Here is a 57671-nt window from a genome sequence, read left to right as displayed (position 1 = left end):
CGTGAGGCCAGCGCGCGCAGCAGATAGCCGCCGCGATCGTTGAGCAGGAAGGCCGATGGATAGTGCAAATCGGCGTCTTCGACCGGTTGGCGCAACTGGATGACGCTTGGCAGACGCTGGATCAACGGCAGCATGAGATGGCCATCGCGCAGCGCTGCATCGGGCTGTTGCACCAGCAAACGGAGTTGCGCGCCACGACCGCGCACGGCCAGCGTGCGCAGCGCTTCGAGTATGGGAGCCTGATCGAGCAGGCCGGGATCGAGGTCGCGTGTATACAGCGTGATGCCATGCCGTGCATCGCGCAGCAGGCGCAGCGTGGCGGTGGCAAGCGCGCCGAGGTCGTCGGCGTGCAGCGGCGCGGCCACGGGCGTGGGCTGCAATGCGCGTGGCGCAGGCACGGCAAAGGGTTCCAGTGCAAGACGCATCATGCGATGCGGGATGTTGGCATCGAGGTAGGTATCGCCATAAGGGATAAACCCGGCGCGCGCATAGAAATCGATTGCGTGTTGTTGTGCGCTGAGCTGGACCTCGGGCCAGCCCAATGCACGGGCCTCGGCGATCAGGTGCGTGAGCAGCGCCATGCCCACGCCGCGGCCGCGCCACTCGGCCAGCACCGCCATGCGTCCGATGCGCTGCTGCGGGGTCAGGCGCGCGCAGCCGATCGCGTTGCCGTCCAGCGCCAACGCCAGCACGTGGCGCGAAACGGCATCAAGGTCGTCCCATTCGTCCTCGGCGCTGATCTGCTGTTCGCGGATGAAGACGGCATCGCGCACGCCGCGCAAGGCCGCAGCATCGGTCGGCCAGTGCGCCGGAACGATGTGAAAGCCGGCGGCGATCATGCACGCTTGCGCGGCGCGCGCGCGAATTGCACGCAGCCGACAGCAAGCAGATCGCGCAGCGCAGTCAGCGCGGAACTGTCGCGCAGTACCGCATCGTCAGGCTCGATGTGCGCATTGGCGCACAGTGTCTCGGCCAGCGCGCGCGGACAATGCACGATGTGTCCGGCGGCGAACAGGGAGGCACCACCGGCGCCATGCTCGATCCAGGCGAAGCGTGCGAATGGATGGCGCAGCACCGCGCGACCACTGAGCAGCATGGCGCGCACCTGCTCCAGTGATGCCGGCGGGCCGTCGCCGGTGATCGGCGCGGCGCTGCGATAGCGCGTGATCATGCAGCCAAACCAGAGCGCGAGTTCGCCAGCCTTGATGCGCTGCGCGAAAGGCCCCAGTTGCGCACGCACGCGCGCCAGCGCCGCGGAATCAATCAGGCCCGGTGCGCGCGCCGGGCGCAGATCGGGGTCACTGTAGCGCCGAGTATCGGGCAGTTGCTCGGCGAGGTGCTCGGCCAGATCCAGCAGCAGCTCGGACTCGGCCGGAGCGCGCATGCCGATCGAGAACGTCATGCAGGCGCCTTCGGCCACGCCATCGTGGGGAATATCAGGGGGCAGGTACAATATGTCGCCTGGTTGCAGCACGAAATCGTGGGTCGGCGTGAACTCGGCCAGCAGTTTCAGATCGGTGCCGGTGCGCAGCCCGCGCGGCGCGTTGCGTTCGGTGCTGATGCTCCAGCGCCGCTTGCCGATCCCTTGCACCAGAAACACATCGTACTGATCGATGTGTGGGCCGACGCCGCCGCCGTCGGTGGCGTAGCTGACCATCACGTCGTCGATGCGCCAGGTGGGCAGGAAACGCACGAAATCCAGCAGGCCGGCGACCTCGGCATCCCACTTGTCGACGTCCTGCACCAGCAGCGTCCAGTCGCGCTCGGGCAAGTTGGTGAACGTGGCCTCACTGTAGGGCCCGGGCTGCAGTGTCCACGATGCGCGCTTGCGCTCGCGGAGCACGATGCGCGCCAGCGCGGTTTCTTCGCAGGCGAGGCCGGCGAGGTCCTCGGGTGTGATCGGTACCTGCCAGCCAGCCAGCGCGCCACGGATCAGCAAGGGATGCTTCTGCCAGTACCGGGTGAGAAAACGCGAGGGTGGCATGCCCAGCGGCATGCCATGACTGGCGTTGACTTCGAGTGCAGGCACGGCGGGTCGCACACGCAGGCGCGACTTGGCCTGATCGGGCTGCGCCGATTGCGCATCGCCGGCGCGTGATGGTGCGGTTTTTCTTGGCATGACCAGTCTCAGACGTCGCGTGCCAACGTGCCGGCAAGGCCGGTGTAGGCAGCAGGGGTGAGGGCGAGCAGGCGCGCCTTGGCCGACTCGGGCAGGGGCAGTGATTCGATGAATGCGGCCAGCATGGCCGGCGTGATCACGCGCCCGCGGGTCAGCGCCTTGAGTTGCTCGTAAGGCTCGGGCAAGCCGTGGCGGCGCATCACCGTTTGCACGGCTTCAGCCAGCACCTCCCATGCGCCCTCCAGATCCGTGGCCATGCGCGCCGGATCGGCGTCGAGCTTGCCGAGGCCGCGCGCCAAAGCGGTCAGCGCGACCAGGGTGTGGCCAAAGCCGGTGCCCAGTGCACGCAGCACGGTCGAGTCGGTGAGATCACGCTGGAAGCGGCTGACGGGCAGTTTTTCGCTGAAGTGGCCCAGCAGCGCGTTGGCCACGCCAAGATTGCCTTCGGCGTTTTCGAAGTCGATTGGATTGACCTTGTGCGGCATGGTCGATGAACCCACTTCGCCGGCTTTGAGCGCCAGCTTGAAATAGCCCATCGCGATGTAGCCCCACAGGTCGCGCGTCAGATCGAGCAAGACGATGTTGGCACGGCGCACCGCGTCGCAGTATTCGGCGATGCCGTCGTGCGGCTCGATCTGCGTGGTCCATGGATTCCAGTGCAGCCCGAGACCTGCGACGAAGCCCTGCGCGAGTTGCTGCCAGTCGACCTCGGGATAGGCCACCACGTGCGCGTTGAAGTTGCCCACCGCACCGTTGATCTTGCCGGGGATTTCGACGGCTGCGAACTGCTGGCGCTGGCGCTGCAGACGCGCAACGACATTGGCCGACTCCTTGCCCAGCGTGGTCGGCGAAGCCGGCTGGCCGTGCGTGCGCGCCAGCATTGCCAGGTCGGCATGCGCATGCGCCATGGCGCGCAGTTGCGCGATGACGCCATCGAGTGCGGGCAGCAGCACGCTTTCGCGCGCGTCCTTGAGCATCAATGCATAGGCAAGGTTGTTGATGTCTTCACTGGTGCAGGCGAAGTGCACGAATTCAGTGGCCGCGACCGCACCGGGCAGGGCACCCATGCGCTGCTTGATGAAATACTCGACCGCCTTGACGTCGTGGTTGGTGGTGCGCTCGATGCGCTTGATCGTGGCGGCGTCGTCGACGCTGAATTGCTCGCCGATGGCCAGCAGTGCGGCGCGCGTGGCGGTATCGAAGGCCGGCAACTCGGGGATGTCGGGGTGTTCGGCCAGCGCCAGCAGCCAGGCAATCTCGACGCGCACGCGCCGGTGCATCAAACCGAATTCGCTGAATACCGGATGCAAGGCCGCGCATTGGCCGGCGTAGCGGCCATCCAGTGGCGAGAGCGCGACGAGAGCAGGGTGATCCATGCGTGCGGGAGGCCGTGTCAAGAGAATCAAGTTTACACCGCGGGGCTATACTCGATGGCTTGCAAAGCGGCACAGGATGCCAGGCTTCGCAAGCCACACAGTCTCCCTGCACCAGGAACCCGCGATGAGCCAGCACTACCGCATCGAGCATGACAGCATGGGCGAGCTGAAAGTCCCCGTCGATGCCCTTTATGGCGCACAGACACAGCGCGCCGTGCAGAATTTCCCGATTTCCGGATTGCGCATGCCACGCGCCTTTATCCGTGCGCTGGGGCTGACCAAGTCGGCTGCCGCTGAAGCCAATGCCAGACTCGGACACCTGCCCAAGGCCACGGCCAAGGCCGTGCGCGCCGCATCCGAGCGCGTGGCGCGCGGTGAGTTCGATGCGCAGTTTCCGATCGATGTGTTCCAGACCGGCTCCGGCACCAGCAGCAACATGAACGCCAACGAGGTCATCGCGCACGTCGCCTCCACGGCGAAGCTCAAGGTGCATCCCAACGATCACGTCAACATGGGACAGAGTTCCAACGACGTGATTCCCACGGCGATCCACGTCAGCGCCACGCTGGAAACACGCGAAGTGTTGCTGCCCGCGCTGGCGCATCTGCGCAAGACCATCGACCAACGCGCCAGGGAGCTGGCCAAGGTGGTCAAGACCGGGCGCACGCACCTGATGGACGCCATGCCGGTAACCTTCGGCCAGGAGTTGTCCGGCTGGTCGGCGCAGTTGCACAGCGCCGAGGCGCGCATCACCGATGCGCTCAGGCGCATGCAGCGTCTGCCGCTGGGCGGCAGCGCTGTGGGGACCGGGATCAACGCAGATCCAAAATTCGGCAGCGTTGTCGCCGCCGAGCTGACACGCATGAGCGGCAGCAAGTTCGTCGCCGCCGACAACTACTTCGAAGGCATCGCCGCGCAGGACGATGCGGTCGAACTCTCCGGCCAGTTGAAGACGCTGGCCTGCGCGTTGATGAAAATCAGCAATGACCTGCGCTGGATGAACTCCGGGCCGCTGGCCGGTCTCGGCGAGATCGAACTGCCCGCACTGCAGCCCGGCAGCTCGATCATGCCCGGCAAGGTCAACCCGGTGATTCCCGAGGCGATGGTCATGGTCTGCGCGCAAGTCATCGGCAACGACGCGGCGATTACGCTCGGTGGCCAGGCGGGCAATTTCCAGCTCAACGTGATGCTGCCGCTGATCGCGTACAACCTGCTGCAGTCCATCGCCATTCTGGGCAAAGCCATGCGCGCGCTGGCCGACGATGCCATTGCCGGGTTCAAGGTCAACCAGGCGCACATCCAGCAGGCACTGGACAAGAACCCCATTCTGGTGACCGCACTGAACCCGGTGATCGGTTACGAAAAGGGCGCGGCGACCGCCAAGCTGGCGTACAAGCAGAAGCGCCCGATCCTGGACGTAGCGGTGGAAACCACCGGCCTGCCGCGCAAGCAACTGGCCAAGCTGCTGGACCCGATGGCGCTGACCCGCGGCGGCATCCACGGCAAGGCGGGCGGTGGCGCAGGCTGACCCGGCTCGCCGCGGCCATCAGCGGATCACGTCCCTGGCCCATTCATGATGCGGGCTGGTTGTCCTCTTCGCGTGGCGCGCGGCGCAGCATCCAGCCCAGCAGTGGCGGTGTCAGGATCGAGGTCAGCAGCGACATGGCGACGATCACCGCATAAACCTCAGCGCTGAAAACTCCCGCGGCCAGGCCGAGACTCGCCACGACCACGCCGACCTCGCCACGCGGCACCATGCCGATGCCCACGGCCATCGCGCTGCGATGGCCCAGCTTGAGCGAGCCCAGATAAGCTCCCAACCATTTGGTGACGACTGCCAGAAGCGTGGCGATGGACAACATGATCAGCGCATCGGGGTTCAAGAAGACGCGCACGTCCAACTTGACGCCGGTCATCACGAAGAAAAACGGTGTCAGCAGCGTCAGCAGCGGCTTCATCTGATGCTCAAGCTGCGCGCGCTGGTCGGTTTCGGATGCGATCAACCCAGCCAGGAAAGCGCCGATGATCGCTGCCAGCCCGAAGCGCGTCGACAACCATGCCAACCCCAGGCACAGCGCCAGCACGATGCTCAGCGCAGACATGGTCATGCGTGGCCGCTCCAGCCACGCTGATCGCCTGCGCGCCACGCGCGTACCCAGCCAGCCCACGACCACGACAAACCCGACCGCTTCGGCCACCACGATCAGCAGGTGCACGGGATCGGCCACGCCGCTGCCCTGCGTCGATACCACCACGCCCAGCAAGAGCATGGCGAGGATGTCGTCGATCACCGCCGCGCCCAGGATCACGTGCGCCTCGCGCCGCTGCAGCGCGTGCATCTCCTGCAGCACGCGCGCGGTGATGCCGGCCGAGGTGGCGACAAAGGCCGCGGCGATGAACATCGATTTGTTCCACGCGAAGCCTTCCAGGTGCGCCCACAGCGACGCGCCGCCGAAGGGCACGATCACGCCCAGCGTGCCCACCATGAACGCGATCAGGCCGACGCGCTTGAGATCGACCATGCGCGTTTCCAGTCCCACCGCGAACAGCAGAAACACCACGCCGACTTCGGCCAGCGCATCCAGCACCACGCCTGGATGCACCCAGGAGAGCAGCGAAGGCCCGAGCAAGGCGCCGGCCACGATCTCGCCGACCACGCCCGGCATGCGCATGCGCTGCGCCAGTTCATCGCCAATGCGCGCGGCAACGAACACCACGAACAGCGACAACAGGATATCGGCGGCGCCGTGCATGGGCTCGATCCGTACGCATGGTGACAGACGGCGATGCTAACCCAGAGATCTCGACGGGCGAGTTCAGGCCGCCGCGTCGAAATCGTCCACAACAGCGGCCGCCGGCTGTTGAGATTCGCGTGTTCGAGCGTTTCGTGCCTGGGATCGGACGTGCTCAGGGAGCCCTCGCGCGCCGCTGCGCGAATCCAGCGTGACGCGCATCGGTGCGTGTACAAGGGCTTCCGGGTGGCGCGATTGCATGCAGTACGGGTGCGTGCATGCGGCAACCCATCGCGTGGCGCCGGCAATCGTCAGGGTATGGGTTTTGCCCGCTCCGCGTACCGTGGCCAGCGGTCTTCGCGGCCGCGCAGGGCGCCATGCAACGGTGCATGCGCGCGTTGACTGCGTGCGGTATGGCCACGTAAGATTCGTCAGCTCGGAGGCCCGCAGTTGCAGGCGGGCTGCTGGCGACGGGGTATAGCTCAGTCTGGTAGAGCGCCAGCTTTGGGAGCTGGACGTCGGGGGTTCGAATCCCTCTACCCCGACCAAAGCGTGCTCTGTCAGGTGGTCATGCGCCCGTAGCTCAACCGGATAGAGCATCGGCCTTCTAAGCCGGCGGTTGCAGGTTCGAGTCCTGTCGGGCGCGCCAATGCTTCAAGTTTTTCGTGGTGGGCGTAGCTCAGTTGGTTAGAGTCCCGGATTGTGATTCCGGTTGTCGTGGGTTCGAATCCCATCGTCCACCCCAGTTTTCAAGGTTTGTGTGGGCCGTTAGCTCAATTGGTAGAGCAGCGGACTCTTAATCCGTAGGTTGAAGGTTCAAGTCCTTCACGGCCCACCACCCGCCTTCCTCATGTCCCCGGCGATCCCGTACACTATTCAGCCGTTTCACACCCGTGCGAAAGTGGCGGAATTGGTAGACGCACTGGATTTAGGTTCCAGCGGGTACCCCCGTCCGGGTTCGAGTCCCGGCTTTCGCACCATCAGACGCCGTGCGCGCAGCCTTCGCGCGTGCGGGCGAGGAGTCCCAAGGCATGCAGGTTTCGCTCGAAAATGTCGGTGGCCTTGAGCGCCGGCTCACGGTGAAGTTTCCCTCTGCTGACCTGGAGGGTCGCGTGCGCGAGCGCATGCTCGACCTGGGCCGCAACGTGCGGCTCAAGGGCTTCCGCCCGGGCAAGGTGCCGGGCAAGGTCATTGAACAGCGTTTCGGCGCCCAGGTGCGCGGCGAGGCGTTTAGCGAGATCATCTCGAACACGCTGCAGAAGGCCCTGGGTGAGCAGCAACTGCGCCCGGTGGCGGCGCCGTCGATCAACACCAGTGGTCAGGCCGAGAACGGCGAAATCGCCTACACCGCGACTTTCGAGGTGTTTCCTGAATTGCCCGCGGTCGATGTCACCGCGCTGAGCATCGAACGCATCGATGCCAGCGTCAGCGATGCGGACATCGACAACATGATCGAGACCCTGCGCAAGCAGCGCACACGCCTGCAGCGCGTCGAGCGTGCCGCGCAGAGCGGCGACCATGTCGGTTTCGAGTACTACACCCAGACCGCGGATCTGCGTCTGCCGGCAGAAGGTATGGATCGCGGCAGCAGCATTCTTGGCAGTGGCACGCTGCTGGCTGAAATCGACGCCGCGCTGTCGGGCCAGGCACCTGATGCCGAACTCGAGCTCGATGTGGCGTTTCCTGCCGAGTTCCGCAATGAACACCTTGCCGGCAAACTGGCGCGCATGCACCTGCGTGTGTTGACGGTACAGGAGCCGGTGCTGCCGAAACTTGACGCCGAGTTCGTGCGTCAGTTCGGCATCGACTCGGGTGAGCTGGAGGATTTCCGCCGTGAGGTGCGCACCAATCTCGAACGCGAGTTGGGTGCCGCGGTCGCCGCGCGCTTGAAAGGCGAGGTCGCTGGGAAGCTGGCAGCGGCGCACCCGGACATCAGCGTACCCAGAGCCATGCTGGAAGCCGAGGCGCAGGCGCTGGCGCGCATGGGCCTGGCGCAGGACGCACAACCGGCGCCGGAACGGGTCGAGTCGGCGCGCGCCCCGGCACGCACCCGTGTCATCGCCGCACTGTTGATGAGCGAGATCGCACGGCGCGAAGGCATGCAGCCCGAGGCGCAGCGTGTCGCGGCACTCATGGCATCGATCGCCTCGACTTATGAAGATCCGCAGCAGGTGATCGAGCTGTATCAGCGTGATCAGCAACAGCTGGCCAATCTGCGCACGCGTGTGCTCGAGGACCAGGTTGCGGAGTGGATCGCGCAGCATGCGCAGACCACGGTGCGCACCATGAGCTTCGACGAACTGCTGCGTCCCGGGCGCAACGGCTGAAACCGCGCCGCATCGGACCTGATCGTCCGCCAGGCACAGCATTGACTTTGCGCGTCCAGCCCCCATGCTGGGCGCACGATCCGATCGGAGCTCCCCATGTCCAAGCACGACACACCGCCGCAGAGCCTCAACCTAGTGCCGATGGTGGTCGAACAGACCAGCCGCGGCGAGCGCGCATACGACATTTATTCGCGGCTGCTCAAGGAGCGCCTGGTGTTCGTGGTCGGTCCGATCGACGACTTCATGGCCAACGTCATCGTCGCGCAGTTGCTGTTTCTCGAGTCGGAGAACCCCGACAAGGACATCAACCTGTACATCAACAGTCCGGGCGGTGTGGTCACGGCGGGACTGGCGATCTATGACACCATGCAGTTCATTCGCTGCGACGTCAGCACGATGTGCATCGGTCAGGCCGCCAGCGCCGCGTCGCTGTTGCTGATGGCGGGTGCCAAGGGCAAGCGTTACGCGCTGCCCAATTCGCGCATCATGATCCACCAGCCTTCCGGCGGCGCCCAGGGTCAGGCCACGGACATCGAGATCCAGGCGCGTGAAATTCTGTATGTCCGCGGCCGGCTCAACCAGATCTATGTGCAGCACAGCGGCCAGCCGCTGGAGCAGATCGAGCGCGACATGGAGCGCGATCGTTTCATGAGTGGCGAAGATGCCAAGGCCTACGGCTTGATCGACGCGGTTCTTGATCGTCGCGCCGAAGAGCCCGTCAAGCCCGCCTGAACCGCCTTGTTGCAGGCATGCAGCGGGCGCAGGCAGGCCGTGAGGATTGCCGGCCTTGCATGCGGTCACGGTGGCGCGCACGTGGCACGGCTTTGACGCCAGCGGCGCGCTCCTATGCTATGTTGAACTTGAGGCTAATCGGTCCACGGTGGATTCCAGCATGAGCGATGAACGGCAAGGGCGTGGCGGCGAAGGTGGCAAGATCCTTTACTGCTCGTTCTGCGGCAAGAGCCAGCACGAAGTACGCAAGCTGATCGCCGGTCCCTCGGTGTTCATCTGCGATGAATGCGTGCAGCTGTGCAACGACATCATCCGCGAGGAAATCGAAGAAAAAACCGCGGCCACGCGCAACCACTTGCCGCGCCCGCGCGAGATCATGGACACCCTCGATCAGTACGTGATCGGACAAACACGCGCCAAGCGCACGCTGGCGGTGGCGGTTTACAACCACTACAAGCGTCTGGAGTCGCGCCAGAAAAACGATGACGTCGAGCTGGCCAAATCCAACATCCTGTTGATTGGTCCGACCGGTTCGGGCAAGACCTTGCTCGCCGAGACCTTGGCGCGCCTGCTCAACGTACCTTTCACCATCGCCGATGCCACCACGCTGACTGAAGCCGGCTACGTCGGCGAGGACGTGGAAAACATCATCCAGAAGCTGCTGCAGAAGTGCGACTACGACGTCGAGAAGGCGCAGCAGGGTATCGTCTACATCGACGAGATCGACAAGATTTCGCGCAAGAGCGAAAACCCCTCGATCACGCGTGATGTCTCCGGCGAGGGCGTGCAGCAGGCTCTGCTGAAGTTGATCGAGGGCACCCTGGCCTCGGTGCCCCCGCAGGGTGGGCGCAAGCATCCGCAGCAAGAGTTCCTGCAGGTGGATACGCGCAACATTCTTTTCATCTGTGGCGGTGCGTTTTCCGGACTGGAAAAAGTCATTCAACAGCGCTCCGATACCACCGGCATCGGCTTCAGTGCCGAAGTGCGCAGCAAGAAAAACAGGCCCAATGTCGGCAAGCTGCTGGCCGATGTCGAGCCGGAGGACCTGGTGCGGTTCGGGCTGATCCCCGAGTTCGTCGGCCGTCTGCCGGTCGTGGCGACGCTGGAAGAACTCGACGAGGCCGCACTGGTGCAAATCCTCAGCGAACCCAAGAACGCGCTGACCAAACAGTTCCGCAAGCTGTTCGACATGGAACAGGTGGAGCTGGAGTTCCGTCCCGAGGCCTTGACCGCGATCGCGCGCAAGGCGCTCAAGCGCAAGACCGGCGCGCGCGGCCTGCGCACCATCATCGAGCAGGTATTGCTGGACACGATGTTCGAGCTGCCGTCACTGGAGCATGTCAGCAAGGTCGTGGTCGATGAGGCCGTGATCAACGGCCAGGCCGAGCCGTACCTGATCTACCGAGGCAACCTCAAGCCTGGCGTCGAGGGTGCCAGCGGCGCAGCGTGATCGACCGCGGCCCCTTGTGCCGCCCGCGTTGTGCCCCACTTCACTTGATATGTTTGCGTACGCGGTGCAGGCTCGTGCCCGTGCCCGTGCCCGTGCGCTCCTGCCTGCCCGGATGAAATGATGACCGAGATCCCCGCCCGTACCACTGACAAGTCCACCGACAAGTCCGCCGCATTGCCGGTGTTGCCGTTGCGCGATGTGGTGGTTTACCCGCACATGGTGATCCCGCTGTTCGTCGGCCGCGAAAAGTCCATGCGCGCGCTCGAGGCGGCGATGGAGAGCGAGCGCCAGATCCTGCTGGTGGCGCAGACCAGTCCGGACATCGAGGAGCCTGGCGAAGCGGAACTGTTCCGCACCGGTACCGTGGCCAGCGTGCTGCAGATGCTCAAGCTGCCCGATGGCACGGTGAAAGTGCTGGCCGAGGGCAAGTTCCGCGCCGAGGTCACTGGCTACCGCCGCGAGAATGACATGCTGCTGGCCGAGTACCGTGAGCTCGATCCGGTGTATTCGCGCGAGGAGCGCGAACTGGATGTCGTCTCGCGCACCCTGGTCACCCTGTTCGAGCAGTTGGTCAAGCAAAGCCGCAAGCTGCCGCCCGAAGTGCTCGCCACGCTGTCCGGCATCGATGACGCCGGGCGCCTGGCCGACACCATCGCCGCGCATTTGTCGGTGCGCATCGCCGACAAGCAGAAAGTGCTGGAAACCGCCGATGTCGGGCAGCGCTTGGAGCTGTTGATCGGCATGGTCGATTCCGAAATCGACTTGCAGCAGGTGGAAAAGCGCATCCGCGGCCGTGTCAAGTCGCAGATGGAGAAAAGTCAGCGCGAGTACTACCTCAACGAGCAGATGAAGGCGATCCAGAAGGAACTGGGCGAGGGTGAGGATGCGCCCAGCGAACTCGAACAGCTTGGCCGCAAGATCGATGAGGCTGGCATGCCCGAGACGGTCATGGCCAAGGCGAAGCAGGAACTCGCCAAGCTCAAGCAGATGTCGCCGATGTCGGCCGAAGCGACCGTGGTGCGCAACTACCTGGACTGGATGGTCAACGTGCCGTGGAACAAGCACAGCAAGGTGCGCAAGGATTTGCGCGCCGCCCAGCAGGTGCTGGATGCCGACCACTACGGGCTGGAAAAGGTCAAGGAGCGCATCCTCGAATATCTCGCCGTGCAGCAGCGCGTGGACCGCATGAAAGGCCCGATCTTGTGCCTGGTCGGGCCGCCCGGCGTGGGCAAGACCTCGCTGGGCCAGTCCATCGCCAAGGCCACGCACCGCAAGTTCGTGCGCATGAGCCTGGGCGGCGTGCGCGATGAGGCCGAGATTCGCGGCCATCGCCGTACCTATATCGGTTCGATGCCGGGGCGCATCCTGCAAAACCTGGCCAAGGCCGGCACGCGCAATCCGCTGTTCGTGCTCGACGAGATCGACAAGATGTCGATGGACTTTCGCGGTGACCCGTCATCGGCGCTGCTCGAAGTGCTCGATCCCGAGCAGAACCACGCGTTCAGCGATCACTACCTCGAGGTCGATTTCGATCTGTCCGAGGTGATGTGGGTGGCCACGGCCAATTCGCTCAACATTCCCGCGCCGCTGCTGGATCGCATGGAGGTGATTCGCATCCCCGGCTATACCGAGGATGAAAAGCTCGCCATCGCCGAGAACTATCTGTTGTCCAAGGAGTTGGCGGCCAACGGTCTGAGGGCCGAAGAACTGGGCATCGAGCCCGAGGCAATCCGTGACATCGTGCGCTACTACACGCGCGAGTCGGGGGTGCGCAATCTCGAACGCGAGATCGCGCGTATCGCGCGCCGGGTCGTCAAGGACATCGCGCTGACCGCGCCCGCGCCGACCGATGTCGACCCAACCGCGGACGCAGCCATCGAGATTGAAACCATCACGGTCGACAAGACCAAGGTCGTACCCGTGCCCGCCACGACCAAGCGCAAGCGCGCCGGCAAGAAAACCGCCGCGGGTGTTGCGGTCAAGCGCGTGGTCGTGGACGCCGAGCACCTCGCCGATTATCTCGGCGTGCGGCAGTTTGCTTTCGGACGTGCCGAAAGCCAGAACGAGATCGGCCTGGTCACCGGTCTTGCCTGGACCCAAGTGGGCGGCGATCTGCTCAGCATCGAGGTCGCCGTGGTGCCGGGCAAAGGCAAACTACTGCACACCGGGCAGCTGGGCGAGGTAATGCAAGAGTCGGTGCAGGCCGCGCTCTCGGTGGTGCGCGCGCGCAGCGCCCGGCTCGGGCTTGATCCGGAGTTCCACCAGAAGCTCGATATCCACGTGCACGTGCCCGAGGGGGCCACGCCCAAGGATGGCCCCAGTGCCGGTATCGCCATGTGCACTGCGCTGGTGTCGGCGCTGACGCGCGTGGCGGTGCGCGCCGATGTGGCAATGACCGGCGAGATCACCCTGCGCGGTCGTGTGTTGCCGATCGGCGGGCTCAAGGAAAAACTCCTCGCGGCACATCGCGGTGGCATCCGCACCGTATTGATTCCCGAGGACAATCGCAAGGATCTTGCCGAGGTTCCAGCCAATGTCACTGGCTCGCTGCAGATTCACTGCGTCAAGTGGATCGACGAGGTACTCGACCTGGCATTGGAACATCCGCTCACCGCCATCGACGGCTTCGTGAGTGCGTCCGCCAATGCCAAGGGCGTGGGCACGCTGGTTGAACCGGCGACGCCGCCGGTGGACGCGCCGCAGGCAACTTCGACGACGCGTTCGCAGCGCCACTGAGAATATGTTCAAGTTAGCCCTGAGGCTTGCTGCGCCTTGTATTGCGGCCCTGTGCGAGGCACTGGTATAAAGGCGGCGCCGCGATTGCGTGAAGCTCTGCGCGAGATCGCGGGAATGCTCGAAATTTTTGCACGGGGGCGTTCGCGCCCAGCCTCAGTCCTGTTGCTTGCAGCAAGCATCCACACTCACGAGGGAATACCCAGATGAACAAATCCGAATTGATCGAAGCCGTTGCCAGTGGCGCGGAAGTCAGCAAGGCCGATGCCGGTCGCGCGATCGACGCGTTCGTTGAAGCGGTGAAGAAGGCCCTGAAGAAGGGCGACACCGTGGCCCTGGTCGGTTTTGGCACGTTCGCCGTGCGCAAGCGCAACGCGCGTACCGGCCGCAATCCGCGCACCGGCCAGGCCATCAAGATCAAGGCCTCGAAAAACCCCGCGTTCAAGGCCGGCAAAGCACTGAAGGATGCCGTCAACTGAAGCCCGCACGCGGGTGCTTAGCTCAGCGGTAGAGCGTCGCCCTTACAAGGCGAGGGTCGGGGGTTCGAAACCCTCAGCACCCACCAGCATCGCGGAGTGGTGTGCGGACGGTTAGAATGCCGGCCGGACACGCCGGGAGTCGCGGGTTTTGATTTCCGCACACTCCGCAACGTGCAGCGAGGGCGCCGATCCGGCGCCCTGCGCTTTTATGCGTATCGCGCGCACGATGCCGGAAGTTGGCCTTGCAGCCGCCGCAGCACGCGTTGCTGCGGGCAACCGAACGCAATGATTCAAGTCAGCGGAAATCAAGCATGCTTACCCTGTTGCGCGACAAACTCTCCGGCTGGTTCGCCAAGATCCTGTTCGGGATTCTGATCTTCGTCTTTGCTTTCTTCGGCATCGAGGGTTACTTCGTCGCCAGCCATGCCACGTGGGTCGCCAAGGTGGGTGGTCAACAGATCGGCGGGCAGGAGTTCCAGGACGCGCTGAATCGCGCACGCCAGCAGCAGTTGCAGAACAACCCGCAGCTTGATCCGAAATTTCTCGATGGCAACGTGTTCAAGCAGGACGTGCTCGAAGGCCTGATCCAGCGCCAGTTGCTGATCAACCTTGGCAGCAAGCTGGGCACCGCGGTGCCGGACAGCCTGCTGCGCCGCGAGATCGCCCAGGTTCCGCAATTTCAGGTTGATGGCAAATTCGACCCCGCCACGTACACCGCCGTGCTGGCGGCCAACGGCCTCACGCCGGAAAGGTTTCAGGAGATGGAGCGCGGCGATCTGAGCGTGCAGTTGCTGCCGCAGGCACTGGGCGACGGCAGCATCGTCACGCAGTCCGAGGTCGATGGCTATTTGCGCCTGATCGGCCAGACGCGCGATTTCAGCTATGTCGATCTGCCGGTGCCGCAGGTAACACCCAGCACGGTCAGCGCGGCCGAAATTGGCGCTTACTACAAGGCGCATGCGCAGGAATACATGAGCCCCGAGCAGGTCGCCGTGCAGTACGTCGATTTGAGTGTGGATAACGTGCCGGCGCCACCCGCGCCCAGCGCTGCGGAATTGCGCGCGCTGTATGCCAAGAACCAGTCGCGTTTCATCGTGCCCAGCCAGTACGAGGTGTCGCATATCCTGATCGCGCTGCCCAAGAATGCGACGCCCGTGCAAAAAGCCGCGGCCCTGGCGCGGGCGCAGAAGATCGATGCACTGGCGCATGCGCCGGGCGCGAATTTCGCCGCGCTGGCCAAGCAATATTCTGATGACCTGGGCTCCAGGAATCAGGGCGGCAGCCTGGGCTGGCTGGGGCTGGGCGATACCGATCCGGCATTCCAGGCGGCGATGGTCGCGCTCAAACCCGGGCAGATCTCAGCGCCCGTGTTGACTAGCGATGGCTACCACATCATCGAGTTGCAGGCCGAGCGCGCGGGTGCGACCAAGCCGTTCGCCGAAGTGAAGGATGCACTCACGGCCGATTACATCAAGCAGGCGCGCAGCAAGGAATACAGCCATATCGCCGGCAAGCTGATCGATGCGATCGACTCCAATCCCGGCTCATTGGAGGAAGCCGCGAAGGCGCTGAATGTGCCGGTCCAGGTCAGCCCGCTGTTCGCGCGCAGCGGCGGTACGGGTTTGTTCGCTGATCCCAAGGTGACGCAGGCGGCGTTCTCCGGGCAGGTGCTCAAGGACAACAATACCTCCGATCCGATCAATCTCTCGCCCGAGCATTTGGTACTGCTGCATCTGGCGCGGCATGTGCCGGCGCAGCCGCTGCCTCTGGCGGCGGTGTCAGCCAAGATCCAGGCCACGATCCTGGCGCAGCGTGTCGATGCGGCCGCCGGCAAGCAGGCTGATGCGCTGCTGGCCAAACTCAAGGCTGGAACGGCGCTCGATATCTTGGCGAAATCCATCGGCGCCAGTGTGCAGGATATCCATGCCGCCACGCCGGGTATGCCCAACCTGGATCCTGCGCTGTTGACGGCGGTGTTCAAGCTGGCCGCGCCGGCGCCTGGCAAGAGCGTGCGCTCGGCGGTGGACCTGGGGCATGGCAGCTACGCGCTGGTGCAACTCGACGCAGTGCATCCCGGTGATGTGTCCAAGCTGCCGCCCGAGCAACGTGAGTTCATTGCCGCGCAGCTGCGCCAGATGCAGAGTGGCGCCAGCGTGCAGGCTTTCCTCGATGCGCTGCGGCGCGCCACCAAGATCGAGACTGCGCCAGATCGGATGTAAGTCGCGCGAACCATCGCCGATGAAAAAGCCTCGCGGCCAGCGAGGCTTTTTCGTTTGTGCACGTGTGCTGCTTTGGCGTTGCCGGTTTACAAGCCGGTCATGCCCAGGGTGTTGTAGCCGGCGTCAACATAGGTCACCTCGCCGGTGATACCCGAGGCCAGGTCCGAGCACAGGAAGGCTGCGACGTTACCGACATCCTCGATGCTGACATTGCGCCGCAGCGGTGCCTTCTCGGCGACGTGGTCGAGCATCTTGCGCAGATTGGCCACGCCGGATGCCGCCAGTGTGCGGATCGGGCCGGCGGAGATGGCATTGACGCGCGTGCCCTCGGGGCCAAGGTTATAGGCCAGATAACGCACGTTGGATTCGAGGCTGGCCTTGGCCAGCCCCATGACGTTGTAGCTCGCCAGTGCGCGTTCGGCACCCAGATAGGTCAACGTCAGGATCGCGCCGTTACGTCCGCGCATCAGTGGACGCGCCGCCTTGGCCAGTGCGGCCAAGCTGTAGCTGGAGATGTCGTGGGCGATGCGGAAGCTCTCGCGATTCAGGCCATCGAGGAACTCGCCGGCCAGCGCCTCGCGCGGCGCGAAGCCGATCGAGTGCACCAGAATATCGAGGCCGTCCCAGTGCTGCGCCAGCGCCGGAAACAGGGCGTCGATTTGCGCGTCGTCGGCGACATCGCAGGGCAGCACGATGTTCGAGCCAAATGCCGCCGCGGCCTCGTCGACGCGATCCTTGAGCTTGTCGTTGACGTAGGTGAAGGCCAGTTCGGCGCCTTCGCGATGCATGGCGCTGGCGATACCCCAGGCGATCGAGCGGTGATTGAGCACGCCGGTAATCAGCGCGCGTTTACCGTGCAGAAACCCCATGTGTCCTCCGGATGATTGGCACGCGGTGGCGTGCTGGCGCGCAAGTGTAACGCCTGCGCGTGCGGCGCCTATCCCGGCGCATCCAGGCGCAAACGCTGACCCACGCGCAGTTCGTTGCCGTGCAGATGATTCCAGGCGCGCAATTCGCCCACCGTCACGCGAAAGCGTCGTGCCAATGACCACAGGCTTTCACCCGTGCTGACATCGTGCCAGACCGGCACACCAGAGGCGCCGCCCACGCGTGTCAGCGCGTGCTGGTACTGCGCCTTGGGCAGCCACAGCATGGTGCCTGGCGCGAGCATGGCATCGGGCTCGATGGCATTGATGCTGGCCAAGCGCTGCACGTCCGTGTTGCCGAGATGCGGCAGCAGGCTGAGCAACGAGTCGCTGCGCTGCACGCGGTAGCGGGTGAAATCGGCCCATTGTCGAGGTGGCAATTGTGCGTAGAAATCGAGAAACCGCTGGCGGGCCGCACGCGGCAACAACAAATGCATGGGGGCATCGGCGGGCATCCGATCGCGCAAATAGCCGTTATTGAGCATGCGCACGGTCGCCGCGGGCAGGCCGGCGAGATGGGCTGCCAGCGCTGGTCGCAGCGGGGCGTCGAGTCGCGCCAGCCAGAGCTGGGCAGGCGGTACCGACGGCGGCAGGTGGATGTCGAAGCGGCCTGGTTCGCGGATCACGCAGCTATAGGCCATCAGGCGCAGCAGATAATCGCGTGCCGGTGCATTCATCGGCCAGTCGGGCAGGGCCGGATTTGCCGGCGGCTCCCCGCGTTGGGCGAGCATGCGTTTGATGCCCCATTCGCCTTGATTGAACGCCCACACGACCAGGCGCCAATCGTCGAAATCGCGACCGTAGCGGGCCAGCATGCGCGTGGCGCGCACGCTGGATATCCAGGGGTCGCGGCGGCCGTCATAGCCAGGCACGAGCGGCATGCCTGCCGCACGCGCGGTGCCGCGATCGAACTGCCACATGCCGATGAAATTGCCCGGGCCTACGGCGTCCGGGCGATAGCCGCTTTCCACCATCGGCAGCAGCGTGAAGTCGCTGGGGATACCGGCAGCCTCCACCGCTTGTTGCACCAACGCGATCATCGGACGTAGTGTCGACAGGGTCTGCTCGAAAACGTTCGGATCGCCCACCAGCATGCGCGCCATCGGCACGATTCGCGGATCGGCATCGCAGCCCGGCATGGCCAGTCCGGCACGCATGCGTTGCCACAGATCGCGCGGTGCCGGTGCAGGAACGACCGGTATTGGAAGTCTTGCGATGCTGCCGGCGCCCGCAGGCACGGGTGTCGGCGCGATCGCAAGCGCCGGCGCCTGTGGTCGCACTGGCGGCGCGCTCGCGCATCCGGCAAGCAGCACGGCAAGCCCTGCCGCTGCAAATAGACGCGCTGCGCGAGTCATGCGCGGAACGCGTCTTTGCCGGCGCGCAAGGCGCCCAGGCAAGCTGCGGGTGAGGCCGTGGCTGCACCGTGCGCAGCGCACCAGGCGCGCACGGTGGGTGCATCCCAACGCAAAAACGGATTGCTGGCACGTTCCTCGGCCAGGGCAACCGGAAGACTTGGCAGGTCGCGTGCGCGCAACGACTGCACGTGCTCCCGACGCGCACGCAGCGCGTCGTTATCGGGTTCCACACTCAGCGCGAAGGTGGCATTGGCCAGGGTGTATTCGTGGGCGGCGCAGACCAGCGTATCCGGCGGCAGCGCGGCAATGCGTTGCATGCTCAGCAGCAGGTCTGCGGGGGTTCCCTCGAACAAACGCCCGCAGCCGAGGCTGAACAAGGCATCGCCGCAGAACAGCCATGGCGCGAGGTGATAGGCCACGTGGTTGCGCGTATGGCCGGGCAGGGCGAGCACCACAGCGCGCAGTGCAGGCGCGGCCAGTGTCAGTGTTTCGCCGTGGTGGACGCGTTGCCCATCGCCGCCGATGCGTGCGTCATCGGCCATGTACACGGCCGGGTGATGGTGCGCAGCCAGGGCCTGCAGGCCGCCGATATGGTCGGCGTGGTGATGCGTGATCAGGATCGTGCGCAGGCGCAGTTCGTGCGCCTGCAGCGCGGCTTCGACCGGTCCCGCGACACCCGGGTCAACGACCAGCGCATTGCCGAGGTCATCGCTGAGCATCCAGATGTAGTTGTCGGCAAAGGCCGGGATAGCGCGCAATTGCACAGGACAGGGGCCTCGATGGCTGCGCCGCGGGCGGTCAGGGCGGGCCATCATCGCATCGTTTGTGCCGGACCGGCAGTAGGTCAGGCATTGCAAATGCTGAACGGATCGACGTGCGTTGCATTGCATTCAAAACTGCAGCTAACGAGCCGAACTGCACATGCATGCAGCCATGGGGCCATGCCGAATCAGACACTATGCGCCTGCACCACGGCGTCCTGCGCCGCGGAAAATCCAGCAAGAATCGGGCCTTGCGCCCCCGCGCACGGCCCGACGAGTCACTTGACGATGAGCATCCTGCTTGCCGCGTCCTGCAGCGCTCGCGGTGACTCAGCGGAGTCTGCGCGGTGTGCAGCGCTGTGTCAGTCGGGCGCTGGCGCGATGCGGTGTAAGTGCAGGACTACACGCCCGCCTCCATGCCGCTGCCAGACGTCACCGTGCGGGGGTAAACTTTCGGGCTGGCCACGGGTCTGTTGTGCCATCCCATTATCGCTTACGGAATCTCGATGAACGCGCTAGCCCAGAGTGATCGCTCAACGTCGCATGCCGCCCTGATCAAGGAAGTCACCGGCAAGCTTGCGGCGCAACACAAGCAAATCGGCGCACCATTCGCCCAAGCATTGCTCGGGCGCGCCGCTGACAGCGAACTGTCTTCGCGCCCGTCCGATGACTGGGCCGCATTGGCCTCGCACCTGCTGGGTTTCATGCGCGAGCGCCGTCCCGGCCAGGCGCGCGTGCTGGTGCACAAGCCCGGCGGCGAGGGGCACAGCGCCGAGAACCTGTTCACCGCGATCAGCATCCTCACCGACGACATGCCGTTTCTGGTCGATTCGGTGACCATGGCGGTGCGTGCCGAGAACCTCGACATCCATACGCTGCTGCACCCGGTGCTCAGCGTGCGCCGCGACGCCGGCGGCAACCTGCTGGGATTGGGTGAGGATGGCATCGCCGAATCGTTGATGTATCTGGAGATCGATCGCCTCGCCGACGCCAGCGAGGTGATGCGGCTGCAGACTGCGATCGAATCCGCGCTGGCCGATGTGCGTGCCGCGGTGAGCGACTGGGGTGCGATGCGCGAACGCATGCTGGAGATCGCCACGCAGTTGCCGCAGCACCCGGGCGCGGATGCAGCCAGCATCGGCGAGGCGCAGGAATTCCTGCGTTGGGTGGCCGCCGACAATTTCACGCTACTGGGCTATCGCGAGTACGAGGTGGTTACCGAGGGCGGCGACGAAGTCCTGCGTGCGATCGCGCATTCGGGCCTTGGCATTTTGCGCGAGCGTGAACGCTCGCACGCGTCGCGCTCGCTGAAGAGCCTGGTGACCGGCGACCTGCCGCTAGCCGGTGCGCAGCGGTCGGTAATCCTGACCAAGACCAACGCGCGCGCCACGGTGCACCGTGCCGGATACATGGACTACATCGGCGTGTTGCGCTTCGATGCGCAGGGCAAGCCGGTGATGGAACAGCGCTTCCTCGGCCTGTTCACTTCCTCGGCTTACACCGCGCGCCCGCAGGATATTCCGCTGGTGCGTCGGCGCGTCAGCGCGATTCTGGATCGGTCCGGCCTGCGCCGCGATTCGCACCTGGGCAAGGTCCTGCGCCACATTCTTGAAACCCTGCCGCGCGATGAACTGTTCCAGGCCAGTCCGGATGAACTGGAAGCCACCGCCATGGGCGTGCTCGGTTTGGCCGAGCGCGCGCGTCCGCGCCTGTTCCTGCGCGCCGATCGTTACGGACGTTTCTATTCGTGCCTGATCTACGTGCCGCGCGAGCGCTTCAGCGCCGGTGTGCGCGAGCGTCTGGAGCACATGCTGCGTGATGCGCTCAGCGGCGACCGCATCGACTCGCAGGTGTTGGTCGATGAATCGCCGCTGGCGCGGTTATATGCCGTGGTGAGGCCGCGCACCGGTGCACAGGTGCAAGTGGATGTCGCCACGCTGGAACAATCGGTCGCCGCGTTGTCGCGCAACTGGCACGACGACCTGCGCGAAGTGCTGATTCGTCACCACGGCGAGGAAAAGGGCCTGCGCCTGGCCAACCGCTTTGGCCGCTTGCTGCCTGTCGAATACATCGAGGACGTCGGTGCCGAGCTGGCCGCCGACGATGTGCAGCACCTCGCTGGCCTGCGCGGCGCTGACGACGCAGCCATCTCGCTGTACCGCGTTGGTGGCAGCGGCGCGCTGCGCTTCAAGGTCATCCACTTCGGTGCGCCGGTGTCGCTATCGGATGTGCTGCCGATGCTGGAGAATCTCGGCGTGCGCATCAGCGCCGAGCATCTGCTCGAACTGGAAATGCACGGCACGCCGGTGACCATCCACGATTTCGATCTGGCCGAGCCGGCCGGGCTGGCGTTCCCGGTGGCAAGCGTGGCCGTGCCGTTCGCCGAGGCCTTCGCCGCGATCTGGCGTGGCCAGGCCGAGAACGACGGCTTCAACCGCCTGGTGCTGGGTGCGTGCATGGAATGGCGCCAGGTCGCCGTGCTGCGCGGCTACTGCAAGTACCTTCTGCAAGTCGGCCTGCCCTATTCGCAGCCCTACATGGAGGAAGTGATCGGGCGCTATCCGCTGATCGCCGGCCTGCTGGTGGAGCTGTTCATGGCCAGGTTCGATCCGCGCCGCGAGCAGCTTGACGCGACCGCGCAGGCGCGGTTCAAGGCCGAGCTGGAAACGCTGGTGGATGCCGAGCTGCGCGTGCGCAATCCCGCGCTGATCGACGACCTGATCAAGTCCATGGCGCTGCCGCGCGCCGAGCAGGTCGCGTGCATCGAGCAGGCGCTGAAGGCCGCGCTGGACGATGTGCAAAGCCTCGACGATGACCGCATCCTGCGCCTGTTCCTAGGCGTGGTGCGCGCCACGCTGCGCACCGGATATTTCCAGCGCCAGGAAGGCTTGGTACGCGAGTACATCAATTACAAATTCGATTGCGCACGCGTGCCCGAGCTGCCCAAGCCGCGCCCGTACCGCGAGATTTTCGTGTACAGCCCGCGCGTCGAAGGCATCCATCTGCGCTTCGGCCCGGTCGCGCGCGGCGGCCTGCGCTGGTCCGACCGGCGCGAGGATTTCCGCACCGAGGTGCTGGGCCTGGTCAAGGCGCAGATGGTCAAGAACACGGTGATCGTGCCGGTGGGTTCCAAAGGCGGCTTCTTCGTCAAGCGCCCGCCCGTCGGTGGCGATCGCGAAGCGCAGCTGGCCGAGGGTATCGCCTGCTACCGCCTGTTCGTCAACGCGCTGCTGGACATCACCGACAACATCGTCGAGGGCCATATCGTGCCGCCGCAGGACGTGGTGCGGCACGACCAGGACGATCCCTATCTGGTGGTGGCCGCCGACAAGGGCACGGCGACGTTTTCGGATATCGCCAACAGCATTTCCATCGAGCACGATTACTGGCTGGGCGATGCGTTTGCTTCCGGTGGCTCGCACGGCTACGACCACAAGCGCATGGCGATCACCGCGCGCGGTGGCTGGGAGTCGATCAAGCGCCACTTCCGCGCGCTCGGGCGCGATTGTCAGCGCGAGGACTTCACCTGCGTCGGTATCGGCGACATGTCCGGCGACGTATTCGGCAACGCGATGTTGCTGTCCCGGCACATCCGCCTGCTGGCCGCGTTCGACCATCGCGATATTTTTCTCGATCCCAACCCGGATGCCGCACGCTCGTTCGCCGAGCGCGAGCGCATGTTCAAGCTGCCGCGTTCGAGCTGGCAGGACTATGACAAGAGCACGATCTCCAAGGGCGGCGGCATCTGGCCGCGCAGCAGCAAGTCCATACCCATCTCGCCCGAAGTACGCGCCGCGCTGGGCATCGGCGACGAGGTCGAGCACATGGCGACCACCGATCTGTTGCGCGCGATCCTGAAGGCGCCGGTGGACCTGCTGTGGAATGGCGGCATCGGCACCTACGTCAAGGCCAGCAGCGAAACCAGCGCCGACGTCGGCGACCGCGCCAACAACGCGATCCGCCTGAACGGCAACGAGCTGCGCTGCAAGATCGTCGGCGAGGGTGGCAATCTCGGCCTGACCCAGCGCGGGCGCATCGAGGCGGCCTTCCACGGCGTGCAGCTCAACACCGATTTCATCGACAACTCGGCCGGCGTGGACACCTCCGATCACGAGGTCAACATCAAAATCCTGCTCAACGACGCCGTGCAGCGCGGCGAGCTGGACGAAGCAGCGCGCAATCGCCTGCTGCCCGGCATGACCGACGAGATCGCGCGCCTGGTGCTGTGGGACAACTATCGCCAGAACCAGGCGATCAGCCTGATGGAGCACATGGCGGTCAAGCGGCTGGGCTCGTTCGGACACTTGATCCGCACGCTCGAGGCCGACGGCACGCTGGACCGCGGCATCGAGTATCTGCCCACCGACACCGAGCTGGCCGAGCGCAAGACGCGTGGCCTCGGCCTCACCCGCCCGGAGCTGGCGATCCTGCTGTCCTACGACAAGATCAAGATCTACCAGCAGATGCTGGATTCCGACGTGCCCGAGGATGCTTATCTCGCACGTGAGCTGGTGCGCTATTTCCCCGAGCCGCTGCACGGCCCCTACGCCGCGCACATGCAGCGCCACCGCCTGAAGCGCGAGATCATCGCCACGGCCGTCACCAATACCCTGGTCAACCGCATGGGCGCCAGCTTCATGCTGCGCATGCAGGAGGACACCGGGCAGGGCGCGGCGGCCGTGGCCAAGGCCTTCACCATCGCCCGCGAGGTCATGCAGGCGCGCGAGCTGTGGGCCGAGATCGAGGCGCTGGATGGCAGCGTCACCGACGCGGTGCAGATCGAGGCCGTGCTTGCAGTGTGGGAGCTGGTGCGCAGCCTGACGCGCTGGTTGCTCAATCGTCCCGGTGCCACGCTGGATATTGCCGCCCAGGTGCAGCGCTACGACGCAGGCTTCGCCGAGGTGCGTGCCGCGATCCCCGCCAGCCTGCCAGAAGCCGGGCGCAAGGCGCATGCCGAGCTGGTGCAGCGCTGGCAGCAGGCCGGCTTGCCGGATGCCCTGGCACAGAAGCTCGCCGCGCTGTCCACGCTGGGCCTGGCCCTGGACGTGGTCGAGGTGGCGCATGACAGCAAGCAGCCGATCGCGCGCGTGGCGCATGCGTTCTTCGATCTCGGCACGGCGCTGGAACTGGACTGGATGCGCGCACGCATCGAGGAGCTGCCGGTGGAAAGCCGCTGGCATGCGCAGGCGCGCGGCTCGTTGCGCGATGAACTCGCGCATCAGCATCGGCAGCTCGCGGTGCAGGTGCTGGCCAGTGGCCTCGGCGTCGAGCAGTGGCTGGCGCGCGAGGACGTCGGGCTGCACCATACGCTGACCATGCTCGGCGAGATCCGCGCACTGCCGCTGGATTATCCGATCGCCTCGGTGGCGGTGCGCCGGCTCGCGCAGCTGGCCCAGGCCGGCACGGCGTGATCCGCGTGCCGCGGCCCGGGGCCTTGCCGGCGCTGCGCGCGTGAGCACGCGTATCGCGTTCCTGGCCAACCCCACGGCCGAGGCGCAGCAGGCGCGCGCGACGCTGGTCGCGCGCTACGGCGAAGTGGCGCAGCGGCAGGCCGAAGTGCTGGTCGCGCTGGGTGGCGATGGGTTCATGCTGCGCACCCTGCACGCGATGCTCGACCTGCAGGTGCCGGTGTACGGCATGAAGCTGGGCAAGGTCGGTTTTTTGATGAACCACTTCCATGCCGACGATCTGCCTGCACGCCTGGCGCGCGCGCACGCCACGCCGCTGGCGCCGTTGCACATGCGCGTGCACACGCGCGAGTCTGGCAGCGAAGACGCGCTGGCCTTCAACGAAGTCGCGCTGCTGCGCCAGACCAACCAGGCCGCGCACCTGCAAATCGCGCTCAACGGCCAGGTGAAACTTGACGAACTGATTTGCGACGGCGCGCTGCTGGCCACGCCGGCCGGCTCCACCGCTTACAACCTGTCCGCGCACGGCCCCATCCTGCCGCTGGATGCCAACGTGCTCGCGCTCACCCCGATCAGCCCGTTCCGCCCGCGGCGCTGGCGCGGCGCGCTGTTGCCAATGGACACCGAAGTGCGCATCGAGGTGCGCGAGCCCGTGTTGCGTCCGGTCAGCGTCACCGCCGACTTCCATGAAGTGCGCGACATACGCAGCGTCATTGTGCGCGCGCAGTCCGCGCGCGCCGTGACCCTGCTGTTCGATCCCGAACACAAGCTGGCCGAGCGTATCCTCGACGAGCAGTTTGCCTTGTAGAACCGGGACCCGGGACTGCACTTGCGCTGCCTCCAAATCATGTCAGTCTGCATGGGTCCCAATCCCGAGTCCGCTCCATTTTTCACCACCCATGCCCAACGCACACAACCCGCACGCCGCAGCCGATGACCGCCTTGTCGTGGCGATTTCATCGCGTGCGCTGTTCGACCTGGGCGAGAGTCACACGCTGTTCGAGCGCGAGGGCCTGGAGGCCTACCGGCAGTTCCAGATCGCGCACGAGGACGAGGTGCTGGCACCTGGCGTGGCGTTTCCGCTGGCGCAGAAGCTGCTGCGACTGAACACGCTGGCGCCCACGGCGCCGCGCGTCGAGGTGATCCTGCTGTCGCGCAACTCCGGCGATACCGGGCTGCGCATCTTCAACTCGATCCAGCACTACGGCATGGAGATCGTGCGCGCGGCCTTCACCAGCGGCGCGCCCACGGCGGGTTATGTGCACCCATTCGGCGCTGATCTGTTCTTGTCGGCGCACGCCGAGGACGTGGCGCGCGCGCTCAAGGCCGGCGTCGCCGCGGCCACCATCCTGCCTTCGGCGGCGCCGGCCGAACTGTCGCCGCAGTTGCGCATCGCCTTCGATGGCGACGCCGTGCTGTTTGGCGAGGAGGGCGAGCGCATCTCCGCCGAGCAGGGTCTGGAGGCCTTCCACCAGCACGAACGCGAGCGCCAACTCGAGCCGCTGGAAGGCGGTCCATTCCGCGGTTTCCTGGCCGCGTTGCAGCGCCTGCAATCGGCATTTCCGGCCGAGGATTCGCCGCTGCGCATTGCCCTGGTCACGGCGCGTTCGGCGCCGGCGCACAAGCGCGTGATCCTGACCCTGCGCCACTGGGGCGTGCGCATCGACGAGGCGCTGTTTCTGGGCGGACGCGACAAGGGCCCGTTTCTGCAGGCTTTCGGCGCCGATATTTTCTTCGACGATTCGCAGGCCAACGTCGATTCGGCACGGCGCCACGTGGCCACCGGACACGTGCCGCGCGCCTGACCTGGCGACGCGCACGGCGCGAGCACGCGCGTGCAGGCTAAAATGCACGACCTTTCCGCACCGGTTCGCCCCATGGCCACCCGCCTCGATCCCTACGACCTGTACGACATCCGCAGCCAGTTGTCCGACGAGGAGCGCATGGTGCAGGACACCGTGGCGCGCTTCACCGACGAACGCGTGCTGCCGGTGATCGGCGAGTACTTCGACAAGGGCGAGTTTCCGCATGAACTCATCGCCGAGATGGCGGAGCTGGGTTTGCTGGGCAGCTACTTCCCCGAGCAGTACGGCTGCGCCGGCATGAACGCCGTCAGTTACGGCCTGATCTGCCAGGAACTGGAACGCGGCGATTCCGGCATGCGCAGTTTCGTGTCGGTGCAGACCTCGCTGTGCATGTACCCGATCTTCGCCTATGGCAGCGAGGAACAGCGCCAGCGCTGGCTGCCGGTCATGGCGCGCGGCGCGGTCATCGGCTGCTTCGGCCTCACCGAGCCGCATGGCGGCTCCGATCCGGCCAACATGAAAACACGCGCGCGCCGCGAGGGTGGCGACTGGATCATCGACGGCGCCAAGATGTGGATCACCAACGGTGGCCTCGCGCACGTGGCCATCGTCTGGGCGCAGACCGACGATGGCATCCAGGGCTTCCTGGTCGAGCGTGGCACGCAAGGCTTCGAGACGCGCGACATCCACCGCAAGATGTCGCTGCGCGCCTCGGTGACCAGCGCGCTGTTTTTCGATGGTGTGCGCGTGCCCGATGCCAATCGCCTGCCCGGCGTGAAGGGTCTCAAAGGCCCGCTGGGCTGCCTGACGCAGGCGCGTTACGGCATCACCTGGGGGCCGATCGGCGCTGCCATTGCCTGTTTCCACGAGGCGGTGGAGTACACCAGGGAGCGCATCCTGTTCGACCGTCCCGTGGCCGCCAATCAGGCCGTGCAACTCAAGCTGGCCGACATGGCGCGGCGCATCACCACCGCGCAGTTGCTGTCCCTGCATCTGGGCCGCATGAAAGACGCCGGGACGCTGCATCCGACCCAGGTCAGTCTGGCCAAATGGAATAACGTGCGCATGGCGCTGGACATCGCCCGCGAGGCGCGCGAGCTGCTTGGCGCCGCCGGCATCACCACCGAACATTCACCCATCCGCCACGCGCTCAATCTGGAATCGGTGATCACCTACGAGGGCACCGAAACCGTGCACCAGCTCGTGGTCGGCCGCGAAATCACCGGCATCAATGCGTTCTGAGGACACTGCCATGCGTCGTTTCATTGTGCTGCTCGCCAGCCTGCTGACCTTGCTCAGCGCCACCGCGCTGGCCGCGCCGCCCGCCACCACGACGGCAGCACCAGCCGCCACCGTCATCAAGGGGCCCGAGATCAACCCGCAGGAGTTGCATATCGCGCTCAGCTCGCTGCTGCTGGCCGCCACCAAGATGGCGATCGAGGACGCCATCAAGCGCGGCAAGGCGCCGGACAGCAACGCCGCCGCGCACGTCGGTGAGCCGGATTATCTGACCAGCAACGAGATCAGCAGCATCACCGTGCACAAGGGTGGCGTGCTGCAGGTGCATTTCACCAGTGCGGTCAGCCCGGACCTGACCGGCGTCTGGCTGACGCCGACGCGCGCAGGCGACAGCGTGAAGTGGTCGTGCATCAGCCATGACATTCCGCAAATCACGGATGTCGAGTCGTACTGCAGCTACCAGCCCAAAGCGCACTGAGCGGCGTGGCTTGCGTGACCCGCGTGCTTCCCGCTCGCTTCTTGTACCAGCAACATCCGCCGCGCGCGGTTGGCGCAGGCGCTGTCGCGGCAACGCGCGTGACCCCGTGATCCGGCGCGAACCCGACCCGCAGCAGTCTGCCGTGACCGCTGCCCTGGTTGCCACGGTGCCCGACTTGCATCGGCACTGCCGCGATCCGTGGACGGTGATCGGCAGCGTGGCCGCCTACCTGGCCGGAGCCGCGGTGACGGTGGCCGATCTCGACGTGCTGACCAGCGTGCGCGACGCGCAAACCATGGCCTTGCATTGGCGGGCGCATCGTGACGCTGACTATGTGCCGGCCGATGACTCGCGCTTCCGCTCGCACCTCACGCGCTTCCATTTTGGCGAATTACCGGTGGAAGTCGTGGGCGGACTGGAACTGTCGGGCGCCCATGGCTGGGCGCCGCTACGGATCGGCGCGAACACCCGCGTGGACATCGACGGTCTGGCCGTGCCCATTCCGACGGTCGCCGAGCAGATCCGCGTGCTGCAAAGTTTCGCCCGGCCCAAGGACTTCCAGCGCGTGGCCTTGCTCAAGGCGCTGCCTGCCCGCGCACCCTGAGCAGTCAGGCACCCAGCGCACCCCACATCACTCTTTCACACGAAATCGCCATGTCCGCCCAGCCCCCCATCGCCGCCCGCCACAAGGGCTTCAATCGCGCCGAGATCGTCGACCAGAACTTCACCGAGTTCGTGCAGAACTGGCATGGCAGCGCAGTGCAGCCGCCGCGCGCCGACGCGCCGGTGCTGCCGGGCAGCACGCTGGATGCGCGCGGTTTTCGCGAGCTGTTCGAGTCGCAGTTGATCTCGCGGCATCTGGACCTGATGGCGCGCGTGCTGCGTGTCAAGAACAAGGTGTTCTACACCATCGGCTCCAGCGGTCACGAGGGCAACGCCATGCTGGCGCGGCTGACCCGGTACACCGATCCGGCGTTCCTGCACTACCGCTCCGGCGCGTTCATGGCCGAGCGCTTCCGCCAACTGCCCGCGGCGCATGCGAACCGGCTCGACCCAGTGATGGACTCGGCGCTGAGCTTTGCCGCCAGCAAGGACGACCCGGCTTCCGGCGGGCGCCACAAGGTGTGGGGCAGCAAGCCGCTGTGGGTACTGCCGCAGACCTCGACCATCGCCAGCCACCTGCCCAAGGCGCTGGGCACGGCCATCGCCATCGAGCAGGCGCGGCGCGTCAGACATGCGCTGCCGATCCCCGCGGACAGCATCGCGATCTGCTCGTTTGGCGATGCCTCGAGCAACCACGCCAGCGCGCAGACCGCGTTCAACGCCGCCGCGTGGACGGCCTACCAGAAGCTGCCGGCGCCGGTCCTGTTCGTGTGCGAGGACAACGGCATCGGCATCTCGGTGAAAACGCCGCTGGACTGGATCAGCGCCAACTACAGCGGGCGCCGCGACCTGGACTATTTCTACGCGGATGGTCTCGACCTCGCTGCCGGCTATGCCGATGTCGCGCGCGCGGTCGAACACTGCCGACGCACGCGCCGGCCCACCTTCCTGCATTTGCGCACCACGCGCGTGATGGGTCACGCCGGCACCGATTTCGAGATCGAATGGCGCAGCGTCGAGGAACTGGTGGCGGTGGAGGCCGGCGATCCATTGCTGCGCAGCGCCGCGATCGCGCTGGAGTCCGGCGTGTACACGCCGCAGTCGCTGCTGGAGTTGTACGAAACCACGCGCAAGCGCTGCTTCGCCGCAGCCGAGGAGGCCGACCGCCGTCCCAAGCTCGATACCCTGGCCGAGGTCATCGCGCCGCTGGCGCCGTACACGCCGGTGGCCGTGGCCACGGAAGCCGCGCGCGCGCCCGACGCCGCGCAGCGCCTCACCGTGTTCGGCGGCGCCGACAAGCTGCCCGAGACGCTGCCGCCGCGGCATCTGGCGCTGCAGATCAATGCCACGCTGCACGACCTGCTGATCAAGTATCCCGAGGCCTTGCTGTTCGGCGAGGACGTCGCGCAGAAGGGTGGCGTGTACACGGTGACCAAGGGCCTGTTCAAGGCGTTCAGCGGCAAGCGCGTGTTCAACACCCTGCTCGATGAAACCATGATCCTCGGCCTGGCGCAGGGCTACGCCAACATGGGCCTGCTGCCGATTCCCGAGATCCAGTACCTGGCGTATTTCCACAACGCCTGCGACCAGATCCGCGGCGAGGCCGCCAGCCTGCAGTTTTTCAGCAACGGCCAGTACCGCAATCCGATGGTGGTGCGCATCGCCGGTCTGGGCTACCAGCGCGGCTTCGGCGGGCATTTCCACAACGACAACTCGATCACCGCGCTGCGCGACATCCCCGGTCTGGTCGTCGGCTGCCCCGCGCGCGGCGACGACGCCGCCAGCATGCTGCGCACGCTGATGGCGCTGGCCAAGGTCGATGGCCGCGTCAGCGTGTTCCTCGAACCAATCGCGCTGTACATGACCAAGGATTTGTACGCGCCCGGCGATGGCGCGTGGCAGTTCGCCTATCCCGCGCCCGATCAGGCCATGGCACTGGGCGAGGGCAGGGTCTATCCGCCGGAAAATGGGGGCGCGGGTGATGATCTGCTGATCATCACCTACGGCAACGGCGTGCCGATGAGCCTGCGCGCCGCGCGCGAGCTCGAAAAGCAACGTGGCTGGAAGATCCGCGTGGTCGACCTGCGCTGGCTGGTGCCGCTCAACGCGGCCTATATCGCCGCGCAGGCCCAAGGCGCCAAGCGCATCCTCATTGTCGACGAAGGCCGCCACAGCGCCGGCGTTGGCGAGGGCGTCATCACCGCGCTCAGCGAAGCCGGCTTCGGCGCCACGCCGCAAGCGCGCGTGGTCGGCGTCGACACCTACACCCCGCTGGCCGGCGCGGCATTCCTGGTGCTGCCGGGCGAAGGCGACATCGTCGCGGCGGGACTGGGGTTGCAGTAGGGCGAACTTGCAAGGCTCTCGAGCCGGCGACTTGATTCCCATGGGTCGCCTATCGCTGCTGCCAGCAAGCGCGGTCGCGCGGTGAAAAGTTGGTTACAGTGCAGCGCAGGCCCGTCGGAACAATGGAATTCGACATATGAACCGGCTCTACTTTGGCGACAACCTGCATGTCCTGCGCGAGCACATCGCCGACGAAACCGTCGACCTGATCTATCTCGATCCTCCGTTCAATTCAAAGCGCGACTACAACCTGCTGTTCAAGACGCCCAAGGGCCACGAGTCGGACGCGCAGATCACCGCGTTCGAGGATTCCTGGCACTGGGGCGAGCAGGCCGAGCGCGAGTTCAACGAGATCCTGCGCCAGTCGAACACCGACATGGCCGAACTGATGCCGGCCCTGCGCAGTTTCCTCGGCGAGAACGACATGATGGCGTACCTCGTCATGATGGCGAACCGCCTGCTCGAGCTGCATCGCGTGCTCAAGCCGACCGGCAGCCTGTATCTGCACTGCGACCCGACAGCGAGCCACTATTTGAAGATCGTGCTGGATGGAGTGTTTGGAGTCGAAAACTATCGGAACGAAATAATTTGGCGGCGTTCGAATCCGAAGAGCCACATCACGCACAATTTTCCAAGTTGTACGGACACGATTCTTCGCTATTCCAAGTCGAGCAGTTGCACGTATCACCAGTCTTACGAACAGCATGACCCTGGGTACGTTGAGAAAGCTTATCGGTATTCAGACAGTGGAGGTCGCTATCGTTTGCTGCCACTGCTCAATCCGAATGACAATAGGCCCAACCTGACGTATGAGTTTCTTGGTGTAACGCGGGTGTGGCGTTGGACTAAACAGCGAATGCAGGAAAGCTACGATCGCGGACTCGTCGTTCAGTTGAAAGACGGCGCAGTGCCCCAGTACAAGAAATATCTTGAGGATTCAAAAGGTCGAACCGTTACGAATCTGTGGACAGATATTGAGCAAGCTGCGGGCTCGGAGAATCTCGGTTATCCGACACAAAAACCGCTCGCTTTGCTCGAACGCATCATCAACGCCAGTTCCAACCCCGGCGACATCGTGCTCGATCCATTCTGCGGGTGCGGCACGGCGGTGGATGCGGCGCAGAAGCTCGGGCGACGCTGGATCGGCATCGACATCACGCATCTGGCGATCGCGCTGATCGAGAAGCGCCTGAAGGATCGCTATCCGTATCTCAACCGCACGAAACCCGAGCGGGAAGCCGCGAGTACAGCGGGTGTAGCCGAAACACCACCGGATTACATGCAGACGTTCGAGGTGATTGGCACGCCCGAAGACCTCGATGGCGCGCGCGATCTGGCGCTGCGCGACAAGTACCAGTTCCAGTGGTGGGCGTGCTCGCTGGTCAACGCGCAGCCCTATCAAGGCAAGAAGAAAGGCGCCGACGGCGGCATCGACGGCCTGATCTTTTTCCAGGACGACAAGGGAATCGCAAAGAAGATCGTGGTGTCGGTGAAAGGCGGTGACCACGTCAACGTGGCGATGGTGCGCGATCTTGCGCACGTGGTAGCGCGCGAGAAGGCCGAGATTGGCCTGTTCGTGACGCTGGCCGATCCGAGCAAGCCGATGCTGATCGAGGCTGTGAAAGAAGGTTTCTACCAATCGCCGCTGACGCAGGCGCAGTTTCCGCGCATCCAGATACTGACGATCGAAGCGCTGCTCAATGGCACCGAGCGCGCGCGTTACCCCGATCTTGCCCAGGGCGGCCACACCTTCAAGAAGGCAAAACGCGATCAGGGCAGCGCGCAGCAAAAGGGCTTGTTCTGACCAACACAAAATCGCGCGCGGTATCGATTGCGACGATTCCCGGGCTTGAACATGCGTGCCGATTCCGTGCACGCACACCGCTGTTGACCGGAATTGAAGTAAGAGCAGGGTGAGCGTCGGCTTGCTGCGTGCGCGCTGTTGCCATTGCCTTCGACGTTGGTAGCGTTGGCCTGCGCCGAGCAGCGCAGTTGGGCGCGAGGGAAAGGCGCGCATGTTCGAGCCCATGGATGGGCGAGTTCGCGCCGGCTCGCGGCCGGCGAGCAGCACAGGGCACCGTGCGCAGCACGGCGCAGGCCGCCGCGTGGATGGCTTTGGCTACTTTCCCCAGAAGGAAAGTAGCCCGCGCGGCGGCAGCCGGGCGGAACAAGGGAACCTTGCCAAGCACCACGCAAGAGCAATTGCCCACGGACAAAATGCAACTGTGCAAGGCCGGATCCGGCGCTGCGCGCCACCCTCTCCAAGAGGGGGAAGGGAAACACGGCAGGCTCGAGAGCTTACGAAATCGCAAACGCGCGGTTGTGCGTGGTTTCATGGCGCGCGGTGTATCTTGCGCCCTGCAATGTGCCGGGAGCATCGGCGCACGGGCGCGGTCACAAGCCGCACATTTCCGACATTTTTCTCTCAATCAGGGTTTCGTCATGGCTTCCGGCAATCCGCTGCTGCGTTCGTCCAACTTCGAAGGCCTCGCCATCGGCGGCGAGCGCATGACCGTCAACGGCACCATCGGCAAGACCGCGATCATGCTGATCCTGGTCTGCGTCTCCGCCGGCTGGACCTGGCTGCGTTTCGACGCGGCGCTGGCCGTGGGCGGCAAGGATGCGGCCGCTGCCGCCATGGCCGCGGTTGCGCCGTTCCTCATGGGCGGGCTGATCGCTGGCCTGGTGCTGGCGCTGGTGTCGGTGTTCGCCAAGCGCTTCATCGCCATCACCGCGCCGCTGTATGCCATCGCCGAGGGCTTCGTGGTCGGCGGCATCTCGGCGATCTTCGATCTGAGCTATCCCGGCGTGGTGGTGACCGCGGTGGCGCTGACCTTCGGCGTGATGGCGGTGATGCTGTTCCTGTACCGCAGCCGCATCATCAAGGTGACCGACAAGTTGCGCATGGGCATCGTCGCCGCGACCGGCGGCATCATGCTGGTGTACGTCATCAACATGGTGATGGGCTTCTTCGGTTCGCAGATCGGCCTGATCAACAGCGCCAGTCCGCTGGGCATCGGCTTCAGCCTGCTGGTGGTGGGCATCGCCGCGTTCAATTTGCTGATCGATTTCGACATGATCGAGCGCGGCGCCGCTTCCGGCGCGCCACGCAACATGGAGTGGTACGGCGCCTTCGGTCTCACCGTCACGCTGGTGTGGCTGTACATCGAAATCCTCAGCCTGCTGGGCAAGCTGCAGCGGCGCTGATGCGACCCTGCCAGGCGCCGCGCTCTTGCCGGTCGCCTGGCGCGCATCATCCCGGGGAGTGGATCGTGTGCGCGCACTGCGTGCGCTGACACGCGAGGCTTGCGAGTCAATGCGGGACAGCGCATCGCGATGCAGTTGCAACCACGGTGCAGGCAGCGTTTGAATTCAGCGTCTCTCAAGCCACCAGCGCCGCCGCGTGGCGCAGCGGCAGCGCGGCGTCCCAGTCGGCGGGTGCTGGCATGCCGGCCAAATCCTGCAGTAACGCGCTGAATCGCGCGCGCGGTATTTCGATGGCGCCCAGCGATCGTGTGTGTGCGTTGGCCACCTGCGCATCCAGCAGCGGCATGCCCCACGCCGCCAATGCGCGGCAGGCAAAGTACAACGCCACCTTGGAGCCACCGCTGCGTGCGCTGAACATCGATTCGCCCGAGAACATCCCGCCGCTGGCGACGCCGTACAGGCCGCCGACCAATTCACTGCCGTCCCAGACTTCGAATGAATGCGCGTGGCCGAGCAGGTGCAGGCGCACATACGCGCGACGCATGGCCGGGGTGATCCAGGTGCCGGTCTGGCCGGGTCGCGGCGCGGCGCAGGCGGCGAGTACCTGCGCGAAGGCGCGATCGGCGCTCAGCGTCCACTCCAGCTTGCGCAGCGTGCGCGCGAAGCGCCGCTGCGGACGCGTGCAGGCGGTCTCGAACACGCAGCGCGGATCGGGCGACCACCACAGCAGCGGCTCGCCCGCGCTGTACCAGGGAAAGATGCCTTGCGCATACGCCGCGCGCAGGCGTTCGGGACGCAGATCGCCGCCGATGGCCAGCAGCCCGGATGCATGCGCGCGCGCGACCGGCGGGAAGTGCGTGTCATCGGGTGCCAGCAGGTAGGGGCGGGCGCTGCTCATGTGGACATCGTAGGGCCGGCGCGGGTGGATCGTGATGCGTGGGCGATCAGCACACGCGCATTTTCATTGTGCGTAAGGCGAATGCGTCAGCAACTGCTCGCGCCAGTCTTGCACCTGCGCCTGTTCGGCTTCGAGATAGTGCGCCACGGCGTGGCGCAGCCCGGCATGCGCGATGGCGTGGCGCGAGTGGGTGAGCGTGGGCAGGAAGCCGCGCGCCAGCTTGTGCTCGCCCTGCGCGCCGGGCTCGAAGCGCTGCAGGCCGGCACGCAGGCAATGTTCGATGCCCTGGTAGTAGCACAGCTCGAAATGCAGGCCCGGCAACGGCACCTGGCTGCCCCAGTAGCGTCCGTAGAGCGTGCTCGAAGAAGCGAGGAACAGCGCCATCGCCACGATGTCATCACCGGCACGTGCCAGCGCCAACCACACCTGGCCGGGCAGGGTGGCGCCGAGGTGGGCGAAGAAATCGGCGTTGAGCGCGGCATGGTTGCCGTGCGCGTCGAAGGTTTCCAGGTACAGCGCATGCACCGCGCGCCATTCACTCGCCACGAGGCTGGCACCCGCGCGCCATTCAATGCGCAGACCGGATGCGGCGACCTGCGCGCGCTCGGCGCGGATGTTCTTGCGTTTCTTGTGCTTGAGCGCGGCCAGGAAATCCTCGAACGTGTGCCAGTCGCGGTTGCTCCAGTGGAACTGCACGTCGCAGCGCGCCAGCCAGTGCGCGTCGTCGCGCGCGCAAACGGCGAGGTCGGCGGCGTCGAGAAAGAGCAGATGCGTGGAACTGACGCGTGCGCTCTGCATCAGCTCGCGCAGGCCAGCCAGCAGCGCGGCGCGGCGTGCATCCGCATGCGCGTCCGCGCCGGCCAGCAGGCGCGGCCCCACCACGGGCGAATACGGCACCGCGCACAGCAGCTTGGGATAGTAGTCGCCGCCGGCGCGCTCCAGCGCTTGCGCCCAGGCGTGGTCGAACACGAACTCGCCGTGCGAGTTGAACTTCAGATACAACGGCGCGGCGGCCACCAGCCGGTCGTCCTCGAACAAGCCCAGATGCTGCGCCTGCCAGCCCCACTCGGCGCGTAGACAACCGTCTCGCTCCAGTCCGGCGAGAAACGCGTGACTGAGAAACGGATTGTCGTCGGCGCGCAGCGCATCCCAGTCGGCGGCGGCGATCGCGTCCAGCCGCTCGATGATGCGCAGCGCCAACGTCATCGCATGGTGCCGCTCAGTGTCCCAGGCCGTCGAGATATTTCTCGGCGTCCAGCGCGGCCATGCAGCCGGTGCCGGCGCTGGTAACCGCCTGGCGGTAAACCGAGTCGGCCACGTCGCCGGCGGCGAACACGCCGGGGATGCTGGTTTGCGTGGCATTGCCCTCCAACCCGCCGCGCACCACCAGGTAGCCGCCTTCGCGCATGGCCAGTTCGTCCTTGAAGATGGCGGTGTTGGGGCTGTGGCCGATGGCGATGAACACACCATGCACGGCGAGCTCGCGCGTGCTGCCGTCGCGCGTGCTCTTCAGGCGCAGGCCGGTGACGCCGCTGGCATCGCCCAGTACCTCGTCCACGCCGCTGTTCCAGATGACCTCGATCTTGCCGGCGCGCTGTTTCTCGAACAGCTTGTCCTGCATGATTTTTTCCGCGCGCAGGCTATCGCGGCGATGCACCAGGGTGACCTTGTCGCAGATGTTGGCCAGATACAGCGCCTCCTCGACCGCGGTGTTGCCGCCGCCGATCACCGCCACGTCCTTGCCGCGATAGAAAAATCCGTCGCAGGTGGCGCACGCCGACACGCCCTTGCCGGCGAACGCCTGCTCGGAGGGCAGGCCCAGGTACTTGGCGCTGGCGCCGGTGGCGATGATCAGCGCGTCGCAGGTGTATTCGCCGCTGTCGCCGACGAGCAGGAACGGGCGGCAGCCCAGGCGCGCCTCGTGGATGTGGTCGAACACGACCTCGGTAGCGAAGCGTGCGGCATGTTGCTGCATGCGTTCCATCAGCTCCGGGCCCTGCACGCCCTGCACGTCACCGGGCCAGTTGTCGACATCGGTGGTGGTGGTGAGCTGGCCGCCGGCCTGCAGCCCGGTGATCAGCAGTGGTTTGAGGTTGGCGCGCGCGGCATACACCGCGGCGCTGTAGCCGGCGGGGCCGGAACCAAGGATCAGCACGCGGCTGTGGCGAGGGGGGCTCATGTACAATTTCCCGTTGGTTGCGGCGAAAACGCGGCCTGCCGCGCGTGCTGGACGCGCCCATCGCGACAGGCCTGAAGTGCCGCAGCATGGGGACGGCGGATGCCTGAATCAAGCCGCGCGACGATGTTTCCCCATTTCCCTGCGAGGTTTTCCCCATGCGTATCGGCATTCCTTCAGAAACCAAGACGCTCGAAGGCCGTGTGGCCCTGGTCCCCGCCGCTTGCGCCGATCTGCTGCGTCACGGCCACGAGGTTTACGTGCAGGCCGGCGCCGGCCTGAAGAGCGGCTTCAGCGACGATGCCTACACGCGGATCGGCGTGCACATCGTGCCCGATGCCGCGGCCCTCTACGAGAAGGGCGAGCTGATCGTCAAGGTCAAGGAGCCCATCGCCGGCGACCTCGCGCTGCTGAAAAAGCACCATCTGCTGTTCTGCTACCTGCATCTGGCCGCGGAGCCGGAACTGACGCGCAAACTGCTGGCCATCGGCCTGACCGGCGTGGCCTTCGAGTCGGTCGAGGACCACGGCGGCCTGCCACTGCTGCACCCGATGTCGGTGATCGCCGGGCGCATCGCCACGCAGATGGGCACGACCCTGCTGCACCAGCCGCAAGGCGGCAAGGGCAAGCTGCTCGGCGGCATGGCGTCCACGCCGCGCGGCAAGGTCGTGGTGCTCGGTGCCGGCGCCGCCGGTGGCAATGCCGCCGCGCTGGCCGCCGCCGCCGGCGCCAATGTGGTGGTGTTCGACAAGCGCCCGGATCGCATGGCCGAGATGATGGCGCTGGGCCCCAATGTCACCGCGCTGTACGCCTACGAATCACTGGTGGCCGAGGAGGTGGCCGCTGCCGACATCGTCGTCGGCGCGGTGCTGATCCCCAGCGCCAAGGCGCCGCGCGTGGTCACCGAGGCCATGGTCAAGTCGATGGAGAAGGGCAGCGTGCTGGTGGACATCTCGATCGACCAGGGCGGCTGCTTCGAGACCTCGCGTCCGACCACCTGGAAGGATCCCACCTACAGCGTGCACGGGGTGACGCATTTCGCCGTCACCAACATGCCCGGCGCGGTGCCGCAGACATCCTCGCTCGCCATCTGCGCGGCGATCCTGCCCTACGTGCAGCGTCTGGCCGCCGATGGCGACTGGCGCCAGTTCGAGCCGCTGCGCAAGGGCATCAATGTCGAGGCCGGCAAGATCGTGCATCCGGCGCTGCAGGACATGGTCTGAGGCCGCGCGCGCGGATCGCCGGGTTTCATCGCTGCGCCTGACAACTTGCGCGACACCCGGCTGCGCGGCGGCGCAGCCGACACGGCGCGCCACTGCTTCCGGATGCCGGCCGCAGCCTGTGCTGGTGTAATCTGCGGCGGGTTTGCGGCATGTGGGATGACGGTGGCGGCCAACGGCAAGACGAGCGGCACGAACGGCAGGATCGCGCTCAGCGAGGGCGCGCGGCGTCTGCTGCGCGAGGCGGGCGCACTGCTGCTTTTCCCGGTCGCGCTTTACGTGCTGGTATGCCTGCTCACGCACAACCGCAACGACCCGTCCTGGTCGCACTCCGGGCCGCAACTGGGCGTGGCCAACTGGGGTGGTCTGATCGGCGCGTACCTGTCGGACGCGTTGCTGTGGTTTTTCGGCATCACCGCGTACGCGTTTCCGGTGTTGCTGGCGGTGCTGGCCTTGTATGTGCTGCGTGAGCGCGCGCGCCTGCCGCGCTCGCCACTGGAGCCCACGCTGCGCCTGATCGGTTTTGTCGGCTTCGTCGCCAGCGGCGCGGCGCTGGCAACGCTGCGTCTGGGCACGGCGACTAGTCTGGCGGCGGGTTACGGCGGCATCCTCGGGCGTCTGATCGGGCATCCGCTGCAAGGTGGCTTCGGCTTGCCCGGTGCCACACTGCTGCTGTTCGCGGTATTCCTGGTCAGCGTGACCCTGGCCACGAGCCTGTCCTGGTTCGCGGTGATGGATCGCACCGGGCGCCTGACGCTGCTCCTTGGCGATTGGTTGCGCGCGCACCTCAAGCGCACGCCCGAGGTGCTGGCCGCGCGCAGCCAGCGCATCGAGCGCGAAGAAGTGCGCCGCGTCGAAAGCAAACGCAAGTCCGAGCGCGAACCGGTGCGCATCGAGCCGCCGCCGCTGCCCATGGTCGAGAAGAGCGATCGTGCCGCGCGCGAAAACCAGATCCCGCTGTTCGTGGGTCCGGCCGTGCCCGGGCAATTGCCGCCGCTGTCCCTGCTGGACGAGGCCAAGCCGACGCTCAACAAGGGCTGGTCGCAGGAAATGCTCAAGGTGCTGTCCGAGCAGCTCACCGCCAAGCTGCGCGATTTCCGCATCGAGGCCAGTGTGGTCGCCGTGTTTCCCGGACCGGTGATCACGCGTTTCGAGATGGAACCCGCCGCCGGCGTGCGCGGCAGCCAGATCAGCAGCCTCGACAAGGACATCGCGCGCGGGTTGTCGGTGCAGAGCGTGCGCGTGGTCGACGTGATCCCCGGCAAGAGCGTGATCGGCATCGAGATCCCCAACGCGCACCGCGAGATCGTCTATCTGTCGGAGATCCTGCGTTCCAAGGAGTACGACGCGCAGAAGTCGCCGCTGGCGCTGGCGCTGGGCAAGGACATCGGCGGTCGGCCCGCGGTGGTGGACCTCGGCAAGATGCCGCACCTGCTGGTCGCCGGCACCACCGGCTCGGGCAAGTCGGTGGCGCTGAACGCGATGGTGCTGAGCCTGCTGTACAAGGCCGCGCCCAGCGAAGTGCGCATGATCATGATCGACCCGAAGATGCTCGAGCTGTCGGTCTACCAGAACATCCCGCACCTGCTGGCGCCGGTGGTCACCGACATGAAGGAAGCCGCCAACGCGCTGCGCTGGTGCGTTGCCGAGATGGAGCGGCGTTACAAGCTGATGTCGGCGCTGGGCGTGCGCAATCTGGCCGGTTTCAACAAGAAGGTGCGCGAGGCGCAGGCTGCCGGGCAACCGCTGCTGGACCCGCTGTTCAAAGCCGATGCTGGTGACGCGAATTCGCCGCCGCCGCAACTGCAGACGCTGTACTCGATCGTGGTGATCATTGACGAATTCGCCGACATGATGATGATCGTCGGCAAGAAGGTCGAGGAACTCATCGCGCGCCTGGCGCAGAAGGCGCGCGCCGCCGGCGTGCACCTGGTGCTGGCCACGCAGCGGCCTTCGGTGGATGTGATCACCGGCTTGATCAAGGCCAACATTCCCACGCGCATCGCGTTTCAGGTGTCCAGCAAGATCGACTCGCGCACCATCCTCGACCAGTCCGGCGCCGAGACCCTGCTGGGCCACGGCGACATGCTGTACCTGCCGCCGGGCACCGCTACGCCGGAGCGCGTGCATGGCGCCTTCGTCGACGACGCCGAGGTGCACCGCGTGGTCGAATGGCTGCGCGCGCAGGGCCGCCCTGATTTCATCACCGGAGTGCTGGAGGAAGTGCAGACGCTGGGCGATGGCAAGGTGATCGGCGAGTCCGGTCTGCCCGAGGATGCCGCAGGCGAGGACGGCAGCGACAATGCGCTGTTCGACAAGGCCGTGGACATTGTCGTGCGCAGCCGCCGCGCTTCGATCTCGGGCGTGCAGCGGCATCTGCGCATCGGCTACAACCGCGCCGCGCGGCTGATCGAGATGATGGAGCAGCAGGGCATCGTCAGCCCGCCCGAGCACAACGGCAATCGCAGCGTGCTGGCGCCGCCGCCACGTGAGTATTGATCCCCTGAACCCGACCCAGCAGGACCGCCGCGGTGGCGTCGAATGGCGCATTGCGCGCCGCTGGACCGTAGCGCGGCGAACACCGGTGCGCACGCTGCATGGCGCGTCATTTCATCGCGATGCAGCCACCTGGCGGCATGCTATGCGACGTTTTTCCACTGTCTGCCAATGGCCAGCATGAATATCCAGAATCCCCATGTCTCGCATTTCGCCGGTGTCCGTGGCGCCCTTGTGATGTTGTGCGCGCTGGGCCTGGCATTGCCCGCGCTGGCGCAGGCTGCAGGCAGCGCGCGCGCGCAGCTCGATGCGTTCGCGTCAGGTCTGCAATCGGTCAGCACGCATTTCAGCCAGGTCAGCGTGGACGCCAACGGCAATGCCGGGCGCAGCGCCAGCGGCACGCTGCAACTGGCCGCGCCGCGGCTGTTCCGCTGGCAGGTAGACAAGCCCTACCACCAGCTCATCGTCGCCGATGGCACACGCGTGTGGGTGTACGACCCCGACCTGCAGCAGGTGACGGTGCGCGCGCAGAACAGCGCCGAGGCACACAGTCCGCTCAATGTGCTCACCGACCTCAAATTGCTCGATCGCCAGTTCAAGGTCAGCGAGGATGGTGCGCACGATGGCCAGGCGTGGCTGAAGCTGCGCCCGAACAACGACCACGCCGAGTTCAAGTACGCCGAGCTGGGCTTCGCCGACAACCAGTTGCAGACGATGGTGTTCGAGGATCTGCTGGGCGATCGCACCACGATCCGTTTCAGCGATTGGCGACGCAACGCGAAGCTGCCGGCCGACACGTTCCGTTTCACCCCGCCGCCCGGTGCCGACGTGATCGGCGACGCGCCGACGGCCGAGGCCTATCCGCTCAAGAACTGAGACGGCTGCGGCCGTATCATCCGCGCATGTCGCGCAAGCCCGCCAACGTCTCGCCCTCGCTGCTGCCCGAGTCCACCGCGCTGCAGCCGCTGGCCGAACGCATGCGCCCGCAGCGCTTGCAGCAAATGGTCGGCCAGCGTCGGCTGCTGGCGCCCGACGCGCCGCTGCGCATGGCGCTGGAGGCGGGCAAGGTGTACTCGATGGTGCTGTGGGGGCCACCCGGCTGCGGCAAGACCACGCTGGCGCGGCTGGTGGCGCATTACGCCGATGCCGAGTTCGTGGCGATTTCTGCGGTGCTGTGCGGCGTGGCCGAGGTGCGCGCCGCGCTGGCGCTGGCCGAGGCGCGCTATGCGCAGGGTTTGCGCAGCGTGCTGTTCGTGGACGAGGTGCACCGTTTCAACAAGGCGCAGCAGGATGCATTCCTGCCCGCGATCGAGCGCGGCATCATCTTGTTCATCGGCGCCACCACCGAGAACCCGTCGTTCGAGCTGAACTCGGCGCTGCTCTCGCGCTGCCGCGTGCATGTGCTGGAGGCGATCTCGGCCGACGACATCGTGGTCGCGCTGCAACAGGCACTGGACGATGACCAACGCGGCCTCGGCGCGTTGCGGCTCAAGCTGCAGGACGACGCGCTGCACTCGATTGCGCAGGCCGCCGATGGCGACGTGCGCCGTGCGCTGACCTTCCTGGAAATCGCCAGCGAACTGGCGCGCGACGGGGTGATCGATCGCGACACGCTGACGCGCGTGCTGGCCGAACGCACGCGCCGCTTCGACAAGGGCGGCGAGCAGTTCTACGACCAGATCTCGGCGCTGCACAAATCGGTGCGCAGCTCCGATCCCGACGCCGCGCTGTACTGGCTGACGCGCATGCTCGATGGCGGCTGCGATCCGCTGTATCTGGCGCGACGCATGTTGCGCATGACGGTCGAGGACATCGGCCTGGCCGATCCGCGTGCGTGGCGCATGGCGCTGGATGCCTGGGATACCTATGAACGCCTGGGCAGTCCCGAGGGTGAGCTGGGCCTGGCCGAACTGGTGGTGTATCTGGCCGTGGCGCCGAAGAGCAACGCGGTCTATCGCGCGCTGGGCGAGGCGCGGCGCGTGGTCGCCGCAACCGGCACGCTGGAGGTGCCGATGCACCTGCGCAACGCACCGACCAAGTTGATGAAAGAGCTGGGTTACAGCAAGGGCTACCAGTACGACCACGACGTGCAAGGCGGCGTGGCGCTGGATCAGCGCTGCCTGCCCGATGCGCTGGACGACCTGCAACTGTACGCACCGGTCGAGCGCGGTCTGGAATTGCGCATCAAGGAAAAACTCGATGCTCTGCGCGCGGCGCGCGCGCAGGCGCGCGGCAAGGGCAAGGCATGAGGAAGTTGCTGCGCGCGTTGCCGCGCACGGTGCTGCTGCTGAGCCTGATCAGCCTGTTCAACGACAGCGCTGGCGAGCTGGTGTATCCGCTGGTGCCGTTGTACCTGGCCACCGTGCTGATGGCCGGGCCGCGCGCGCTGGGCCTGATCGAGGGCGTGGCCGAGGCGGTCAGCAGCCTGGTCAAGCTGGTCGCCGGCGTGCTGGCCGACCGCATGCGGCGCATGCGCATCTGGGTCGTCTGCGGCTACAGCCTGGGCGCCATCGCGCGCCCGCTGCTGGGCCTCGCCACGAGCTGGCCTGGCGTGCTGGTACTGCGCTTTGCCGATCGCATGGGCAAGGGCCTGCGTACCGCGCCGCGCGATGCCTTGCTCAACGCCAGCGTGGCGCCGGGGCAGCGCGGGCTGGCGTTCGGTTTTCATCGTGCCATGGACAATCTGGGCGCGGTGATCGGTCCGCTGGCTGCGGCCGGGCTGCTGGCCGTGGGCATGCCGATCGCGCATATTTTCTATCTGGCCATCATCCCCGCGCTCGTGGTGATCGCGCTGGCGCTGGCGATCCCGGAACCGGAGGTGACCCCGGTGCTCAAGTCGGTGCCGTTCGACTGGCGCTTGCGCGAGCAAAGCCCGGCGCTGCGCCGGTATCTGCTGGTGCTGGCGCTGTTCACGCTGGGCAATTCATCCAACATGTTTCTGCTGCTGCGCGCGCACGATCTGGGTGTCAGCGACGTGCAGATCCCGCTGCTGTGGGCACTGATGTCGGGGGTGGCGGCGTTGTTCTCCACGCATTTGTCCAGCCTGTCCGATCGGTTGGGGCGCACGCGCGTGATCACCGCGGGCTGGGTGATCTACGCGCTGTTTTATCTGCTGTTCGGTTTGCTGCCTGCGCAGGTGGCGCTGCTGTGGCCGATGTTCGCGTTCTATGGCTTGTTTCTGGCCGCGACCGAGGGTGCCGAGAAAGCGCTGGTGGGCGATCTGGCGCAGCGCGAGCGCGGCGGCACCGCCTATGGCTGGTACAACCTCGTGGTGGGCCTGATGCTGTTGCCGGCCTCGGTGCTGTTCGGCTGGCTGTGGCAACACATCACGCCGCTGGTGGCGTTCGGCTTCAGCTCCGGCTGCGCGCTGCTGGCCGCGCTGCTGCTGCTGTTCTGGGTGCGCCCGCAACATCCAGCCGCGGCCTGAGGTTTGCGCTGCGCGGGCCGCGCTCGCGATAATCGACGCGAGAGGTCTGCCAGCGTGATTACCGCGCAGAGCCTGCCCCCGCGCAGATGGGGCTGGAAGCCAGTCGCAGGATGCTTCTGCATACGCGCGTTCGCAGGCCTGACGATACCCGCAAGGTATTCTGTGCGGGCGTCACCGTTCTGATTTGGAGATTCCATGCTTGATCCCGTTCTGCTGCGCACGCAGCTCGATGCAATCGCTGCGCAACTGTTGCGCCGCGGTTTCGCGCTGGAAACCGCGCTGCTGGGCGCACTCGAGGCCGAGCGCAAGCAGGTGCAGACCGCGACGCAGGAACTGCAGAACCTGCGCAACACGCGCTCCAGGGCCATCGGCCAGGCCAAGGCCAGGGGCGAGGACACCACGGCGTTGATGGCGGAGGTGGCTGGTCTGGGCGATCGCCTCAAGACCAACGAGCAGCGCCTGACCGAAATCCAGGATCGGCTGGCCGCGATCGCCTTGGGCATTCCCAATCTGCCCGAGGCGTCGGTGCCGGATGGCAAGGATGAAACCGCGAATGTCGAGCAGCGCCGCTGGGGCACGCCGCGCGCGTTCGATTTTGCCGTGCGCGACCACGTCGAGCTGGGCGCGCGCGACGGCGGGCTGGATGGCGAGGCCGGGGCGCGATTGTCCGGCGCACGCTTCACCGTGCTGCGCGGCGGCATCGCGCGTCTGCACCGCGCGCTGGCGCAATTCATGCTGGATTTGCACACGCGCGAGCACGGCTACACCGAATGCAACGTGCCGCTGCTGGTCAATCCCGAAGTGATGCAGGGCACCGGGCAGTTGCCCAAGTTCGAGGAGGACTTGTTCGCCACCCAGGTCGGCGACACGCGGCGCTATCTGATCCCTACCGCCGAAGTCGCGCTGACCAATCTGCTGCGCGAGTCCATCGTCGAGGCCGATGCGTTGCCCATGCGCATGGTCGCGCACACGCCATGCTTTCGTGCCGAGGCCGGCAGCGGCGGGCGCGACCTGCGCGGCATGATCCGCCAGCACCAGTTCGAGAAGGTCGAACTGGTCAGTATCGTCCGGCCGGTCGACAGCGCCGCCGAGCACGAACGCATGACGCGCTGCGCCGAGGTGGTGCTGGAGCAACTCGGATTGCCCTATCGGCGCCTGTTGCTGTGCGCGGGTGACATGGGTTTCAGCGCAGCCAAGACCTACGATCTGGAAGTGTGGCTGCCCTCGCAGAATACCTACCGCGAGATCAGCTCGTGCTCCAACTGCACCGACTTCCAGGCGCGGCGCATGCAGGCGCGCTGGCGCAATCCCGACAGCAGCAAGCCCGAACTCGTGCATACGCTCAACGGTTCCGGCGTGGCCGTGGGCCGCGCGCTGGTCGCGGTGATGGAGAACTATCAGAACAGCGATGGCAGCATCAGCGTGCCCGAGGTGCTGCGCTCCTACATGGGCGGCTGCGAAAAAGTGTGAGCGCCCGGCCTGCGTCCGCATCCGCCGCACATCTGGCGATCGGCTTGTTCACCGGTGTGGTGATTTCGGCCTGGGCCGGATTTTTTCTCGGCATCGGCATGATCGGCTGGTTGCCGTGGTGGCATGGGCCGCTGTTCCTGGCGGGCATGCTGCTGTTGCTGGGCATGGCGTGGTGTTGGCGCCGCCGCCTGCTGCCGCAGGCCCTGCTGCTGCTGCTGACGGTGGCCTATCCGGTAGCCGCGGCCAGCGTGCGCAGTCCGCAGGTACTGGTGTTCGGTCTGGGCATGTTGCTGCCGCTGTTGCTGGTGCTGGTCGTGGTGGTGGTGTCGGTGAAGCTGGGCAAGCCCCCCAAGTCGCCGCGTTGAACCGCCGCCGGCGCACCGACCATCCCATGAGGCCCGCGTCGTGCGGCTAGAATGTCGACTGGATCAGGCTGCTGCAGCGCAGCCCGCCATCAAAATCAACGGAAGCGTGGCCGAGTGGTTGAAGGCACCGGTCTTGAAAACCGGCAACGGGCAACCGTTCGCGAGTTCGAATCTCGCCGCTTCCGCCATTTCGCGCGCCGCATGTGACGCTGCGCGCAGTCACGCCAGCTTTACCCCAACTTCCCTGGAGACAACCGCATGAACCCATTGATGTATGACGCCACGGTCAAGGTTTTCGATCGCAGCCTGGGCGCGCTCGCCGCGATTCTCGACAAGGCCGTGGCGCATGCCGAGGCCAAGGGCTTCGATCCCGCGATCCTGCTCAACGATCGGCTGGCGCCCGACATGTTCACGCTGACGCGCCAGGTGCAGATCGCCTGCGATACCGCCAAGGGCGCCGCCGCGCGCCTTGCCGGCATCGAAGTGCCCAAGCACGAGGACACCGAGGCCACGTTCGCCGAGCTCAAGGCGCGCATCGCCAAGACACTGGCGTTCGTCGACGGCATCCCGGCCGCCGCGTTTTCCGGCAGCGAGGACCGCACGGTGGTGCTGCAAATCCGCAAGCAGGACGTGACGTTTGCCGGGCGCACGTATCTGTTCGAGCATGCTTTGCCCAACCTGTTTTTCCACATCACCACGGCATACGCCATCCTGCGCCACAACGGCGTCGCGATCGGCAAGGGCGACTACCTCGGCGCACGCTGAGGGGCTGTGGATTTTTCAGTCTGATTGCGTCAACACGCGGTCGATGCAAACCCGCGCGGTATCGCGCGGGTTTGCGTGTTGCTCAATCCTGCTGAGTGGACGTCGCCGCAGTGCTTCCGCGCGCCACAGCCTTCAGTGCCTTCTCGATGGAATCCGGCGCGCACATGATGCTCATGAAGCTGTTCGAGCCCATCATGCTGAGATCGGGAAAGTTGATGGCGATGCGAAATTTCACCGCCAGTGCGTAAACCCGGCCGCCGGATACGAGGATGTCGTAGGGCAGGTGGGCGGTCGACTTGAGCGCCCTGAAGTCGATGCGGCTCATGATGTACTCATCGCCGCTGCACTTGTTGCCGGTGGTGCCGGCCAGCGCCACCCCGAACAGTGTCTGCTCCTTGCCGGGGATGGCGACCTCGTAAACCTCGCTGGCGCCGCCATTGTGCGCGGCCAGGCCGGCCTTCACCGCGCTCAGCGCCTGCGCGTAGCTGTCGTACTTGGCGAGGTGGTGGGCATCGTCGAAGTACGGCATCAGGAACTTGTAGTGGTAGTCCCTCAGGTCCGCTGCCGTCAGGCCTTTTTTGGAGCCATAGGCCTGCTGCGCGCCCAGCGCCTTGCCGAGATCCGCCGCCACGCCGCGCAGATCGCTTTTCAGGCGATAGGCATTGGCCATGTAGCTCGGATTGGTATAGGCCACCTGGATTTGCGTGGCGCCTTTGCTGACCACCCGGGTGACGCTGACGCGCTGCACGACGGCATAACCGCCGAACTTGGTTTCTGCGGCGGCGGCCAGCAACGCGGGGTTGGTGACGCCGATCACCTCGGCCGATACCGTTTCGCCTGCCGGGAAGGCGGCATCGGAGTAGGGCGCGTAGCTGCCGACGATGCTGAATCCGTGGTCCGTGAGTTGTTTCTCGACCTGGGTGACGACCTGCGCCATGTCGCCGCTGGTGGTGTAGGCGAGCTCGAACGGTTTGAGCCGCTCGGCGGCATGGGCTTGATTCAAGCCCAGCAGCAACAGCGCAACGACAGCAATGCTCGAAACAGACCGTAAACGCATGACGGATGTGACCATGATGGGCTCCTCGCGCCGGTGTGCCGCATTTGCAAATCGCACATTAGGAATATGCGAGTCAGCAGTGAAAACATTCCGCCAGCCTGCGTCAAGGTTCGCTGCACTATTTTTCGGGCACGCGCGTTGCGGCAGCGGCGCGCCGCCGTGCCTCGCGCTGGCGCAGGATGCGTTTCCACAGCAGGCTGGCGCCCAGCCACGCGGCAAACAAGGCCAGCGGCCAGGCCAGCACACGCGGCCACCACGCGCCCAGCGCGGCCAGCAACAGCAGGGCGATCCCGGCCAGCGACAGCACGCCGCGCTCGGAATCGGCCAGCACGCGGCGATTGGCGATGGCCGCGCCCACAGTGTTGGCCAGGCGCAAGGCGGTGGCTGCCGCGCGCGATGAACTGCCGCCGCGCGCACTGCGGCGGCGCTCGCCCTGCGGGCGCGGGCGCCGGCCGGCCAGCAGCAGTTCGGTGGCGTTGTCCAGATCGCGCAGGTAGTGCTCCTGCATTTGTTCGGCGATGCCGATGTCTTCGATCGCGGCATCGAGTTCGCAGTTGGCCAGCCAGCTCGACAGGTTGAGATTCGATGAACCCACGCGCGCCCAGCGCCCGTCAGCCACCGCGGTCTTGGCGTGCATCATGCTGCCGTTCCATTCGAATACGCGGATGCCGGCTTCCAGCAGCGGCCGGAAACCCGCGCGCGACAACGCTGCAACTGCGGGCAGGTTGTTGTTGCCCGGCACCAGCAGGCGCACATCGACGCCATCGGCCGCGGCCGCGGCCAGGCCGCGCACGTAAGTGGGCACGCCGACGAAATAGGCATCGGAGATCCACAGCGTGCGTGTGGCCATGGCGGCGATCAGTTGCTCAAGCTGGTACATGGCGGCCTGCGCCGGCACCGTGGCGATCACGCGCAGTGCGACTTCACCTTGCGCCGCGGGAACCGGTGCCGCGGCGAACTCCAGCGCCGGCCCCATGCCGCCCCAGCTTTCGCGGAACGCGGCTTCCAGATCGGCTACGGCCGGGCCTTCGATCAGCAGCCCGGTGTCGCGCCAGGGCGGTATGCCGTGCGCCGCGTCACCCAGCCACTTGGCCGCCACGCACACGCCGGACAGCGAGCCGATGCGCCCGTCCACCACCAGCAACTTGCGATGATCGCGGCCGATCCAGCCCAGCGGACTGTCCAGGCGCGGCGGATTGAACACGCGCACCGCGATACCAGCGGCGCGCAGCGGTTCGAAGAACGCGTGCTTGGCATTGCCGAAGGTGCCGAACCAGTCGTGGATCAGCGCTACCTGCACACCGGCGCGCGCGCGGGCGACAAGCAGGTCGCGGAAGCGCCGCCCCACGATGTCGTCGGCAATGATGTAGTTCTCCAGCAGCACGTAATCGCGTGCCGATTCGATCATGGCCGCCCAGGCCTCGAAGTGCTGCGCGCCGTCGATCAGCAATTGCACACGGTTGCCGGTGATCAGCGGCGCGCCGGCCGCGCGGCTCAGCACCTGTCCGGCGATCAGGCGCAGGGCAGGCGTCAAGGCATGTGGGGCAGCGGAAGCGTTAGCCTGATTCATGCCGCACAGTGTAGGGCGCCGCGAAAAACCGCACCGACATGGTTCGCCCGGATCACTTCATAACCGGGGGTTCCGCTGCCGCGCTGGGGCGGCGCGCCGGCTGGGGCTAAAATGGCGCCGGCCCTGCACGGGCGAGGATCATCACGGCATGCACGCTGGATACCGTCACGGGGGGAACTCATGAGCGAGGCCTACACGCGCCTGATCGCAGGCATGCCGGCGCGCGTGCCGGCCACGGGCGGGATTCCCGCCAGCGCCCGGCGCATGCAGCAGAACATCGCGCAGTTGCCGATGGCTAATCCTGCGGTGGCTGCGCGCGAGCTCACGCATTTGCTCGAGCGCATGCTGACGACCGTGTGGCCGGGTGGCGAGCGGCTCGCGGCACTGGACGGACTCGGCGCCAGCGTCGCGCAGTTGTCCGATGGCTTCGAGCGCCAGCTCACCAACGAAAGCTTTCCATTGCCCGCGGCCAAACTGGCGCTGGCGGAAATCGTCAGCGGCTTCCAGCGCGCGCTGGCCGATGGCTACGCGCTGGCCGTGTATGAACTGTGCGCGCCAGCCGGCAAGGTCGGCTGGATGCGCAGCCAGGCGATCGCGCAGGGCCTGGCGCGCGCGCTGCGGCATGGTGGGCTGAGCCTGCTGTGGCATTACCGCCTGTATCGCACCCCGCCCGCGGGCGCCTGGCTGCGCATGCACGCGGCTTATGCGTTCGCGCTGGAAAGCGGTATCGCAGACAAACCCGTGACGCTGGATCCGACGCAGCGTCTGTCGTCGAGCACGATCTACAAACATGCGCTGTTGCTGGCGCTGTCCAACCCGTACCGCTTCTCGACGCGTGAGTTGTCCGATGCCTACGAGATCACCGGCGTATTCGCTGCGCGCTGCCGATTGCACGCCGGCGGCAGCGGCGCCATCGCGCTCGATCTGGCCGCCGACACCGGGCCTGGCTATCTGCCCGAGGAGCGCCGTGCCGCCGCGCCCGGCCTGCACGATTTCGACGCCGAGCCCGCGCGCGCGGCACTGGCGGCGGATCGCCAGATGCAGCCTGGTGGCATCGCGCACGGTACTTACCGATTGCATGACGGCAAGACACTCGAGGTCAGCCACGCCTTCCTCGAACGCTTGCAGTCGACGTGGAGTGGCAATGCCGAGCGCGGCCATGCGCGTCTGCAGGCTGGGCACCCGCTCGAAGCTGTCATCGGCCTGCATGCGCTGCACATGCTGCTGGCTGGCGGGCAGCAGTTCCAGACCTTTCTCAGCGGCCTGCGCGGCGCCGGCATCAGCATCGGCGCGCACACGCAAAGCCCGGCATGGGCCGCGCCCGCCGATGGCGGCGGCGTCGCCGTGCAACGTGTGCAGGTACTCGATCAAAGCCTCGGCGGTTATCGCCTGTTGTGGCACGCCGAGACCGGCATGCGCATCCGCGTTGGCGAGATCGTCGGTCTGGCTCCGCCCGCCGAGCGCGGCGACACGCAGGACTGGATGGTCGGCGTCGTGCGCTGGTTGCGCATTGAGGAGTCCGGGCAACTGGATACCGGCGTCGAGCTGCTGGCGCGGCAGACGCTGCCGGCGGCGGTGCGTTTCCCCGATGCACGCGGCCAGTTGCGCAACGCGGTACGTGCGTTGTTGCTGCACGGTGATGATCACGAGCAGTTGCTGTTGGCGACTTTGAACGACGCCATTCCCGCCGCGCTCGAACTGAGCCTGCCCGAAGACCCGCGTGACTGGCAGCCGCTGCCCTCGGTGCGGCTGGCGCAGATCGAATCCAGCGCGGCGCTCAGTCCGGGTTACCAGAGCCTGCGCGTCAGTGCCGCGCCGCGGCCCGTGCCAGCCAGCGCCACGGCCGGGGCTGACGCATGAGCGCCGTTGCGCCCATCGGCAGCACCGCGGCCCGACACCCCACGTGCGCGGTACGCATCGGGCGCGTGCGCATCGGTGGTTCCGCGCCGATCGTGGTGCAGTCGATGACCAACACCGATACCGCCGATGTCGCCGGCACCGCCCAACAGGTGGCCGAGTTGGCGCGCGCTGGCTCCGAGCTGGTGCGCATCACCGTCAACACCCCCGAGGCCGCGGCCGCCGTGCCGCGCATCCGCGAACGCCTGGACATGATGGGCGTCGAGGTGCCGCTGATCGGCGATTTCCATTACAACGGTCACCAGTTGCTGGCCGCCGAGCCGGCCTGCGCCGTGGCGCTGGCCAAGTACCGCATTAACCCGGGCAATGTCGGCTTCGGCAGAAAGCGCGGCACGCAGTTTTCAGCCATCATCGAAACCGCGTTGCGCCACGACAAGCCGGTGCGCATCGGCGTCAACTGGGGCTCGCTCGATCAAGCCCTGCTGGCGCGGCTGATGGACGAGAATCATGCACGCGAGAGTCCATGGGATGCCGCAGCGGTGGGCCGCGAGGCACTGATCCGCTCGGCGCTGGATTCGGCCGCGCGCGCCGAGGAACTGGGCATGGCGCGCGATCACATCATCCTCTCGTGCAAGGTGTCCGGCGTGCAGGAGCTGATCGCGGTCTACCGCGATCTGGCCGCGCGCAGCGATTACGCCCTGCATCTGGGTCTCACCGAAGCCGGCATGGGCAGCAAGGGCATCGTCGCATCCACCGCGGCGTTGGCGGTGCTGTTGCAGGAGGGTATCGGCGACACCATCCGCATCTCGCTGACACCGGCGCCGGGCGAGTCGCGCACGCGCGAGGTGATCGTCGCGCAGGAGCTGCTGCAGACCATGGGTCTGCGCGCGTTCACGCCGCTGGTCACCGCGTGCCCTGGCTGCGGGCGCACCACCAGCAGTTTCTTCCAGGAGCTGGCGCAGCGCGTGCAGGAACACGTGCGCGCGCGCATGCCCGAATGGCGCCTGCAATACGACGGTGTGGAAAATCTGACCCTGGCGGTGATGGGCTGCGTGGTCAACGGCCCCGGCGAATCGCGCCATGCCAACCTCGGCATTTCGCTGCCCGGCACCGGCGAGACGCCGGCCGCGCCGGTGTTCGTCGATGGCGAGAAAACCGTCACCTTGCGTGGCGCGGGCATCGCCGATGAGTTCATCGGCATCCTCGAGGACTACGTCGCCACGCGCTACAGCCAGCGTGGCGGGTGACAGCGGACGGGCGCCACGACTGCACCAAGCACATATCACGTAAATATTACGTTTCAAAGCCATCATCGTATGGTTTCGATGCGTGGATTTGCTTTGCGGCAGCCATGCAATCTGATTAGGTTTCCGTAAGCCGGGCATGGTTCCGGCATGCGGAGATTGGTCATGGATTCACGAGTTTCTCGCACGACCCTCGCGTTCGCCGGCTTGTGCACACTCGTGCTGTGCCTGGTGCTGGCCGCGGGCAACGCGCGCGCCGGCACCGAGTCGGCACCAACACCGCTGAACGCGCTGATGAAGTGGCGCAGCGTCGGCCCGTACATCGGCGGGCGCGTGGTCGCGGTGGCCGGCGTGCCCGGCGAGCGCGACCTGTTCTACATGGGCGGGGTCGACGGCGGCGTGTGGCGCAGCACCGACTACGGCGTGAAGTGGGTCAATCTCACCGACGGCACGCTGCCCGGTTCCAGCAACAGCATCGGCGCGATCGCGGTGGCGCCATCCGACCCCAAGGTGATCTACGTCGGTACCGGCGAGAGCGACATCCGCGGCGACATGATCACCGGCGACGGCGTGTTCCGCTCCGACGACGCCGGCAAGAGCTGGCACGCGGCGGGCCTGGCCGACACCCACACCATCAGCGGCATCGTGGTCGATCCGAAGAATCCCGACGTGGTCTACGCCTCGTCGATGGGCCACGTGTTCAAGCCCAACGGCGAGCGCGGCGTGTTCAAGTCGGTCGACGGCGGCAAGACCTGGAGCAAGATCCTCTACGTCGATGCCAAGACCGGCGCCATCGATCTGGTGATGGACCCGAACAACCCCGACGTGCTCTACGCCGCGATGTGGCAGGCCTACCGCAGGCCGTGGACGCTGCAGGACGGCGGCCCCGGCAGCGGCCTGTACAAGAGCAGCGACGGTGGCGCGCACTGGAGCGAGATCTCGCGCCACAGCGGCTTTCCGCAGAGTGTGCTGGGACGCGTGGGCGTCAGCGTCGCCGCCAGCGATCCGCGCGTGGTCTACGCGATCGTGCAGGCCAAGGACGGCGGCGTGTTTCGCTCCAATGACGCCGGTGCCACGTGGGCGCGGGTGAACTCGAACTGGAGCCTGCGCCAGCGCGCGTTCTACTACATGAGCATCTTTGTCGATCCGACCGACGCCAACACGGTGTACGTGCCCGAGGTCGATGCGCTGTGGGTCTCCCATGACGGCGGCAAGACCTTCGCCAAGCTGCACACGCCGCACGGCGACAACCACATCATCTGGATCAACCCCCACGATCCGAAGTTGTTGCTCGAGGGCAACGACGGCGGCGCCACGGTGTCCACCGACGGCGGCCTGACCTGGAGCGGCGATCACAACCAGCCGACCGGGCAGTTCTACCACGTGGCGCTGGACGACCAGTTCCCGTTCCACATCTACGGCGCGCAGCAGGACGAGGGTTCCTTCGAGGGCCCCAGCGCCGCCAGCGCCGGCATGATTCCGCTGGGCGCCTGGCATTCCGTGGCCTACGGCGAGGCCACCTTCGTCGCACCGCAGCCGGGCAACCCGAACATCACCTACGGCAGCGGCTACTTCAGCATCCAGTTGCGCTATGACATGGCCACCGGCCAGTTCCGCGAAGTCAGCCCATGGCCCGAGTACCAGGAAGGCGCCGCGTCCAACCAGCTGAAGTACCGCTTCGGCTGGACGCACCCGATCCTGTTTTCCGCAGCCAAGCCAGGCGAACTGCTGCTGGCTTCGCAGTATGTGCTGAAGAGCACCGATGGCGGCGAGATGTGGACGCGCATCAGCCCTGACCTGACGCGCAACGATCCCGCCACCGAACGGCCCAGCGGCGGCCCGGTCGATCTCGACCAGTCCGGCGCGGAAATTTTCCCCGACATCTCCGCGCTGGCGCCCTCGCCGCTGGACGGCAATGTCATCTGGGCCGGCTCGGCCGACGGCCTGGTCCACGTCACCGCGGATGGCGGCAAAAGCTGGAAGCTGGTCACGCCCAAGGGCCTGCCGGGCTGGGCGCAGATCAGCTCGATCGAACCTTCCCACGTGGCCAAGGGCAGCGCGTACCTGACCGCCTCACGCTACATGTGGGACGACTTCCATCCCTACGTGTTCGAGACCACCGACTATGGCGCGCACTGGACGCCGATCACCACGGGCCTGCCCGCTGATCAGTACGCCTTCGTCGTGCGCCAGGACCCGAACGACGCGCGGCTGCTGTTCCTCGGCACCAAGAACAGCGTCTATGCCAGTTACGACGGCGGCCTGTTCTGGCATCCGCTGGCGCTGAACCTGCCCAAGGTGCAGGTGCGCGATCTCGCCGTGAACGTGCGCCAGGGCGATCTGGTCGCCGCGACGCACGGGCGCTCGTTCTGGATTCTCGACAACCTGGCTCTGCTGGAGCAGATGACCCGGCAACCGACGGTCGCCGCCGATGCCGCGCAGGTGTTCGCGCCCGAAACCGCATGGCTGACCCACGCCTATGGCGCCAGCCCGTATGCCAAGTTCGTGACCGACGCCGGTGCCAATCCGCCGTTTGGCGCGACGGTGTTCTTCCACATCCCGGCGGACTACGACGGCAAGGCGCCGGTGACACTGAGCTTCGTCGATGCGCAGGGCCAGGTGGTGCGCCGCTTCGACTTGCACCTCAAGGCCACGGCGCCCAAGCCGGCCGCCACCGTGAGCGACAACTGGACGCCGATCCAGGCCAAGGAGGCCGCGGACGCCAAACTCACCGCGATCGCGCCCGGCATGAACCGCCTGCAGTGGAACCTGCGCTGGCCTGACGCCACCGAAGTCACCGGCTTCCAGGCGCCGATCGCCGCCGGCGGACTCGATGACACCGTGGAAGGCCCGGTCGTCGTGCCCGGGCGCTACACCGCGGTGCTCGACTTCGGCGGCAAGAAGTCCGAGCAGGCCTTCACCGTGGCGCTCGATCCACGCCTGCACCCGGCGCCCGGCGCATTGGCCGCGCGCCTTGCGCTGGGGCTGAAGATCCACGTCGCGCTGGATACGCTGGATCGCACCCTCAACCAGGCCATCGCTCTGCGTGACCAGCTCGACGGCGCGGTCGCCGCGGGCACCCTGGCCAAGGCCAGGGCGCAGCCGGCGCTGAACGCGCTCGATGCCGACATCGCCGACTTGGTCGCGCTGCAGATCCAGTCCAGCGAGGGCAGCCTGCTGCACGAGACGAAACTGCGCAGCCATCTGGCGTACCTCGCCGCCGACATCGACCTCAGCTACGACCGGCCGACGCAGGCGGAGTACGCCGTGTTCGATCACCTCGACCGGCAGGCGCAAGCCGGCGAGCGGAAACTGCACGCCGACATCGCGCAGGGGCAGCGCGTGCTCTAGCGCTGGGCGACGCAGCGGCGGATGATGAGCGCCGCTGCGTCGCGATGATGCGACGCATGCCCATCAGGAGAATGCACGCATGAGCAGTACGGCAAACGTGGCGGTGCTCGTCGGCAGTCTGCGCAAGGACTCCTTCAACCGGCGCATGGCGCTGGCGCTCGCGGAGATGGCGCGCGGCACGCTGGATCTGCAGCTGATCGGGATCGGCGCGCTGCCGCTGTACAACCAGGATCTCGATGCCACGCCGCCCCCCGAATGGACCGCGTTTCGCGATGCGGTGAAAGCTTGCGACGCGCTGCTGTTCGTCACCCCTGAATACAACCGATCGGTGCCCGGCGTGCTCAAGAACGCGCTGGATGTCGGCTCGCGCCCTTACGGCCACAGCGTCTGGGGCGGCAAGCCCGGCGCCGTGATCAGCGTGTCGCCCGGCGCCATCGGCGGCTTCGGCGCCAATCACCACCTGCGCCAGTCGCTGGTGTTCCTCGACGTGCCGACCATGGCGCAGCCCGAGGCCTATCTCGGCGGCGCTGGCAGCCTGTTCGACGCGCAGGGCCATATCGCCAACGAAGCCACGCGCGGCTTCATGCAGAAATTCCTGGATGCCTACACGGCCTGGGTTGCGCTGCAGCGCAAGTCGGCGTGATGTCCGTTCACTCCGTCCCTGGCTGTCTGCCTGTCGTCGCGTCACATGTATTGGAGTCAATGATCGGAGGATTTTCACCATGAATGCAAAGCAACAAACGACCGTCGCCATGCACCTGATCGTCGGCGTCCTGCTGTTCGGACTGTGCTTGCCCGCCGCCTGGGCCAAGGCGGCGGATCCGCTGCAAGCAGCGGTCCAGCGCGGCGCGCATCTGTTTGCGACCGATACGTTCGGCGGCCACGGCATGACTTGCCAGAGCTGCCATTCGGGCGGCGGCAAAATCGCCGGACAGGTCGCCGGCGGTGGCAAAATCCCGAGTCTGGCCAACGCCGCCGCGATTTTTCCGCGCTACAGCCCACGCGCGGGCAAGGTCATCACCCTGGAAGATCAGATCCGCGGGTGCATCGCCGGTGGCCTCGGCGGCAAGCCGCCCGCCTACGGTAGCCAGGCACTGACCGACCTGGCGAGTTACCTGACTTTCCTGTCCAACGGCAAGCCGATCGACATGGGCGGCAAACCCGGATAGAACAGGTCGCACAGCCGGCTCGGGCTTCGGCTTCGGGATGGGTGCGGTGCAAGGTTCCGTTCATGGTGACCCGGTTTGACCGAACGGGCCAAAATGCCGCGGCTGGAGGCTTGATCGTTTTGCCTGACGCCTCGGTGGTGCAATCGCATGAGCGACTCCGCGGTACATGTACGTAGCGACACGGAACTGGCCGCGACCAACCGGGCGTTGTATGACACGTTGTGGGCCGATGCCCTGCTGATCGAGCCGTGCCGGTTCAACACGTGGCCTCTGTTATCGACGTTGGCTGCGCAATCGAAAAGGTCTTTGGAAGT

General features: G+C 66.1%; 41 protein-coding genes, 8 tRNA genes and 1 pseudogene (2 of these 50 cut by a window edge). 38 read left to right on the top strand and 12 right to left on the bottom strand.

Translation table 11 applies throughout. The features are described 5' to 3' along the window. The 3 genes in view from Mschef_RS10335 to purB are tightly spaced (at most 8 nt apart) and all read right to left on the bottom strand, a layout consistent with a single transcriptional unit that may run on beyond the window. Positions 1-839, bottom strand: partial view of a GNAT family N-acetyltransferase gene (locus Mschef_RS10335; RefSeq protein WP_081128141.1) — the 5' portion only. Its footprint begins 118 nt before the window's first position; the window shows 839 of its 957 coding nt (coding positions 1-839); its start codon is at positions 837-839; its stop codon lies beyond the left edge, outside the window. Further along, positions 836-2119 carry a cupin domain-containing protein gene (locus tag Mschef_RS10330; RefSeq protein WP_081128139.1) on the bottom strand — a complete coding sequence of 428 codons (1284 nt, stop codon included), beginning with the start codon at positions 2117-2119 and terminating at the stop codon, positions 836-838. The genes Mschef_RS10335 and Mschef_RS10330 overlap by 4 nt, the downstream gene beginning before the upstream one ends. A gap of 8 nt (positions 2120-2127) precedes the next feature. Then, positions 2128-3495, bottom strand: coding sequence for an adenylosuccinate lyase (gene purB / locus Mschef_RS10325; RefSeq protein ID WP_081128137.1), 1368 nt, complete (start codon positions 3493-3495; stop codon positions 2128-2130). A gap of 124 nt (positions 3496-3619) precedes the next feature. On the opposite strand from purB, the gene Mschef_RS10320 reads away from it, so the two are divergent. After that, positions 3620-5023, top strand: coding sequence for a class II fumarate hydratase (locus tag Mschef_RS10320; protein WP_081128135.1), 1404 nt, complete (start codon positions 3620-3622; stop codon positions 5021-5023). Between the two features lie 43 nt (positions 5024-5066). Here Mschef_RS10320 and Mschef_RS10315 read toward each other — a convergent pair whose 3' ends face one another. Continuing rightward, positions 5067-6248 carry a cation:proton antiporter gene (locus Mschef_RS10315; protein ID WP_081128134.1) on the bottom strand — a complete coding sequence of 394 codons (1182 nt, stop codon included), beginning with the start codon at positions 6246-6248 and terminating at the stop codon, positions 5067-5069. A 450-nt stretch (positions 6249-6698) separates the two neighbouring features. Between Mschef_RS10315 and Mschef_RS10310 the strand changes: the two genes are divergently transcribed. The 13 genes and pseudogenes from Mschef_RS10310 to Mschef_RS10255 all read left to right on the top strand — a co-directional run bounded on the left by Mschef_RS10310 (position 6699) and on the right by Mschef_RS10255 (position 16167). Continuing rightward, a tRNA-Pro gene (locus tag Mschef_RS10310) sits at positions 6699-6775 on the top strand. A gap of 24 nt (positions 6776-6799) precedes the next feature. Beyond that, positions 6800-6876 (top strand) — tRNA-Arg (locus Mschef_RS10305). A gap of 19 nt (positions 6877-6895) precedes the next feature. Further along, positions 6896-6972, top strand: a tRNA-His gene (locus tag Mschef_RS10300). A 17-nt stretch (positions 6973-6989) separates the two neighbouring features. After that, a tRNA-Lys gene (locus Mschef_RS10295) sits at positions 6990-7065 on the top strand. A 57-nt stretch (positions 7066-7122) separates the two neighbouring features. Further along, positions 7123-7207: transfer RNA gene (locus Mschef_RS10290), tRNA-Leu, on the top strand. A 51-nt stretch (positions 7208-7258) separates the two neighbouring features. Then, complete coding sequence (gene tig, locus Mschef_RS10285) at positions 7259-8554, top strand: trigger factor (RefSeq protein WP_081129961.1); 1296 nt, start codon at positions 7259-7261, stop codon at positions 8552-8554. A 96-nt stretch (positions 8555-8650) separates the two neighbouring features. Then, positions 8651-9286 (top strand): ATP-dependent Clp endopeptidase proteolytic subunit ClpP, encoded by a 636-nt coding sequence (gene clpP / locus Mschef_RS10280; RefSeq protein ID WP_081128132.1) that lies wholly within the window; start codon positions 8651-8653, stop codon positions 9284-9286. A gap of 160 nt (positions 9287-9446) precedes the next feature. Then, a complete protein-coding gene (gene clpX, locus Mschef_RS10275) occupies positions 9447-10736 on the top strand; it encodes an ATP-dependent Clp protease ATP-binding subunit ClpX (protein ID WP_081129960.1) in 1290 nt (429 codons plus the stop codon). 120 nt (positions 10737-10856) lie between these two features. Then, positions 10857-13472, top strand: a complete 2616-nt coding sequence (lon, locus tag Mschef_RS10270; RefSeq protein ID WP_081129959.1) for an endopeptidase La — start codon at positions 10857-10859, stop codon at positions 13470-13472. A gap of 188 nt (positions 13473-13660) precedes the next feature. Then, a pseudogene (locus Mschef_RS10265) lies at positions 13661-13948 on the top strand (HU family DNA-binding protein); the annotation flags it as partial. Positions 13949-13959: 11 nt separating this feature from the next. After that, positions 13960-14034 (top strand) — tRNA-Val (locus tag Mschef_RS10260). Between the two features lie 5 nt (positions 14035-14039). Next, positions 14040-14117, top strand: a tRNA-Val gene (locus Mschef_RS17720). A 142-nt stretch (positions 14118-14259) separates the two neighbouring features. After that, positions 14260-16167 (top strand): SurA N-terminal domain-containing protein, encoded by a 1908-nt coding sequence (locus tag Mschef_RS10255; RefSeq protein ID WP_081128128.1) that lies wholly within the window; start codon positions 14260-14262, stop codon positions 16165-16167. Positions 16168-16253: 86 nt separating this feature from the next. Here the strand turns inward: Mschef_RS10255 and Mschef_RS10250 are convergent, their stop codons facing one another. The 3 genes from Mschef_RS10250 to gloB all read right to left on the bottom strand — a co-directional run bounded on the left by Mschef_RS10250 (position 16254) and on the right by gloB (position 19260). After that, complete coding sequence (locus Mschef_RS10250; protein ID WP_081128127.1) at positions 16254-17036, bottom strand: enoyl-ACP reductase FabI; 783 nt, start codon at positions 17034-17036, stop codon at positions 16254-16256. 68 nt (positions 17037-17104) lie between these two features. Next, complete coding sequence (locus Mschef_RS10245; RefSeq protein WP_168708951.1) at positions 17105-18250, bottom strand: LysM peptidoglycan-binding domain-containing protein; 1146 nt, start codon at positions 18248-18250, stop codon at positions 17105-17107. A gap of 194 nt (positions 18251-18444) precedes the next feature. Next, positions 18445-19260 carry a hydroxyacylglutathione hydrolase gene (gloB, locus tag Mschef_RS10240; RefSeq protein WP_081129958.1) on the bottom strand — a complete coding sequence of 272 codons (816 nt, stop codon included), beginning with the start codon at positions 19258-19260 and terminating at the stop codon, positions 18445-18447. Positions 19261-19715: 455 nt separating this feature from the next. Between gloB and Mschef_RS10235 the strand changes: the two genes are divergently transcribed. The 9 genes from Mschef_RS10235 to Mschef_RS10195 all read left to right on the top strand — a co-directional run bounded on the left by Mschef_RS10235 (position 19716) and on the right by Mschef_RS10195 (position 34292). After that, the gene (locus tag Mschef_RS10235; RefSeq protein ID WP_081128123.1) at positions 19716-24620 is read left to right on the top strand and encodes an NAD-glutamate dehydrogenase; all 4905 of its coding nucleotides are present in this window, start codon (positions 19716-19718) and stop codon (positions 24618-24620) included. A gap of 40 nt (positions 24621-24660) precedes the next feature. Further along, positions 24661-25425, top strand: coding sequence for an NAD kinase (locus tag Mschef_RS10230; protein WP_081128121.1), 765 nt, complete (start codon positions 24661-24663; stop codon positions 25423-25425). 91 nt (positions 25426-25516) lie between these two features. Next, positions 25517-26422 carry a 5'-nucleotidase gene (locus tag Mschef_RS10225; RefSeq protein ID WP_081128119.1) on the top strand — a complete coding sequence of 302 codons (906 nt, stop codon included), beginning with the start codon at positions 25517-25519 and terminating at the stop codon, positions 26420-26422. Positions 26423-26494: 72 nt separating this feature from the next. After that, a complete protein-coding gene (locus Mschef_RS10220; RefSeq protein WP_081128117.1) occupies positions 26495-27664 on the top strand; it encodes an acyl-CoA dehydrogenase family protein in 1170 nt (389 codons plus the stop codon). Positions 27665-27674: 10 nt separating this feature from the next. Beyond that, positions 27675-28139, top strand: a complete 465-nt coding sequence (locus Mschef_RS10215; protein ID WP_168708952.1) for a pilin — start codon at positions 27675-27677, stop codon at positions 28137-28139. 142 nt (positions 28140-28281) lie between these two features. After that, positions 28282-28743: a nucleotidyltransferase family protein gene (locus tag Mschef_RS10210; protein ID WP_242426510.1), complete on the top strand. Its 462-nt coding sequence runs from the start codon at positions 28282-28284 to the stop codon at positions 28741-28743. A gap of 50 nt (positions 28744-28793) precedes the next feature. After that, entirely contained in the window at positions 28794-31085 is a 2292-nt protein-coding gene (locus tag Mschef_RS10205) for a thiamine pyrophosphate-dependent enzyme (RefSeq protein WP_081128113.1), read from the top strand. 136 nt (positions 31086-31221) lie between these two features. Continuing rightward, positions 31222-32889 (top strand): DNA methyltransferase, encoded by a 1668-nt coding sequence (locus tag Mschef_RS10200; RefSeq protein WP_081128111.1) that lies wholly within the window; start codon positions 31222-31224, stop codon positions 32887-32889. A gap of 638 nt (positions 32890-33527) precedes the next feature. Then, the gene (locus tag Mschef_RS10195; RefSeq protein ID WP_081128109.1) at positions 33528-34292 is read left to right on the top strand and encodes a Bax inhibitor-1/YccA family protein; all 765 of its coding nucleotides are present in this window, start codon (positions 33528-33530) and stop codon (positions 34290-34292) included. Positions 34293-34467: 175 nt separating this feature from the next. Here the strand turns inward: Mschef_RS10195 and aat are convergent, their stop codons facing one another. The 3 genes from aat to trxB all read right to left on the bottom strand — a co-directional run bounded on the left by aat (position 34468) and on the right by trxB (position 37369). Continuing rightward, entirely contained in the window at positions 34468-35190 is a 723-nt protein-coding gene (gene aat / locus Mschef_RS10190) for a leucyl/phenylalanyl-tRNA--protein transferase (RefSeq protein WP_081128106.1), read from the bottom strand. A gap of 63 nt (positions 35191-35253) precedes the next feature. Beyond that, on the bottom strand, positions 35254-36396 hold the full coding sequence (locus Mschef_RS10185) for a GNAT family N-acetyltransferase (RefSeq protein ID WP_081128103.1): 1143 nt from the start codon (positions 36394-36396) through the stop codon (positions 35254-35256). Positions 36397-36409: 13 nt separating this feature from the next. Beyond that, on the bottom strand, positions 36410-37369 hold the full coding sequence (trxB, locus tag Mschef_RS10180; protein ID WP_081128101.1) for a thioredoxin-disulfide reductase: 960 nt from the start codon (positions 37367-37369) through the stop codon (positions 36410-36412). A gap of 155 nt (positions 37370-37524) precedes the next feature. Here trxB and Mschef_RS10175 point away from each other — a divergent pair, with 155 nt between their 5' ends. The 9 genes from Mschef_RS10175 (at position 37525) to Mschef_RS10135 (ending at position 47109) form a co-directional block, all read left to right on the top strand. Next, complete coding sequence (locus Mschef_RS10175; protein WP_081128099.1) at positions 37525-38589, top strand: alanine dehydrogenase; 1065 nt, start codon at positions 37525-37527, stop codon at positions 38587-38589. Positions 38590-38745: 156 nt separating this feature from the next. Then, positions 38746-41085 (top strand): DNA translocase FtsK, encoded by a 2340-nt coding sequence (locus Mschef_RS10170; RefSeq protein ID WP_081128097.1) that lies wholly within the window; start codon positions 38746-38748, stop codon positions 41083-41085. A gap of 234 nt (positions 41086-41319) precedes the next feature. Beyond that, entirely contained in the window at positions 41320-41958 is a 639-nt protein-coding gene (gene lolA, locus Mschef_RS10165; RefSeq protein WP_136256534.1) for an outer membrane lipoprotein periplasmic chaperone LolA, read from the top strand. A gap of 26 nt (positions 41959-41984) precedes the next feature. After that, the gene (locus Mschef_RS10160; RefSeq protein WP_081128096.1) at positions 41985-43331 is read left to right on the top strand and encodes a replication-associated recombination protein A; all 1347 of its coding nucleotides are present in this window, start codon (positions 41985-41987) and stop codon (positions 43329-43331) included. Then, positions 43328-44509 carry an MFS transporter gene (locus tag Mschef_RS10155; protein ID WP_081128094.1) on the top strand — a complete coding sequence of 394 codons (1182 nt, stop codon included), beginning with the start codon at positions 43328-43330 and terminating at the stop codon, positions 44507-44509. Before Mschef_RS10160 ends, Mschef_RS10155 begins: the two co-directional genes overlap by 4 nt. A gap of 195 nt (positions 44510-44704) precedes the next feature. Beyond that, a complete protein-coding gene (gene serS, locus Mschef_RS10150; protein WP_081128092.1) occupies positions 44705-45979 on the top strand; it encodes a serine--tRNA ligase in 1275 nt (424 codons plus the stop codon). Further along, entirely contained in the window at positions 45976-46344 is a 369-nt protein-coding gene (locus tag Mschef_RS10145; protein WP_081128090.1) for a hypothetical protein, read from the top strand. The genes serS and Mschef_RS10145 overlap by 4 nt, the downstream gene beginning before the upstream one ends. A gap of 100 nt (positions 46345-46444) precedes the next feature. Then, a tRNA-Ser gene (locus tag Mschef_RS10140) sits at positions 46445-46532 on the top strand. 70 nt (positions 46533-46602) lie between these two features. Next, positions 46603-47109 (top strand): DUF1993 domain-containing protein, encoded by a 507-nt coding sequence (locus Mschef_RS10135; RefSeq protein ID WP_081128088.1) that lies wholly within the window; start codon positions 46603-46605, stop codon positions 47107-47109. A gap of 82 nt (positions 47110-47191) precedes the next feature. Here Mschef_RS10135 and Mschef_RS10130 read toward each other — a convergent pair whose 3' ends face one another. Beyond that, the gene (locus Mschef_RS10130; protein WP_197686773.1) at positions 47192-48181 is read right to left on the bottom strand and encodes a DUF302 domain-containing protein; all 990 of its coding nucleotides are present in this window, start codon (positions 48179-48181) and stop codon (positions 47192-47194) included. A gap of 103 nt (positions 48182-48284) precedes the next feature. Beyond that, positions 48285-49736 (bottom strand): phospholipase D-like domain-containing protein, encoded by a 1452-nt coding sequence (locus Mschef_RS10125; RefSeq protein ID WP_081128086.1) that lies wholly within the window; start codon positions 49734-49736, stop codon positions 48285-48287. Positions 49737-49916: 180 nt separating this feature from the next. On the opposite strand from Mschef_RS10125, the gene Mschef_RS10120 reads away from it, so the two are divergent. The 6 genes from Mschef_RS10120 to Mschef_RS10095 form a co-directional block, all read left to right on the top strand. Next, on the top strand, positions 49917-51596 hold the full coding sequence (locus Mschef_RS10120) for a hypothetical protein (protein WP_081128085.1): 1680 nt from the start codon (positions 49917-49919) through the stop codon (positions 51594-51596). Beyond that, positions 51593-52840: a flavodoxin-dependent (E)-4-hydroxy-3-methylbut-2-enyl-diphosphate synthase gene (gene ispG, locus Mschef_RS10115; protein WP_081128083.1), complete on the top strand. Its 1248-nt coding sequence runs from the start codon at positions 51593-51595 to the stop codon at positions 52838-52840. The genes Mschef_RS10120 and ispG overlap by 4 nt, the downstream gene beginning before the upstream one ends. 162 nt (positions 52841-53002) lie before the next feature. Beyond that, positions 53003-56188, top strand: a complete 3186-nt coding sequence (locus Mschef_RS10110) for a WD40/YVTN/BNR-like repeat-containing protein (RefSeq protein WP_136256507.1) — start codon at positions 53003-53005, stop codon at positions 56186-56188. Between the two features lie 79 nt (positions 56189-56267). Beyond that, complete coding sequence (locus tag Mschef_RS10105; protein WP_081128080.1) at positions 56268-56831, top strand: NADPH-dependent FMN reductase; 564 nt, start codon at positions 56268-56270, stop codon at positions 56829-56831. Between the two features lie 79 nt (positions 56832-56910). Next, positions 56911-57357, top strand: a complete 447-nt coding sequence (locus Mschef_RS10100) for a c-type cytochrome (RefSeq protein ID WP_136256506.1) — start codon at positions 56911-56913, stop codon at positions 57355-57357. A 147-nt stretch (positions 57358-57504) separates the two neighbouring features. Beyond that, positions 57505-57671, top strand: the 5' end (the start) of a protein-coding gene (locus Mschef_RS10095; RefSeq protein WP_081128078.1) for a class I SAM-dependent methyltransferase. 604 nt of this gene lie beyond the right edge of the window; 167 of the gene's 771 nt are visible here — the first part of the coding sequence; it begins with the start codon at positions 57505-57507; the stop codon falls past the right edge of the window.

The organism is Metallibacterium scheffleri, from assembly GCF_002077135.1.
Lineage (GTDB): Bacteria > Pseudomonadota > Gammaproteobacteria > Xanthomonadales > Rhodanobacteraceae > Metallibacterium > Metallibacterium scheffleri.
Note: the sequence above shows the minus strand (reverse complement) of the source record. Positions and strands in the feature narration are given on the sequence as shown.

Bases quoted from the DNA above. Each gene is read 5' to 3' on its own strand.
- clpX (WP_081129960.1), top strand. From the start codon at position 9,447: ATGAGCGATGAACGGCAAGGGCGTGGCGGCGAAGGTGGCAAGATCCTT.
- Mschef_RS10170 (WP_081128097.1), top strand. From the start codon at position 38,746: ATGACGGTGGCGGCCAACGGCAAGACGAGCGGCACGAACGGCAGGATC.
- serS (WP_081128092.1), top strand. From the start codon at position 44,705: ATGCTTGATCCCGTTCTGCTGCGCACGCAGCTCGATGCAATCGCTGCG.
- Mschef_RS10215 (WP_168708952.1), top strand. From the start codon at position 27,675: ATGCGTCGTTTCATTGTGCTGCTCGCCAGCCTGCTGACCTTGCTCAGC.
- Mschef_RS10160 (WP_081128096.1), top strand. From the start codon at position 41,985: ATGTCGCGCAAGCCCGCCAACGTCTCGCCCTCGCTGCTGCCCGAGTCC.
- ispG (WP_081128083.1), top strand. From the start codon at position 51,593: ATGAGCGCCGTTGCGCCCATCGGCAGCACCGCGGCCCGACACCCCACG.
- Mschef_RS10125 (WP_081128086.1), bottom strand. From the start codon at position 49,736: ATGAATCAGGCTAACGCTTCCGCTGCCCCACATGCCTTGACGCCTGCC.
- Mschef_RS10110 (WP_136256507.1), top strand. From the start codon at position 53,003: ATGGATTCACGAGTTTCTCGCACGACCCTCGCGTTCGCCGGCTTGTGC.
- Mschef_RS10185 (WP_081128103.1), bottom strand. From the start codon at position 36,396: ATGACGTTGGCGCTGCGCATCATCGAGCGGCTGGACGCGATCGCCGCC.
- Mschef_RS10320 (WP_081128135.1), top strand. From the start codon at position 3,620: ATGAGCCAGCACTACCGCATCGAGCATGACAGCATGGGCGAGCTGAAA.
- Mschef_RS10130 (WP_197686773.1), bottom strand. From the start codon at position 48,181: ATGGTCACATCCGTCATGCGTTTACGGTCTGTTTCGAGCATTGCTGTC.
- Mschef_RS10315 (WP_081128134.1), bottom strand. From the start codon at position 6,248: ATGCACGGCGCCGCCGATATCCTGTTGTCGCTGTTCGTGGTGTTCGTT.
- Mschef_RS10235 (WP_081128123.1), top strand. From the start codon at position 19,716: ATGAACGCGCTAGCCCAGAGTGATCGCTCAACGTCGCATGCCGCCCTG.
- gloB (WP_081129958.1), bottom strand. From the start codon at position 19,260: ATGGCCCGCCCTGACCGCCCGCGGCGCAGCCATCGAGGCCCCTGTCCT.
- purB (WP_081128137.1), bottom strand. From the start codon at position 3,495: ATGGATCACCCTGCTCTCGTCGCGCTCTCGCCACTGGATGGCCGCTAC.
- Mschef_RS10175 (WP_081128099.1), top strand. From the start codon at position 37,525: ATGCGTATCGGCATTCCTTCAGAAACCAAGACGCTCGAAGGCCGTGTG.
- Mschef_RS10250 (WP_081128127.1), bottom strand. From the start codon at position 17,036: ATGGGGTTTCTGCACGGTAAACGCGCGCTGATTACCGGCGTGCTCAAT.
- Mschef_RS10245 (WP_168708951.1), bottom strand. From the start codon at position 18,250: ATGCGTGCCGGACTGGCCATGCCGGGCTGCGATGCCGATCCGCGAATC.
- aat (WP_081128106.1), bottom strand. From the start codon at position 35,190: ATGAGCAGCGCCCGCCCCTACCTGCTGGCACCCGATGACACGCACTTC.
- Mschef_RS10225 (WP_081128119.1), top strand. From the start codon at position 25,517: ATGCCCAACGCACACAACCCGCACGCCGCAGCCGATGACCGCCTTGTC.
- Mschef_RS10195 (WP_081128109.1), top strand. From the start codon at position 33,528: ATGGCTTCCGGCAATCCGCTGCTGCGTTCGTCCAACTTCGAAGGCCTC.
- Mschef_RS10330 (WP_081128139.1), bottom strand. From the start codon at position 2,119: ATGCCAAGAAAAACCGCACCATCACGCGCCGGCGATGCGCAATCGGCG.
- clpP (WP_081128132.1), top strand. From the start codon at position 8,651: ATGTCCAAGCACGACACACCGCCGCAGAGCCTCAACCTAGTGCCGATG.
- Mschef_RS10135 (WP_081128088.1), top strand. From the start codon at position 46,603: ATGAACCCATTGATGTATGACGCCACGGTCAAGGTTTTCGATCGCAGC.
- Mschef_RS10205 (WP_081128113.1), top strand. From the start codon at position 28,794: ATGTCCGCCCAGCCCCCCATCGCCGCCCGCCACAAGGGCTTCAATCGC.
- Mschef_RS10105 (WP_081128080.1), top strand. From the start codon at position 56,268: ATGAGCAGTACGGCAAACGTGGCGGTGCTCGTCGGCAGTCTGCGCAAG.
- Mschef_RS10200 (WP_081128111.1), top strand. From the start codon at position 31,222: ATGAACCGGCTCTACTTTGGCGACAACCTGCATGTCCTGCGCGAGCAC.
- lolA (WP_136256534.1), top strand. From the start codon at position 41,320: ATGTTGTGCGCGCTGGGCCTGGCATTGCCCGCGCTGGCGCAGGCTGCA.
- Mschef_RS10100 (WP_136256506.1), top strand. From the start codon at position 56,911: ATGAATGCAAAGCAACAAACGACCGTCGCCATGCACCTGATCGTCGGC.
- trxB (WP_081128101.1), bottom strand. From the start codon at position 37,369: ATGAGCCCCCCTCGCCACAGCCGCGTGCTGATCCTTGGTTCCGGCCCC.
- Mschef_RS10220 (WP_081128117.1), top strand. From the start codon at position 26,495: ATGGCCACCCGCCTCGATCCCTACGACCTGTACGACATCCGCAGCCAG.
- Mschef_RS10155 (WP_081128094.1), top strand. From the start codon at position 43,328: ATGAGGAAGTTGCTGCGCGCGTTGCCGCGCACGGTGCTGCTGCTGAGC.
- tig (WP_081129961.1), top strand. From the start codon at position 7,259: ATGCAGGTTTCGCTCGAAAATGTCGGTGGCCTTGAGCGCCGGCTCACG.
- lon (WP_081129959.1), top strand. From the start codon at position 10,857: ATGACCGAGATCCCCGCCCGTACCACTGACAAGTCCACCGACAAGTCC.
- Mschef_RS10120 (WP_081128085.1), top strand. From the start codon at position 49,917: ATGAGCGAGGCCTACACGCGCCTGATCGCAGGCATGCCGGCGCGCGTG.
- Mschef_RS10255 (WP_081128128.1), top strand. From the start codon at position 14,260: ATGCTTACCCTGTTGCGCGACAAACTCTCCGGCTGGTTCGCCAAGATC.